This is a genomic window from Aeromonas sp. 5HA1 (assembly GCF_029237245.1).
GTDB classification, from domain to species: domain Bacteria; phylum Pseudomonadota; class Gammaproteobacteria; order Enterobacterales; family Aeromonadaceae; genus Aeromonas; species Aeromonas salmonicida.
Genome location: NZ_JAACFW010000014.1, coordinates 1 through 54,285 on the forward strand (window position 1 = coordinate 1; position 54,285 = coordinate 54,285).

The 54,285-nt window shown below is 57.9% G+C and carries 65 protein-coding genes and 1 pseudogene (1 of these 66 only partly in view); 20 read left to right on the forward strand and 46 right to left on the reverse strand.

Annotation, left to right across the window (positions count from 1 at the left end; all coding sequences use genetic code 11):
* Positions 1 to 327: 327 nt before the first annotated feature.
* A pseudogene (locus GWQ27_RS13395) lies at positions 328 to 438 on the forward strand (gamma carbonic anhydrase family protein); the annotation flags it as partial.
* 272 nt (positions 439 to 710) lie between these two features.
* Here GWQ27_RS13395 and rplQ read toward each other — a convergent pair.
* The 28 genes from rplQ to rpsJ form a co-directional block, all read right to left on the reverse strand.
* Positions 711 to 1,094, reverse strand: coding sequence for a 50S ribosomal protein L17 (rplQ, locus tag GWQ27_RS13400; protein WP_005307999.1), 384 nt, complete (start codon positions 1,092 to 1,094; stop codon positions 711 to 713).
* Between the two features lie 43 nt (positions 1,095 to 1,137).
* Positions 1,138 to 2,127 (reverse strand): DNA-directed RNA polymerase subunit alpha, encoded by a 990-nt coding sequence (gene rpoA / locus GWQ27_RS13405; protein ID WP_005307997.1) that lies wholly within the window; start codon positions 2,125 to 2,127, stop codon positions 1,138 to 1,140.
* 25 nt (positions 2,128 to 2,152) lie between these two features.
* Positions 2,153 to 2,773, reverse strand: coding sequence for a 30S ribosomal protein S4 (gene rpsD, locus GWQ27_RS13410; protein ID WP_005319700.1), 621 nt, complete (start codon positions 2,771 to 2,773; stop codon positions 2,153 to 2,155).
* 39 nt (positions 2,774 to 2,812) lie between these two features.
* Entirely contained in the window at positions 2,813 to 3,202 is a 390-nt protein-coding gene (gene rpsK, locus GWQ27_RS13415) for a 30S ribosomal protein S11 (protein ID WP_005319702.1), read from the reverse strand.
* Between the two features lie 14 nt (positions 3,203 to 3,216).
* On the reverse strand, positions 3,217 to 3,573 hold the full coding sequence (gene rpsM, locus GWQ27_RS13420; RefSeq protein ID WP_005307991.1) for a 30S ribosomal protein S13: 357 nt from the start codon (positions 3,571 to 3,573) through the stop codon (positions 3,217 to 3,219).
* 139 nt (positions 3,574 to 3,712) lie between these two features.
* Positions 3,713 to 3,826 carry a 50S ribosomal protein L36 gene (gene rpmJ / locus GWQ27_RS13425; protein WP_005319705.1) on the reverse strand — a complete coding sequence of 38 codons (114 nt, stop codon included), beginning with the start codon at positions 3,824 to 3,826 and terminating at the stop codon, positions 3,713 to 3,715.
* A gap of 27 nt (positions 3,827 to 3,853) precedes the next feature.
* Positions 3,854 to 5,182: a preprotein translocase subunit SecY gene (gene secY / locus GWQ27_RS13430; RefSeq protein WP_005307989.1), complete on the reverse strand. Its 1,329-nt coding sequence runs from the start codon at positions 5,180 to 5,182 to the stop codon at positions 3,854 to 3,856.
* 8 nt (positions 5,183 to 5,190) lie between these two features.
* Positions 5,191 to 5,628 carry a 50S ribosomal protein L15 gene (rplO, locus tag GWQ27_RS13435; RefSeq protein ID WP_005319708.1) on the reverse strand — a complete coding sequence of 146 codons (438 nt, stop codon included), beginning with the start codon at positions 5,626 to 5,628 and terminating at the stop codon, positions 5,191 to 5,193.
* 2 nt (positions 5,629 to 5,630) lie between these two features.
* Complete coding sequence (gene rpmD / locus GWQ27_RS13440) at positions 5,631 to 5,810, reverse strand: 50S ribosomal protein L30 (protein ID WP_005307985.1); 180 nt, start codon at positions 5,808 to 5,810, stop codon at positions 5,631 to 5,633.
* A 6-nt stretch (positions 5,811 to 5,816) separates the two neighbouring features.
* The gene (gene rpsE / locus GWQ27_RS13445; RefSeq protein WP_005319713.1) at positions 5,817 to 6,317 is read right to left on the reverse strand and encodes a 30S ribosomal protein S5; all 501 of its coding nucleotides are present in this window, start codon (positions 6,315 to 6,317) and stop codon (positions 5,817 to 5,819) included.
* A gap of 14 nt (positions 6,318 to 6,331) precedes the next feature.
* Positions 6,332 to 6,685 carry a 50S ribosomal protein L18 gene (rplR, locus tag GWQ27_RS13450; protein WP_275907558.1) on the reverse strand — a complete coding sequence of 118 codons (354 nt, stop codon included), beginning with the start codon at positions 6,683 to 6,685 and terminating at the stop codon, positions 6,332 to 6,334.
* A gap of 9 nt (positions 6,686 to 6,694) precedes the next feature.
* On the reverse strand, positions 6,695 to 7,228 hold the full coding sequence (gene rplF, locus GWQ27_RS13455; protein ID WP_005319720.1) for a 50S ribosomal protein L6: 534 nt from the start codon (positions 7,226 to 7,228) through the stop codon (positions 6,695 to 6,697).
* A gap of 13 nt (positions 7,229 to 7,241) precedes the next feature.
* A complete protein-coding gene (gene rpsH / locus GWQ27_RS13460) occupies positions 7,242 to 7,634 on the reverse strand; it encodes a 30S ribosomal protein S8 (protein WP_005307980.1) in 393 nt (130 codons plus the stop codon).
* Between the two features lie 21 nt (positions 7,635 to 7,655).
* Positions 7,656 to 7,961, reverse strand: a complete 306-nt coding sequence (gene rpsN, locus GWQ27_RS13465; RefSeq protein WP_005319722.1) for a 30S ribosomal protein S14 — start codon at positions 7,959 to 7,961, stop codon at positions 7,656 to 7,658.
* Between the two features lie 10 nt (positions 7,962 to 7,971).
* On the reverse strand, positions 7,972 to 8,511 hold the full coding sequence (gene rplE, locus GWQ27_RS13470) for a 50S ribosomal protein L5 (RefSeq protein ID WP_005319725.1): 540 nt from the start codon (positions 8,509 to 8,511) through the stop codon (positions 7,972 to 7,974).
* Between the two features lie 13 nt (positions 8,512 to 8,524).
* Complete coding sequence (rplX, locus tag GWQ27_RS13475) at positions 8,525 to 8,842, reverse strand: 50S ribosomal protein L24 (protein WP_005319727.1); 318 nt, start codon at positions 8,840 to 8,842, stop codon at positions 8,525 to 8,527.
* Between the two features lie 11 nt (positions 8,843 to 8,853).
* Complete coding sequence (rplN, locus tag GWQ27_RS13480) at positions 8,854 to 9,222, reverse strand: 50S ribosomal protein L14 (protein WP_005307975.1); 369 nt, start codon at positions 9,220 to 9,222, stop codon at positions 8,854 to 8,856.
* Positions 9,223 to 9,369: 147 nt separating this feature from the next.
* A complete protein-coding gene (rpsQ, locus tag GWQ27_RS13485; protein ID WP_005319730.1) occupies positions 9,370 to 9,618 on the reverse strand; it encodes a 30S ribosomal protein S17 in 249 nt (82 codons plus the stop codon).
* Positions 9,618 to 9,809, reverse strand: a complete 192-nt coding sequence (gene rpmC, locus GWQ27_RS13490) for a 50S ribosomal protein L29 (RefSeq protein WP_005319733.1) — start codon at positions 9,807 to 9,809, stop codon at positions 9,618 to 9,620. The genes rpsQ and rpmC overlap by 1 nt, the downstream gene beginning before the upstream one ends.
* Positions 9,809 to 10,222, reverse strand: a complete 414-nt coding sequence (rplP, locus tag GWQ27_RS13495) for a 50S ribosomal protein L16 (protein WP_005319737.1) — start codon at positions 10,220 to 10,222, stop codon at positions 9,809 to 9,811. The genes rpmC and rplP overlap by 1 nt, the downstream gene beginning before the upstream one ends.
* 13 nt (positions 10,223 to 10,235) lie before the next feature.
* Entirely contained in the window at positions 10,236 to 10,946 is a 711-nt protein-coding gene (gene rpsC, locus GWQ27_RS13500) for a 30S ribosomal protein S3 (protein WP_005319740.1), read from the reverse strand.
* A 3-nt stretch (positions 10,947 to 10,949) separates the two neighbouring features.
* Positions 10,950 to 11,294: a 50S ribosomal protein L22 gene (gene rplV / locus GWQ27_RS13505; protein WP_005319741.1), complete on the reverse strand. Its 345-nt coding sequence runs from the start codon at positions 11,292 to 11,294 to the stop codon at positions 10,950 to 10,952.
* Positions 11,295 to 11,304: 10 nt separating this feature from the next.
* On the reverse strand, positions 11,305 to 11,583 hold the full coding sequence (gene rpsS / locus GWQ27_RS13510; protein ID WP_005307960.1) for a 30S ribosomal protein S19: 279 nt from the start codon (positions 11,581 to 11,583) through the stop codon (positions 11,305 to 11,307).
* Positions 11,584 to 11,605: 22 nt separating this feature from the next.
* Positions 11,606 to 12,427, reverse strand: a complete 822-nt coding sequence (rplB, locus tag GWQ27_RS13515) for a 50S ribosomal protein L2 (protein ID WP_005319743.1) — start codon at positions 12,425 to 12,427, stop codon at positions 11,606 to 11,608.
* A 15-nt stretch (positions 12,428 to 12,442) separates the two neighbouring features.
* Positions 12,443 to 12,742, reverse strand: a complete 300-nt coding sequence (gene rplW, locus GWQ27_RS13520; protein ID WP_343212775.1) for a 50S ribosomal protein L23 — start codon at positions 12,740 to 12,742, stop codon at positions 12,443 to 12,445.
* Complete coding sequence (gene rplD, locus GWQ27_RS13525) at positions 12,742 to 13,347, reverse strand: 50S ribosomal protein L4 (protein ID WP_005319750.1); 606 nt, start codon at positions 13,345 to 13,347, stop codon at positions 12,742 to 12,744. Before rplD ends, rplW begins: the two co-directional genes overlap by 1 nt.
* Positions 13,348 to 13,364: 17 nt before the next feature.
* Positions 13,365 to 13,997, reverse strand: a complete 633-nt coding sequence (gene rplC / locus GWQ27_RS13530) for a 50S ribosomal protein L3 (protein WP_005319753.1) — start codon at positions 13,995 to 13,997, stop codon at positions 13,365 to 13,367.
* Between the two features lie 22 nt (positions 13,998 to 14,019).
* On the reverse strand, positions 14,020 to 14,331 hold the full coding sequence (gene rpsJ, locus GWQ27_RS13535) for a 30S ribosomal protein S10 (RefSeq protein WP_005307944.1): 312 nt from the start codon (positions 14,329 to 14,331) through the stop codon (positions 14,020 to 14,022).
* Between the two features lie 355 nt (positions 14,332 to 14,686).
* Here rpsJ and GWQ27_RS13540 point away from each other — a divergent pair, with 355 nt between their 5' ends.
* Positions 14,687 to 15,601, forward strand: a complete 915-nt coding sequence (locus tag GWQ27_RS13540) for a DMT family transporter (protein ID WP_275907559.1) — start codon at positions 14,687 to 14,689, stop codon at positions 15,599 to 15,601.
* 37 nt (positions 15,602 to 15,638) lie between these two features.
* On the opposite strand, the gene envZ is transcribed toward GWQ27_RS13540, so the two are convergent.
* Together envZ and ompR are read right to left on the reverse strand one after the other, a co-directional pair.
* The gene (gene envZ / locus GWQ27_RS13545; RefSeq protein ID WP_021140671.1) at positions 15,639 to 16,949 is read right to left on the reverse strand and encodes a two-component system sensor histidine kinase EnvZ; all 1,311 of its coding nucleotides are present in this window, start codon (positions 16,947 to 16,949) and stop codon (positions 15,639 to 15,641) included.
* Positions 16,946 to 17,665, reverse strand: a complete 720-nt coding sequence (gene ompR, locus GWQ27_RS13550) for a two-component system response regulator OmpR (protein WP_005319762.1) — start codon at positions 17,663 to 17,665, stop codon at positions 16,946 to 16,948. Before ompR ends, envZ begins: the two co-directional genes overlap by 4 nt.
* A 240-nt stretch (positions 17,666 to 17,905) precedes the next feature.
* On the opposite strand from ompR, the gene greB reads away from it, so the two are divergent.
* Both greB and GWQ27_RS13560 read left to right on the forward strand, forming a co-directional pair.
* A complete protein-coding gene (greB, locus tag GWQ27_RS13555; RefSeq protein WP_111589600.1) occupies positions 17,906 to 18,379 on the forward strand; it encodes a transcription elongation factor GreB in 474 nt (157 codons plus the stop codon).
* Positions 18,380 to 18,726: 347 nt separating this feature from the next.
* On the forward strand, positions 18,727 to 21,039 hold the full coding sequence (locus GWQ27_RS13560) for a Tex family protein (RefSeq protein WP_275907560.1): 2,313 nt from the start codon (positions 18,727 to 18,729) through the stop codon (positions 21,037 to 21,039).
* A 37-nt stretch (positions 21,040 to 21,076) separates the two neighbouring features.
* Here GWQ27_RS13560 and GWQ27_RS13565 read toward each other — a convergent pair whose 3' ends face one another.
* From GWQ27_RS13565 to bioH, 4 genes are all read right to left on the reverse strand, one after another.
* Positions 21,077 to 21,355 (reverse strand): hypothetical protein, encoded by a 279-nt coding sequence (locus GWQ27_RS13565; protein ID WP_005319791.1) that lies wholly within the window; start codon positions 21,353 to 21,355, stop codon positions 21,077 to 21,079.
* Positions 21,356 to 21,445: 90 nt separating this feature from the next.
* Entirely contained in the window at positions 21,446 to 22,246 is an 801-nt protein-coding gene (locus tag GWQ27_RS13570; protein ID WP_275907561.1) for a putative metalloprotease CJM1_0395 family protein, read from the reverse strand.
* A gap of 1 nt (position 22,247) precedes the next feature.
* The gene (locus tag GWQ27_RS13575) at positions 22,248 to 22,481 is read right to left on the reverse strand and encodes a hypothetical protein (RefSeq protein WP_005319796.1); all 234 of its coding nucleotides are present in this window, start codon (positions 22,479 to 22,481) and stop codon (positions 22,248 to 22,250) included.
* Between the two features lie 71 nt (positions 22,482 to 22,552).
* The gene (bioH, locus tag GWQ27_RS13580) at positions 22,553 to 23,317 is read right to left on the reverse strand and encodes a pimeloyl-ACP methyl ester esterase BioH (RefSeq protein ID WP_219598177.1); all 765 of its coding nucleotides are present in this window, start codon (positions 23,315 to 23,317) and stop codon (positions 22,553 to 22,555) included.
* 38 nt (positions 23,318 to 23,355) lie between these two features.
* Between bioH and GWQ27_RS13585 the strand changes: the two genes are divergently transcribed.
* On the forward strand, positions 23,356 to 24,084 hold the full coding sequence (locus GWQ27_RS13585) for a ComF family protein (RefSeq protein ID WP_275907562.1): 729 nt from the start codon (positions 23,356 to 23,358) through the stop codon (positions 24,082 to 24,084).
* A gap of 149 nt (positions 24,085 to 24,233) precedes the next feature.
* Complete coding sequence (nfuA, locus tag GWQ27_RS13590; RefSeq protein WP_017411920.1) at positions 24,234 to 24,812, forward strand: Fe-S biogenesis protein NfuA; 579 nt, start codon at positions 24,234 to 24,236, stop codon at positions 24,810 to 24,812.
* Positions 24,813 to 25,058: 246 nt separating this feature from the next.
* Here the strand turns inward: nfuA and gpsA are convergent, their stop codons facing one another.
* From gpsA to GWQ27_RS13605, 3 genes are read right to left on the reverse strand one after another with little or no spacing between them, the layout of a single operon-like run.
* Positions 25,059 to 26,063 carry an NAD(P)H-dependent glycerol-3-phosphate dehydrogenase gene (gene gpsA / locus GWQ27_RS13595; protein ID WP_005319805.1) on the reverse strand — a complete coding sequence of 335 codons (1,005 nt, stop codon included), beginning with the start codon at positions 26,061 to 26,063 and terminating at the stop codon, positions 25,059 to 25,061.
* A gap of 2 nt (positions 26,064 to 26,065) precedes the next feature.
* Complete coding sequence (secB, locus tag GWQ27_RS13600) at positions 26,066 to 26,536, reverse strand: protein-export chaperone SecB (RefSeq protein WP_005319808.1); 471 nt, start codon at positions 26,534 to 26,536, stop codon at positions 26,066 to 26,068.
* A gap of 47 nt (positions 26,537 to 26,583) precedes the next feature.
* On the reverse strand, positions 26,584 to 27,015 hold the full coding sequence (locus GWQ27_RS13605; protein WP_005319811.1) for a rhodanese-like domain-containing protein: 432 nt from the start codon (positions 27,013 to 27,015) through the stop codon (positions 26,584 to 26,586).
* A 325-nt stretch (positions 27,016 to 27,340) separates the two neighbouring features.
* Here GWQ27_RS13605 and gpmM point away from each other — a divergent pair, with 325 nt between their 5' ends.
* Complete coding sequence (gene gpmM, locus GWQ27_RS13610) at positions 27,341 to 28,870, forward strand: 2,3-bisphosphoglycerate-independent phosphoglycerate mutase (protein ID WP_021141093.1); 1,530 nt, start codon at positions 27,341 to 27,343, stop codon at positions 28,868 to 28,870.
* Between the two features lie 9 nt (positions 28,871 to 28,879).
* Positions 28,880 to 30,286 carry a peptidoglycan DD-metalloendopeptidase family protein gene (locus GWQ27_RS13615; protein ID WP_275907563.1) on the forward strand — a complete coding sequence of 469 codons (1,407 nt, stop codon included), beginning with the start codon at positions 28,880 to 28,882 and terminating at the stop codon, positions 30,284 to 30,286.
* A 116-nt stretch (positions 30,287 to 30,402) separates the two neighbouring features.
* On the opposite strand, the gene GWQ27_RS13620 is transcribed toward GWQ27_RS13615, so the two are convergent.
* A complete protein-coding gene (locus GWQ27_RS13620; protein ID WP_059112757.1) occupies positions 30,403 to 31,053 on the reverse strand; it encodes a Qnr family pentapeptide repeat protein in 651 nt (216 codons plus the stop codon).
* 89 nt (positions 31,054 to 31,142) lie between these two features.
* Between GWQ27_RS13620 and GWQ27_RS13625 the strand changes: the two genes are divergently transcribed.
* Both GWQ27_RS13625 and GWQ27_RS13630 read left to right on the forward strand, forming a co-directional pair.
* Positions 31,143 to 32,150, forward strand: a complete 1,008-nt coding sequence (locus tag GWQ27_RS13625; protein ID WP_111589608.1) for a substrate-binding domain-containing protein — start codon at positions 31,143 to 31,145, stop codon at positions 32,148 to 32,150.
* 115 nt (positions 32,151 to 32,265) lie between these two features.
* Positions 32,266 to 32,655 carry a nuclear transport factor 2 family protein gene (locus GWQ27_RS13630; RefSeq protein WP_111589609.1) on the forward strand — a complete coding sequence of 130 codons (390 nt, stop codon included), beginning with the start codon at positions 32,266 to 32,268 and terminating at the stop codon, positions 32,653 to 32,655.
* Here GWQ27_RS13630 and GWQ27_RS13635 read toward each other — a convergent pair.
* The 4 genes from GWQ27_RS13635 to GWQ27_RS13650 all read right to left on the reverse strand — a co-directional run bounded on the left by GWQ27_RS13635 (position 32,644) and on the right by GWQ27_RS13650 (position 36,426).
* Positions 32,644 to 33,336: an AraC family transcriptional regulator gene (locus tag GWQ27_RS13635; protein ID WP_111589610.1), complete on the reverse strand. Its 693-nt coding sequence runs from the start codon at positions 33,334 to 33,336 to the stop codon at positions 32,644 to 32,646. The two genes, GWQ27_RS13630 and GWQ27_RS13635, sit on opposite strands and share 12 nt — an antisense overlap.
* Before the next feature lie 136 nt (positions 33,337 to 33,472).
* Complete coding sequence (locus GWQ27_RS13640) at positions 33,473 to 34,114, reverse strand: bifunctional 4-hydroxy-2-oxoglutarate aldolase/2-dehydro-3-deoxy-phosphogluconate aldolase (RefSeq protein WP_111589611.1); 642 nt, start codon at positions 34,112 to 34,114, stop codon at positions 33,473 to 33,475.
* A gap of 9 nt (positions 34,115 to 34,123) precedes the next feature.
* Positions 34,124 to 35,920: a phosphogluconate dehydratase gene (gene edd / locus GWQ27_RS13645; RefSeq protein WP_275907564.1), complete on the reverse strand. Its 1,797-nt coding sequence runs from the start codon at positions 35,918 to 35,920 to the stop codon at positions 34,124 to 34,126.
* Positions 35,917 to 36,426 (reverse strand): gluconokinase, encoded by a 510-nt coding sequence (locus GWQ27_RS13650; RefSeq protein ID WP_275907565.1) that lies wholly within the window; start codon positions 36,424 to 36,426, stop codon positions 35,917 to 35,919. The genes edd and GWQ27_RS13650 overlap by 4 nt, the downstream gene beginning before the upstream one ends.
* Before the next feature lie 245 nt (positions 36,427 to 36,671).
* On the opposite strand from GWQ27_RS13650, the gene gntU reads away from it, so the two are divergent.
* The 4 genes from gntU to GWQ27_RS13670 all read left to right on the forward strand — a co-directional run bounded on the left by gntU (position 36,672) and on the right by GWQ27_RS13670 (position 43,939).
* The gene (gene gntU / locus GWQ27_RS13655) at positions 36,672 to 38,012 is read left to right on the forward strand and encodes a gluconate transporter (protein WP_058395586.1); all 1,341 of its coding nucleotides are present in this window, start codon (positions 36,672 to 36,674) and stop codon (positions 38,010 to 38,012) included.
* A gap of 146 nt (positions 38,013 to 38,158) precedes the next feature.
* Entirely contained in the window at positions 38,159 to 39,508 is a 1,350-nt protein-coding gene (pssA, locus tag GWQ27_RS13660) for a CDP-diacylglycerol--serine O-phosphatidyltransferase (RefSeq protein ID WP_017412320.1), read from the forward strand.
* Positions 39,509 to 39,711: 203 nt separating this feature from the next.
* Complete coding sequence (recG, locus tag GWQ27_RS13665; RefSeq protein WP_275907566.1) at positions 39,712 to 41,781, forward strand: ATP-dependent DNA helicase RecG; 2,070 nt, start codon at positions 39,712 to 39,714, stop codon at positions 41,779 to 41,781.
* Positions 41,782 to 41,869: 88 nt separating this feature from the next.
* The gene (locus tag GWQ27_RS13670; RefSeq protein ID WP_275907567.1) at positions 41,870 to 43,939 is read left to right on the forward strand and encodes an AsmA-like C-terminal region-containing protein; all 2,070 of its coding nucleotides are present in this window, start codon (positions 41,870 to 41,872) and stop codon (positions 43,937 to 43,939) included.
* Positions 43,940 to 43,985: 46 nt separating this feature from the next.
* Here the strand turns inward: GWQ27_RS13670 and GWQ27_RS13675 are convergent, their stop codons facing one another.
* The gene (locus GWQ27_RS13675) at positions 43,986 to 44,906 is read right to left on the reverse strand and encodes a bifunctional GNAT family N-acetyltransferase/hotdog fold thioesterase (protein ID WP_169047210.1); all 921 of its coding nucleotides are present in this window, start codon (positions 44,904 to 44,906) and stop codon (positions 43,986 to 43,988) included.
* A gap of 51 nt (positions 44,907 to 44,957) precedes the next feature.
* Here GWQ27_RS13675 and GWQ27_RS13680 point away from each other — a divergent pair, with 51 nt between their 5' ends.
* Entirely contained in the window at positions 44,958 to 45,623 is a 666-nt protein-coding gene (locus tag GWQ27_RS13680) for an SAM-dependent methyltransferase (RefSeq protein WP_275907596.1), read from the forward strand.
* Positions 45,624 to 45,709: 86 nt separating this feature from the next.
* Here the strand turns inward: GWQ27_RS13680 and dtd are convergent, their stop codons facing one another.
* The 3 genes from dtd to typA all read right to left on the reverse strand — a co-directional run bounded on the left by dtd (position 45,710) and on the right by typA (position 49,089).
* Positions 45,710 to 46,147, reverse strand: coding sequence for a D-aminoacyl-tRNA deacylase (gene dtd / locus GWQ27_RS13685; protein WP_099991396.1), 438 nt, complete (start codon positions 46,145 to 46,147; stop codon positions 45,710 to 45,712).
* 84 nt (positions 46,148 to 46,231) lie between these two features.
* Positions 46,232 to 47,104: a virulence factor BrkB family protein gene (locus GWQ27_RS13690; protein WP_275907568.1), complete on the reverse strand. Its 873-nt coding sequence runs from the start codon at positions 47,102 to 47,104 to the stop codon at positions 46,232 to 46,234.
* A gap of 173 nt (positions 47,105 to 47,277) precedes the next feature.
* Positions 47,278 to 49,089: a translational GTPase TypA gene (typA, locus tag GWQ27_RS13695; RefSeq protein ID WP_005319864.1), complete on the reverse strand. Its 1,812-nt coding sequence runs from the start codon at positions 49,087 to 49,089 to the stop codon at positions 47,278 to 47,280.
* A gap of 351 nt (positions 49,090 to 49,440) precedes the next feature.
* Here typA and glnA point away from each other — a divergent pair, with 351 nt between their 5' ends.
* From glnA to add, 5 genes are all read left to right on the forward strand, one after another.
* A complete protein-coding gene (gene glnA / locus GWQ27_RS13700; RefSeq protein WP_021138647.1) occupies positions 49,441 to 50,850 on the forward strand; it encodes a glutamate--ammonia ligase in 1,410 nt (469 codons plus the stop codon).
* Positions 50,851 to 50,941: 91 nt separating this feature from the next.
* Positions 50,942 to 51,523 (forward strand): DUF4124 domain-containing protein, encoded by a 582-nt coding sequence (locus GWQ27_RS13705; protein WP_275907569.1) that lies wholly within the window; start codon positions 50,942 to 50,944, stop codon positions 51,521 to 51,523.
* 80 nt (positions 51,524 to 51,603) lie between these two features.
* Positions 51,604 to 52,659 (forward strand): nitrogen regulation protein NR(II), encoded by a 1,056-nt coding sequence (gene glnL, locus GWQ27_RS13710; RefSeq protein ID WP_043136455.1) that lies wholly within the window; start codon positions 51,604 to 51,606, stop codon positions 52,657 to 52,659.
* A 9-nt stretch (positions 52,660 to 52,668) separates the two neighbouring features.
* Complete coding sequence (glnG, locus tag GWQ27_RS13715) at positions 52,669 to 54,087, forward strand: nitrogen regulation protein NR(I) (protein ID WP_005319876.1); 1,419 nt, start codon at positions 52,669 to 52,671, stop codon at positions 54,085 to 54,087.
* 141 nt (positions 54,088 to 54,228) lie between these two features.
* Positions 54,229 to 54,285: the 5' end (the start) of an adenosine deaminase gene (gene add, locus GWQ27_RS13720; protein WP_275907570.1), read on the forward strand. It continues 945 nt past the right edge of the window; the window shows 57 of its 1,002 coding nt (coding positions 1-57); its start codon is at positions 54,229 to 54,231; the stop codon falls past the right edge of the window.

The window sequence follows — 54,285 nt, forward strand, 5'->3', positions numbered from 1 at the left end:
CCACACAGATTGCTTGATTCAAATTGTTAAAGAGCGACGCAACAGTGTGTTGCTGCGGGAGTGGAATTCTACTCAACCGCCTTCTCGAGTCAAGCCTTATTTTCAAAGGCTTTTCGAGGTTATCGACGAGGTTGTTTGCGTTGCCGCTTGCCCTGTCGATGGAGGCGCATTATAGGGAGTTGAATCTTTCTGGCAACCCCTTATCGGCAATAAAATTGCAAAAATCGGCACTTTTTTAGTTATTCATATCCAACAACAGCTTTTGTACAAACTTATCCACAGAAACGGGTTCCGGATTGCTAGAATGGCCAAAACAAGGAGGCCAAGATGGACTTGCGACTGAGACCTTACAAAGGAAAACGCCCGCAACTAGGCAAACGGGTGTACGCAGATCCCTGCGCAACGTTAGTGGGATATATCGAACTGGCCGACGATGCTCAAGAGAAGTGATCAGGCCATTCACTATTTAACCAAGCTTGGGAACAACGCTTACTTCTTATATGGAAGAGGTTGAATGGTGAATTGAGGCAGTTGAGGCAGTATCAGGCAGTATCAGGCAGTATCAGGCAGTATCAGGCAGTATCAGGCAGTATCAGGCAGTATCAGGCAGTATCAGGCAGTATCAGGCAGTATCAGGCAGTATCAGGCAGTATCAGGCAGTATCAGGCTCCATTAAAAGAAAAGCCGGGACAAGCCCGGCTTTTTCTTTATCACTCAGCAGCTGCTTCAGCAGCGGCCGGGCGGTCTACCAGCTCAATGTAAGCCATAGGGGCGTTGTCGCCAGCACGGAAACCGCATTTCAGAATGCGAGTATAACCGCCGGCGCGCTCCAGGTAGCGCGGGCCCAGTTCATTGAACAGCTTAGCCACGATCGCGTTATCGCGAGTACGGGCAAATGCCAGGCGACGATTAGCAACGCTATCAGTCTTGGCAAGGGTGATCAGCGGTTCAACTACACGACGCAGCTCTTTTGCCTTAGGCAGAGTCGTCTTGATGATCTCATGACGAACCAGGGAGCTGGCCATGTTGCGGAACATAGCCTGACGATGGCTGCTGTTCCGGTTCAGTTGACGACCACTCAAACGATGGCGCATGACCTTATCCTTCTAACTAAATCTGTGAAACCCGTAATCTGGATTACTCGTCAGCGATGCTGGCGGGCGGCCAGTTCTCAAGGCGCATGCCAAGAGACAGACCACGGGAGGCCAACACATCCTTGATCTCAGTCAGGGACTTCTTACCGAGGTTAGGAGTTTTAAGCAACTCAACTTCGGTACGCTGTACCAGATCACCAATATAGTGGATAGCTTCTGCCTTCAGACAGTTCGCAGAACGAACTGTCAGCTCCAAATCATCGACAGGACGTAGCAGAATCGGATCAAACTCGGGTTTCTCTTCTTTCTTCTCGGGCACGCTGACATCGCGCAGATCCACGAAGGCTTCCAGTTGCTCGGCCAGAATAGTGGCAGAACGACGGATGGCTTCTTCAGGATCCAGAGTACCATTGGTCTCCATGTCGATGACCAGCTTGTCCAAGTCGGTACGCTGTTCCACACGTGCTGCCTCAACATTGTAGGCAATACGAACGATGGGGCTGAACGCGGAGTCCAGCAGCAGGCGACCAATCGGACGCTCTTCATCATCGTTGTGAACACGAGCAGAAGCAGGCACATAACCACGACCACGCTGAACTTTCAGGCGCATGCTGATTTCAGCATTGGCACCGGTCAGGTGGCAGATTACGTGCTCCGGGTTTACGATCTCGACTTCATCACCGTGAGTGATATCACCAGCGGTAACGGGGCCTGTTCCAGACTTGGTCAGGGACAGAGTTACCTCGTCCTTGCCTTCCAGCTTCACAGCGATACCTTTCAGGTTGAGCAGAATTTCAAGAATGTCTTCCTGCACACCTTCTTTGCTGCTGTACTCATGCAGTACCCCGTCAATTTCGACTTCAGTAACTGCACAACCGGGCATAGATGACAGCAAAATACGACGCAGGGCATTACCCAGCGTGTGACCAAAACCACGCTCAAGTGGCTCAAGAGTCACTTTCGCATGAGTCGGGCTAACTTGCTCGATGTCAACTAGCCGCGGTTTAAGAAAATCTGTTACAGAACCCAGCATTGTGTCCTCTCTTTAGAAGCTAGCTTTACTTGGAGTAAAGCTCGACGATCAGCTGTTCGTTAATGTCGGCAGACAGGTCGGAACGCTCTGGCAGACGCTTGAAAGCACCTTCCATTTTAGCGGTGTCAACCTCTACCCAAGTCGGCTTCTCACGCTGACCAGCAACCTCGAGGGATGCTTTGATACGCGCTTGCTTCTTAGCCTTCTCACGAACGCAGACCACGTCCTCAGGGGAAACCTGGAAAGAAGGAATATTCACAACGCGACCATTTACCATGATGGCCTTATGGCTCACCAGCTGACGAGATTCAGCACGGGTAGCGCCGAAGCCCATACGGTAAACAACGTTGTCCAAACGACCTTCCAGCAGCTGCAACAGGTTCTCGCCGGTGTTACCTTTTTGACGGGCAGCATCGCGGTAGTAGTTGCGGAACTGTTTTTCCAATACGCCGTAGATACGACGAACTTTTTGTTTCTCGCGCAGCTGAACACCGTAGTCGGACAGACGCGCTTTACGCGCACCGTGCTGACCAGGGGCGGTGTCAATCTTGCACTTAGAATCAATCGCACGAACACCAGACTTCAGGAAGAGGTCGGTGCCCTCACGACGGCTAAGCTTAAGCTTAGGACCGATATATCTTGCCATCTTCTTTCTCCAACAATCCTAGACCAAGTTGCAACAGCGTTATACGCGGCGCTTCTTGGGAGGACGACAACCGTTGTGCGGGATCGGAGTCACATCAGTAATATTAGTGATGCGGAAACCAGCCGCGTTCAGAGCGCGGATGGAAGACTCACGACCGGGACCCGGACCTTTAACCATGACTTCCAGGTTCTTCACGCCGTATTCTTTGGCGATCTCACCAGCACGCTCAGCAGCTACCTGGGCAGCAAACGGAGTGGACTTACGGGAACCACGGAAACCTGAACCACCGGAGGTAGCCCATGACAGAGCATTGCCCTGACGGTCAGTAATGGTCACGATTGTGTTGTTGAAAGATGCATGAACGTGCGCAATACCGTCGCTCACTTGCTTTTTAACGCGCTTGCGAGCACGAGTCGGAGTTTTAGCCATTTTCTACCTTCCCGTTACTTCTTGATAGCCTTGCGCGGACCCTTACGGGTACGAGCGTTGGTCTTGGTACGTTGACCACGAACAGGCAGGCTACGACGGTGACGCAAACCACGGTAGCAACCCAGATCCATCAATCGCTTGATGTTCATGGATATCTGACGACGCAGGTCACCTTCAACGGTGAATTTACCTACTTGTTCACGCAGACTCTCGATCTGAGCTTCGTCCAGGTCTTTAATTTTCACATTCTCAGCGATACCGGCTGCGGCACAGATGGCCTTGGAGCGGGTACGACCGACGCCATAAATCGCAGTCAAAGCAATGACTGCATGCTTATGGTCAGGAATGTTAATGCCAGCGATACGGGCCACTATTCACTCCTACATATAGTAGATTACGACCACCACAAAGCCCGTGAGCGGATACGTGGCGGTCAACCAATACACAACAAAAGTTGGCTGGCTATATTAGCCAGCACAACTATTTGTTGCAAGTACTAACCGTAAAAAATTAGCCTTGGCGCTGTTTATGCTTTGGCTCGCTGCAAATCACACGCACCACACCGTGACGCTTGATGATTTTGCAGTTACGGCAGATTGCCTTAACGGAAGCACGAACTTTCATTGCTTAACTCCGTAACTACGCCGACCTTTAGCGGCCGTAGCCCTTCAGGTTGGCCTTCCTCAGGACGTCGCCATATTGATGAGACATCATATGGGTTTGTACCTGAGCCATGAAGTCCATGATAACTACCACGATAATCAGCAGCGAGGTGCCACCGAAGTAGAACTGTACGTTCCAAGCAGTCATCAAGAACTGGGGTACCAGACAGATAAAGGTTATATAGAGCGCACCTGCCAATGTCAGGCGAGTCATAACCTTATCGATGTAACGTGCTGTCTGCTCGCCCGGGCGGATCCCCGGGATAAAGGCTCCACTCTTCTTCAAGTTGTCTGCTGTCTCGCGGGGGTTGAACACCAGCGCGGTATAGAAGAAACAGAAGAAGATAATGGCTGCTGCATAGAGCATCTCATACAAGGGCTGACCCGGCTGCAGGACCATAGAGACCTGTTGCAGGATATCAGCGACCTTGCCCTCACCCTGACCAAACCAAGAGGTAATGGTCCCTGGGAAGAGGATGATGCTGGATGCGAAAATCGCAGGAATCACACCGGCCATATTCACTTTCAATGGCAGGTGTGTGCTTTGCGCTGCGAATACCTGGCGGCCTTGTTGACGCTTGGCGTAGTTAACGACGATACGACGCTGACCACGTTCCACGAACACCACAAAGTAAGTCACTGCGAAAACAATCAAGCCCAGCAACAACAACAGCAGGATGTGCAATTCCCCTTGACGTGCCTGTTCGGCCGTAGCACCAATGGCATGCGGCAAACCAGCAACGATACCTGTGAAAATAATCAACGAGATACCATTACCGATCCCACGCTCGGTAATCTGCTCACCCAACCACATCAAGAACATGGTACCGGTGACCAGACTCACAACGGCCGTGAAATAGAAGCCCAAACCCGGATGTGTCACGAGTCCTTGCATCATATTCGGCAGACCGGTTGCAATACCAATGGCCTGGAAAGTTCCCAAAACCAGCGTGCCCCAACGGGTATATTGGCTAATCTTGCGACGGCCAGATTCACCTTCTTTCTTGAGTTCAGCAAGAGCGGGGTGAACCACAGTCAGCAGCTGGATAATGATCGATGCCGAAATATACGGCATGATCCCCAGCGCAAGAATAGAAGCACGCGAGAGTGCACCACCACTGAACATGTTGAACATCTCAATGATGGTGCCCTTCTGTTGTTGGAACAACTCGGCCAGTACGGCGGCGTCAATACCAGGAATCGGCACATAAGAGCCTGCACGGAAAACGATAATCGCCCCGAGAACGAAGAGCAGACGGCTCTTCAGTTCACTCAGACCACCCTGTGCTTTAACATCCAATCCTGGTTTCTTAGCCATTGTACTGATTATTCCTCGATTTTACCGCCAGCGGCCTCGATGGCTGCACGTGCACCTTTGGTGACGGACACACCACGAACGGTCACAGCACGGTCAATGTTGCCAGACAGGACAACTTTAGCGAAAACGATGTTCTTGGTAACAACACCGGCTTGCTTCAGAGTGCTCAAATCGACCACATCACCTTCTACCATGGCGATTTCGTTCAGACGCACTTCGGCAGAAACCAAAGATTTGCGAGAGAAGAAACCGAACTTCGGCAGACGGATTTTCAAAGGCATCTGGCCGCCTTCGAAACCAGCGCGGACTTTACCGCCACCGGAACGAGAGGTTTGACCTTTCACACCACGACCACCAGTCTTGCCCAGGCCGGAGCCGATACCACGACCACGACGTTGTTTTTCAGGCTTGGAACCAGCGGCCGGAGACAGAGTATTCAGACGCATGCTTAGCCCTCCACCTTAACCATGTAATAAACCTGGTTGATCATACCGCGTACGCAGGGAGTATCTTCCAGCTCAACGGTGTGACCAATGCGACGCAGACCCAGACCACGCAGAGTCGCCTTGTGCTTTGGCAGACGGCCGATAGAGCTGCGAGTTTGAGTTACTTTTACAGTGTTAGCCATGTCGCATTACCCCAGAATTTCTTCAACGCGCAGACCACGCTTGGCAGCGATCTGGGCCGGGGATTGACCCTGTACCAGAGCGTCTACAGTTGCGCGAACAACGTTGATTGGGTTGGTGGAACCGTAGGTCTTAGCCAGCACGTTGTGAATACCAGCAACTTCCAGAACAGCACGCATGGCGCCGCCTGCAATGATACCAGTACCTTGTGAGGCCGGCTTCATGAACACGGAGGAACCGGAGTGAACACCGCGCACCGGGTGGTGCAGAGTGCCATTGTTCAGTTCTACCTTGCTCAGGTTACGCTTAGCCTGTTCCATCGCTTTTTGAATAGCGGCCGGAACTTCACGGGCCTTACCGTAACCGTAACCTACACGGCCGTTACCATCACCCACCACGGTCAACGCGGTGAAGGACATGATACGACCACCTTTAACAGTTTTCGAAACACGGTTTACTGCAATCAGCTTTTCTTGCAGTTCGCCGGCTTGAGATTCGACTTTAGCCATCTTCGACTCCTAGCTTAGAACTGAAGACCAGCGTCACGAGCAGCGGTAGCCAGAGCGGCTACACGACCGTGATACTTGAAACCGGAACGATCGAAAGATACGTTCTGAACGCCTTTGGCAATAGCACGCTCAGCGATTGCTTTACCTACTACGGTAGCTGCATCAGCATTACCGCAGTATTTAAGAGCTTCACTGATGGCTTTCTCTACTGTAGAAGCAGAGGCCAGAACTTCGGAACCGTTGGCTGCGATAACCTGCGCGTAGATATGACGCGGGGTACGGTGAACAACCAGACGGGTAGCTCCCAGTTCCTGCATCTTCTTCCGAGCACGAGTAGCACGACGGAGACGAGCTGCTTTCTTGTCCATAGTGTTACCTTACTTCTTCTTAGCTTCTTTAGTACGCACTTGCTCGTTGGCATAGCGTACACCCTTGCCCTTGTAGGGCTCCGGAGCGCGGTAAGAACGGATATCGGCGGCGACCTGGCCAACCAGCTGCTTGTCCACACCACGCAGAACGATCTCTGTAGCGGTCGGGCATTCAGCGGTGACACCAGCCGGCAGCGCATGCTCTACCGGGTGAGAGAAGCCCAGGGCCAGCGCGACAGCATTGCCCTTGATGGAGGCTTTATAACCTACACCAACCAGCTGCAGCTTACGCTCGAAGCCTTGGGTAACACCGATTACCATGTTGTTAGCCAATGCACGTGCAGTACCGGCCTGAGCGTCAGCACCAGCGATGCCGTCGCGCGGGGCGAACTTCAGTACATTGTCTTCTTTGGTCACTTCTACACCGGCGTGGATGGAACGAACCAGAGAACCTTTACCACCTTTGATGGACAGTTCCTGACCGTTCAGAGTCACCTCTACGCCAGCAGGAATAGTGACGGGTGCCTTAGCAACGCGAGACATTTCCGACCTCCTATTAAGCGACGTAGCAGATGATCTCACCACCCATGCTTGCCTTGCGGGCAGCACGGTCGGTCATCACACCTTTAGACGTGGACACGATAGCAACACCGAGACCGCCCATAACTTTCGGCAGATCAGTAGTGCGCTTGTAAATACGCAGGCCGGGACGGCTCACACGTTGGATCAGTTCTACAACTGGCTTGCCCTGGAAATATTTCAGTTCAATTTCCAGTTCCGGCTTCACATCACCAGCTACGGAGTAGCCAGCGATGTAACCTTCTTCTTTCAGCACTTTGGCGATAGCCACTTTCAGCTTGGAAGAAGGCATGGAAACCGCAACTTTGCTCGCCGCCTGACCGTTACGGATGCGGGTCAGCATATCCGCGATCGGATCTTGCATGCTCATAAGTCTAACTCCCGAGATTCGTTACCAAGAAGCCTTCTTCAGGCCCGGAATTTCGCCCTTCATGGCATGCTCACGCACCTTGATGCGAGACAGACCAAACTTACGCAGGAAACCGTGCGGACGACCAGTAATATTGCAACGGTTACGCTGGCGGGACGGACTGGAATCACGGGGCAGCTGTTGCAGTTGCAGTACAGCATCCCAACGCGCTTCTTCAGAAGCGTTCATATCAACGATGATAGCTTTCAGCTCGGTTCGCTTAGTGGCGAACTTGGCTACCAGCTTCGCACGCTTTGCTTCACGTGCTTTCATGGATGTTTTAGCCATAACCCTAACCTTACTTGCGGAATGGGAAGTTAAAGGCAGCCAGCAGAGCACGGCCTTCTTCATCGGTATTCGCGGAAGTGGTGATGGTGATATCCAGACCACGGACGCGATCGACTTTGTCATAGTCGATTTCCGGGAAGATGATTTGCTCACGCACGCCCATGGAGTAGTTACCACGACCGTCGAACGCTTTAGCGTTCAGGCCACGGAAGTCACGGATACGCGGTACGGAGATGCAAATCAGCCGTTCCAGGAACTCCCACATACGCTCGCCACGCAGGGTTACTTTACAACCTATCGGGTAGCCTTCACGAATCTTGAAGCCCGCAACAGATTTGCGAGCTTTGGTGATCAGCGGCTTCTGACCGGAAATGGCAGCCATATCGGCAGCGGCATTTTCCAACAGCTTTTTGTCAGAGATCGCTTCACCAACACCCATGTTCAGGGTGATTTTCTCGATCCGAGGGACTTGCATGATAGTCTTGTAACCGAACTGTTTGGCCAGTTCATTTACTACATCGGATTTGTAGTAATCATGCAGTTTCGCCATCGTTAAACTCCAATTACTTCACAAGTTCGCCGGTGGATTTGAAGAAACGAACTTTTTTGCCGTCTTCAATCCGGAAACCAACGCGATCAGCCTTGCCAGCGGCAGAGTTGAACAGCGCTACGTTAGAAACGTCCATTGGGGCTTCTTTGCTGATGATGCCGCCAGCCTGACCCAGTGCGGGTACCGGCTTTTGATGCTTCTTCACCAGATTGATGCCTTCAACAAGAACCTTACCTTCGGTTACCAGGACTTGAGTGACTTTGCCACGCTTGCCCTTGTCTTTGCCGGTAAGAACAATCACTTCGTCTTCGCGACGGATTTTAGCTGCCATCGTTCGACTCCTTACAGTACTTCGGGTGCCAGGGACACAATCTTCATGAACTTCTCATTACGGAGTTCACGGGTCACCGGGCCAAAAATACGAGTACCGATTGGCTGTTGGTTGTTGTTAAGCAACACAGCCGCATTGTTGTCGAAACGGATGACTGAGCCGTCCGGACGACGAACGCCTTTACGGGTGCGTACGACCACCGCGTTATATACATCACCTTTCTTCACTTTACCGCGAGGAATGGCTTCCTTGATGGAAACTTTGATGATGTCGCCGATGCCGGCATAACGGCGGTGCGAGCCACCCAGAACCTTAATACACATTACACTGCGAGCGCCGGAGTTGTCGGCTACACCCAGCATACTTTGCATCTGGATCATTTTAGTGCTCCGCTTTGTTTACTTCTTATCCCTTTCGGGATCTGGCTGCCTTCAAAAGGCGCGAAACTATAACACATGATTTTGAGAAAAGGTAGCCTAAAAAACAAACGGCCCCGCTAAGGGGCCGTTTGGACTACAAAGTACCGATTAGGCCTTTTCTAAGATCGCAACCAGGGTCCAGGACTTGGTCTTGGACAGCGGGCGGCATTCGCGGATTTCCACGAGATCGCCAGCTTTACACTCGTTGTTTTCATCATGTACGTGCAGCTTGGTAGTGCGCTTGATGATCTTACCGTAGATCGGGTGCTTTACCTTGCGCTCGATAGCAACAGTGATGGATTTTTCCATCTTGTCGCTGATTACACGACCTTGCAGAGTACGGATCTTGTCAGTCATTACGCACCTGCCTTCTCAGTCAGTACAGTCTTGATACGTGCGACGTCACGACGCACTTGTTTCAGAGTGTGAGTCTGAGCCAGCTGGCCAGTGGACGCTTGCATGCGCATGTTGAATTGCTCACGCAGCAGGCCCAGCAGCTCCTGGTTCAGTTCATCGACGCTCTTTTGACGCAGATCTTGGGCTTTCATCACATCACCGTCTTAATTACGAAAGTGGTCTGAACAGACAGCTTAGCTGCGGCCAGGGCAAACGCTTCACGCGCCAGAGCCTCAGGTACACCGTCCATCTCGTACAGAACCTTGCCAGGCTGGATCGGGCAGACCCAATATTCCACGTTGCCCTTACCTTTACCCATACGAACTTCGAGAGGCTTTTCGGTGATGGGCTTGTCCGGGAACACACGGATCCAGATCTTGCCTTGACGCTTAACGTGACGGGTCATGGCACGACGGGCTGCTTCGATTTGACGAGCAGTCAGTTGACCACGAGATGTCGCCTTCAGGCCAAAGGTACCGAAGGATACTTCGTTACCAGTGTTGGCCAGACCGCGGTTGCGACCCTTATGGGTCTTGCGGAATTTAGTACGCTTTGGTTGCAACATTTACCGAATCTCCTTACTTACCGCGGCGTTTGTTATCGCGCTTGGGCTTTGCAGGAGCTTGCTCTTGAGCAGCGGCAGCATTAACTGCAGCCAGACCACCCAGAACTTCGCCCTTGAAGATCCAAACCTTAACGCCGATCACACCGTAAGTGGTGTGGGCTTCAGAAGTTGCGTAGTCGATGTCGGCACGCAGGGTGTGCAACGGCACACGACCTTCACGGTACCATTCGGTACGCGCGATTTCAGCACCGCCCAGACGACCAGACACTTCCACTTTGATGCCCTTGGCACCCAGGCGCATTGCGTTCTGTACGGCGCGCTTCATAGCACGACGGAACATTACGCGACGTTCCAGTTGGGAAGTGATGCTGTCAGCAACAAGCTTGCCATCCAGCTCCGGCTTACGGACTTCGGAAATGTTGATCTGAGCAGGCACGCCGGTAATCACGGCGACAGCTTTGCGCAGTTTCTCAACGTCTTCGCCTTTCTTACCGATCACAACACCCGGACGAGCGGTGTGAATGGTCACACGGATGCTCTTGGCCGGACGCTCGATGGTGATCTTGGACAAGGACGCATTTTTCAGTTCCTTAGTCAGGAACTGGCGTACTTGAAAATCGCTGTACAGGTTGTCAGCGAAGTCTTTGGTGTTCGCGAACCAGGTAGAATTCCAAGGCTTGGTAATACCCAGGCGAATGCCATTAGGATGTACTTTCTGACCCATTGCTTATCTCCCAGCCTTAGCGTCGGATACCACTACAGTGATGTGAGCGGTACGCTTGAGGATACGATCCGCACGACCTTTGGCACGCGGACGGATGCGCTTCATGGAGGGACCTTCGTCGACCATGATAGTAGCAACACGCAGCGCATCGATATCAGCGCCTTCGTTGTGCTCAGCGTTTGCAATGGCAGATTCCAGCACTTTCTTAACCAGCACTGCAGCCTTTTTCGGGCTGAAGGTCAGGATATTCAGAGCCTTGTCTACAGACAGACCACGTACTTGATCGGCTACCAGACGAGCTTTCTGGGCAGAAGTACGGGCATAACGGTGTTTAGCGATAGCTTCCATCATTTATCCCTTAGCGCTTCTTAGCCTTCTTATCAGCAGCATGGCCGCGATAAGTACGAGTCGGTGCGAATTCACCCAGTTTGTGACCGATCATTTCTTCGGTAACGAAAACCGGAACGTGCTGACGACCATTATGGACAGCGATGGTCAAACCGATCATGTTCGGGATGATCATTGAACGACGGGACCAGGTTTTAACCGGCTTTTTATCCCCGCTTTCCACCGCTTTCTCTACCTTCTTCAGCAAGTGCAGGTCAATAAATGGACCCTTCTTGAGAGAACGTGGCATGGTGATTCCTCTATGTTAACAATTACTTGTTACGACGACGTACGATGTACTTGTCGGTACGCTTGTTCTTACGGGTCTTGAAGCCTTTAGCCTTCTGGCCCCATGGGGACACAGGCTGCATGCCCTTGTTACGACCCTCACCACCACCGTGCGGGTGGTCGACCGGGTTCATCGCCATACCGCGAACGGTCGGACGAATACCACGCCAGCGGTTGGCACCGGCTTTACCCAGTTGACGCAACATGTGCTCGGAGTTACCGACTTCACCGATGGTGGCGCGGCACTCGGCCAGAACTTTACGTACTTCGCCGGAACGCAGACGCAGAGTTACATAGTTACCTTCACGAGCCAGGATCTGGATGAAAGTACCAGCGGAACGAGCCAGCTGGGCACCTTTACCAGGTTTCATCTCAACGGCGTGAACAGTAGAACCAACCGGGATGTTGCGCATCGGCAGGGTGTTACCTACCTTGATGGCTGCATCAGCACCAGAAGCGATCGCGTCACCAGCTTTCAGGCCTTTCGGAGCCAGGATGTAACGACGCTCACCGTCTGCATACAACACCAGTGCGATGTTAGCGGTACGGTTAGGATCGTATTCCAGGCGTTCTACTTTGGCCGGGATACCGTCTTTGTCACGTTTGAAGTCGACGATACGGTAATGCTGCTTGTGACCACCACCGATATGACGGGTGGTGATACGACCGTTGTTGTTACGACCACCGGACTTGCTCTTGCTGTCCAGCAGAGCGGCAAAGGGCTTACCCTTGTACAGCTCTTGATTGACGATCTTAACGACGTGGCGGCGGCCTGGAGAAGTAGGCTTGCACTTAACGATTGCCATTTTTCAGAACTCCTCTTACTCGGCTGCGCCCATGAAGTCGATGTCCTGACCAGCTTTCAGGGTCACATAAGCCTTTTTCCAATCGGAACGACGGCCTACGCGGGCACCTGAGCGCTTGGTTTTACCCTTCATGTTCAGGGTACGGACGGTCTCAACTTCGACCTCGAACAGTTTCGCAACTGCAGCTTTGACTTCCGCCTTGGTGGCGTCGACAGCAATTTTGAACACGATAGTGTTCTGCTTCTCGGCGACCATGGTGCTCTTTTCAGAGATATGCGGAGCCTTCAGAACTTTCAACAGACGCTCTTCGCGGATCATGCCAGCATCTCCTCGATTTGCTTAACTGCTTCAGCAGTCATCAGAACCTTGTCGAAAGCGATCAGGCTGACCGGGTCGATACCGGCAACGTCACGCACGTCAACTTTGTACAGGTTGCGAGCAGCCAGGAACAGGTTCTCATCGACTTCAGCTGTCACGATCAGAACGTCAGTCAGTTCCATCTCTTTCAGCTTGGCGATCAGTTCTTTGGTCTTCGGCGCTTCGATGCCGAATTTCTCGACAACGATCAGGCGCTCTTGACGTACCAGCTCGGACAGGATGCTACGGATAGCGCCGCGGTACATCTTCTTGTTTACTTTTTGGCTGTGATCTTGCGGCTTAGCTGCAAAAGTCACACCACCGGAACGCCAAATGGGCGAACGGATGGAGCCAGCACGGGCACGACCAGTACCCTTCTGACGCCACGGCTTTTTGCCGCCACCAGACACTTCAGAGCGAGTCAGCTGCGCGCGAGTACCCTGACGGGCACCTGCGGCATATGCAACGACGACCTGGTGAACCAGAGCTTCGTTGAATTCGCGCCCGAAGGTAGTCTCGGAAACTTCAAGAGCGCTCTTGGCGTCTTTCATTACCAATTCCATTACTATCTCCTCAGACGTTACGCTTTGACGGCAGGTTTGACGATCACGTTGCCGTTGGTTGCACCTGGCACTGCACCTTTGATGAGCAGCAGGTTACGTTCAGCGTCAACACGAACCAGTTCCAGGTTCTGAGTCGTTACACGCTCAGCACCCATGTGACCAGCCATCTTTTTGCCCTTGAATACACGACCCGGAGTCTGGTTCTGACCGATAGAACCCGGAGCGCGGTGAGACAAGGAGTTACCGTGGGTCATATCCTGGGTGCGGAAGTTGTGGCGCTTTACAGTGCCCGCAAAACCTTTACCTTTGGATGTGCCGGTAACGTCTACCATCTTAACGTCAGCGAGAAGATCTACTTTCAGCTCGCTACCAACAGTGAAAGTTTCACCGTTGTTCAAGCGGAATTCCCACAGACCGCGACCGGCTTCTACACCAGCTTTGGCAAAGTGGCCAGCTTCCGGCTTGGTCACACGGCTGGCTTTCTTGGCGCCAGTGGTAACCTGAATAGCGTTGTAGCCGTCGGTTTCTACAGATTTGACCTGAGTTACACGGTTAGCTTCAACTTCGATAACAGTCACCGGGATAGAAACGCCATCTTCAGTGAAGATGCGAGTCATACCCACTTTGCGACCTACAAGACCGATTGTCATTGTTATCAACCTCTTTCCGTAATTAACCCAGGCTGATCTGGACGTCTACACCAGCTGCCAGATCCAGACGCATCAGGGCGTCTACGGTCTTGTCAGTCGGTTCAACGATGTCTACCAGACGCTTGTGAGTGCGGATCTCGTACTGATCACGCGCATCTTTGTTGACGTGCGGGGAGATCAGGACGGTGAAGCGCTCTTTGCGAGTCGGCAGCGGGATAGGACCGCGAACCTGCGCGCCGGTGCGCTTTGCAGTTTCAACGATTTCCGCTGTGGATTGATCAATCAGGCGATGATCAAAAGCCTTCAGGCGAATACGGATTCTTTGGTTCTGCATTGACAGAGCTCCAATAGATAAAAGAACATAAATCAACACCGCCCGACCGGGAGCAATCCCGCCAGAGGTGTGATTTTTCACGTTTCCCCCCATATCGGGAGGACTGTATGGCTGGCTCCTGTAAACAGGAAACTCAGCAGCAGACATATCGTCTGGCTTACCTCATGGGTAAGCGGAGGGGATTATACGGATTTTTCAAATTTGCGCAAGGGAGGGCGAACAGATTGTGCGCAGTTTTATGTGACAGATGGATCTCGCCGGCGACACCTCATCCCCTTGGCAACTCGGGGTAACGACAATGTTACAAACAGGCTGGTAGACTGTGCGCCTGCCTCCGTCAGTGGAACGACATCCGATGCTCAAAGATCAAAAGAAAGCCTATCAATATGGACTCTGCGCCGTTGCCCTCTGGTCGACAGTCGCCACCGCCTTCAAGATCTCCCTCGCCTACTTTGAACCGGTGCAATTGCTGCTTGTAGCCGCCTTCACCTCGACCCTCACGCTGACGGCGATAGTTGCCAAACAGGGTAAACTGCCGCTGCTACGGAGTTACATCAAGGCACGACCTTTCTATTACCTGACCCTGGGTGTGCTGAACCCCTTCCTCTATTACCTACTGCTGTTCAAGGCCTATGATCTGCTGCCCGCCCAGCAGGCACAGACCCTCAACTACACTTGGGCCATCACCCTCAGTCTGCTGGCAGTCCCCTTTCTCGGCCAGAAACTGCGCCGCCGCGATGGAGTGGCCATAGTGCTGGGCTACTTCGGTGCCCTGGTGATCGCCACCAAGGGGGATGTGTTCGGCCTGCAATTCGACAGCCCGCTCGGGGTCGCGCTGGCGCTGGTATCGACACTTATCTGGGCCAGTTACTGGATCCTCAACACCCGCAATCAGGGAGACCCCATCGTCAGCCTGTTGCTCGGCTTTATCATCAGCCTTCCTTTCATTGTCGCGGCGACCTGGGTGCTCTCCGATTTCGCCATGACAGCCTGGCAAGGCTGGGTCGGCGCCATCTATGTGGGCCTGTTCGAAATGGGCTTCGGTTTCGTGCTCTGGCTGATGGCTTTGCGCCATGCCACCAACACGGCTCCTATAAGCAACCTCATCTTCATCTCGCCGTTTGCCTCCCTGGTGCTGCTCAACCTGTTGATCGGCGAGACCATACACCCGGCAACCCCCATAGGGCTGGGGCTGATCGTCGCCGCTTTGCTGATCCAGCAGCTGAAATATGGCAAGCGCTATCGCAAGGGAGCAGAGCCGCAAGCCTGATAATGCAAAAGGGCGTATCCACGGATACGCCCTTTTCTCAATCCATCCACTCCAGTGGCTGGTTCTTGGGAAGCCGGACCTCGACCAACAAGCCCCCCAGTTCGGCCCGTCCCAGCCGGATGGTGCCGTGATGCTGGGAGACGATCTTGGCGACGATGGCCAATCCCAGGCCGCTACCACTGCCGGTGCGAGCCTCGTTGCCCTGAGTGAAGGGTTTGAGCACCCGGTAATAATCCTGCTCGGGGATGCCGGGACCATTGTCCGACAGCCGCAGCCGCACCCAGTGACCATCATCTTTGAGCTCGGCGTGCAACCTGCTCGCGCCGTAGCGCAGCGAGTTACCTGACAGGTTGTTGAGAATACGGCGAATACTGATGGGATTGCAGGCCACTCTCACCGCCTCTTCCGGCAATTCGAGGTCAACCTCCAATCCCTGATCGGTCTGCATCAGCAGTACGTCGTGGATCAGCTGAGTCAGATCGATCTGCTGGGTATCCAGTCCCTCATCCGGACGGATGTAGTCGATGAACTGATCTATGATGCCGTTGGACTCATCGATGTCCGCGTTGATGCTCTCCTTGAGATACTCATCCCCGGACGACATCATTTCGGTCGCCAGCCGGATGCGGGTCAGCGGTGTGCGCAAGTCATGAGAGACCCCGGCCATCATCAGATTGCGCTCCTCAATCAAGCGTTTGATGGAGCTCGACATATGATTGAAGGTCCGGGTCAGTCGGCGTACCTCCCGCGACCCCTGTTCCCCCAGCGCATCGGGAAAGTTGCCGCGCGCCACGGCTACGGCGCCGGCCTCCAGATCCTCCAGCGGACGCACCAGCTGACGGGCAAAACGCCAGGCAGCAAACAGGGTGACCACCAGCAGCACGCTCATGTAGAGGATCAGCGGCTCGATATCGTCATCTTCGATCTCGGTCAGCGGGATACGCACCCACACCTGGTTGGCCTGCGGCGGCTGGATCCAGATGATGTAGTGATCCTGGATCTCGACCCGCACCTTGGTTTTGCCACCCAGTTCACGACTGATGCTCTCTTCCAGATAGGTATAGGGCTTGGAGTCGTTGAGCCCATGCTGTTCGGCCTCCGTCTGGGTGTAGAGGTCACTGCCGGTCGCGACATAAACCAGCGCTTCGGCATCCTCGCTCAGCGCCAGCTGATTGCTTTCGACCGGGAAGATGAGCTTGACCTGATTGGCCAGCAGGTGGCTGATCTGCTTGACGGTGGGCGCCAGCAGATAGTTATAGAAGGTGACATAGGAGACAAACTGATAGACCACCAGCACGGCGGCCAAAAACCAGAGCATGCGAGAGAACATGCTGCCCACTTTTTTCATTCGCCATCACCGTCCGGCACGAAGACGTAACCCAAGCCCCAGACTGTCTGCAGGTAACGAGGCTGAGCCGGGTCCTGCTCCAGCAGGCGGCGCAAGCGGGAGACCTGCACGTCTATGCTGCGCTCGGTCGCCGTGTACTCGCGCCCTCTGGCCAGATTCATCAACTTGTCGCGGGAGAGGGGCTCACGAGGGTGGCTGACCAGCACCTTGAGCACCGCAAATTCACCGCTGGTCAGGGCCACGGGCTCGCCATCACGGCTGAGCTCCCGGGTCGCCAGGTTGAGCTGATAGCTGCCGAAGGTCACCATCTTCTCGGCGGTCGAAGGCGCGCCAGGCAGTTCGACGGTATGCCGGCGCAGCACGGCACGGATCCGTGCCAGCAGCTCACGGGGGTTGAATGGCTTGGGCAGATAGTCATCAGCCCCCATCTCGAGCCCGACGATGCGGTCCACCTCATCCCCCTTGGCGGTCAGCATGAGCACCGGGATCTGGTTGCCGGCTTCACGAAGGCGACGACAGATAGAAAGCCCATCCTCCCCCGGCAGCATCAGATCAAGTACCATCAGGCTGAAGTTTTCACGGGTCAGCAGGCGGTCAGCCTGTTCGCCATTGGCGACGCCCCGAACAACGAATCCCTGTTCGGTCAGATAACGCTCCAGCAGGGAACGTAATTTCAAATCATCGTCGACGACCAGAACCTTGTATTGCTGACTCATTGCTTGCCTCTCCTCTCGATATGTTGCCAATACTAGAGCTCGAGGCCCCAACGGCAAAGCATAAATATGTTACCGGTTATTGCCCATGGCATCCCTTGATCCCTCTGCCGTCAGCACCTGTCGACCATGCTGCCCCCTGATGACGACGCAGTTTTTGCTCGACACAGAAATGGCAGCGACTAAGATCCGCCGAGCCATAAGAGGCTCATCAGCCCACATTGACGCAGGTACCTGAAATCCATGAAGACCAAGCTCATCACCCGCGAAGGCTACAACAAGCTGAAAGAAGAGCTCGATTTCCTGTGGCGCGAAGAGCGCCCCGAGACCACGCGCAAGGTGGCCTGGGCCGCCAGCCTGGGGGATCGCAGCGAGAATGCAGACTACCAGTACAACAAGAAACGGCTGCGGGAGATCGACAGACGGGTGCGTTACCTGCGCAAATGCCTCGAGGAGCTGGGGATCGTCGATTATGCTCCCGCCCAGGAGGGCAAGGTGTTCTTCGGCGCCTGGGTCGAGGTGGAAAACGAAGAGGGTGACACCAAGCGCTTTCGCATCGTCGGTTATGACGAGATTTTTGGCCGCAAAGATTACATCTCCATCGACTCTCCCATGGCTCGAACCCTGCTCAAGAAAGAGGTCGGAGATGAGGCCATAGTACCTACGCCAGTCGGTGACGCCTGCTGGTATATCAATGACATCAGCTATCCCAAATGACGCAGTCGGGGAAACTTGTCCTCCCCGCCATACCGGGCAGCATAGCGCCCTTCCCTCCCGGACATCTTCTCTTCCATGACGGGGAGCGGATCGCTCGGTCTCTTCCCCCACCCGTGGACTCAACGGCCATTTACGTCATTTCGCCAGGGTGGCATACAGTCGCGCGACCCCATATAGTGCTCACATTTGGCGCCTTATGGCGCAAACCGATCTCGGTGGCACTCTCGGTACACGCCATGATGCACATCCTCATGGTGTAGAGACGCGACCTGCTGGCAGGCAATATACCCAGCAGCAAGTCGACGCCACCCAGGCCAGTTGGATAGAAGCGACCACAGAGACCCCCGATGCACAGCCATGTAATAGAGAGACAGATTGCCGGTGAGCTGAATGCCCGTCCGGAACAAGTGCAGGCAGCCGTGCGCCTGCTGGATGAAGGCTCGACAGTGCCCTTTATCGCCCGTTACCGCAAAGAGGTGACTGGTGGCCTGGATGACAGCCAGCTACGCACTCTGGAGAGCCGCCTTGGTTATCTGCGCGAGCTGGAGGATCGGCGCCAGGTGATCATTCGCTCCATCGAAGAGCAAGGCAAACTCACCCCTGAGCTAACCCGCGAGCTGAATGGCGCCGACAGCAAGACCCGGCTGGAAGACCTCTATCTCCCTTACAAACCCAAGCGTCGCACCAAGGGACAGATGGCCATAGAGGCGGGGCTCGAGCCACTGGCGACCCTGCTGCTCACGGACCCGATGCGGGATCCCGAACAGGCCGCTGCCGGCTTCTTCAATTCCGAGCAAGGCATCACCGACAGCAAGACAGCCCTTGATGGAGCCCGCTACATACTGATGGAGCGCTTCGCCGAGCAGGCAGACCTGCTGGAGAAACTGCGGGACTATCTGTGGCACAACGCCACCCTGCGCGCTCGCGTGGTGGCAGGCAAAGAACAAGAAGGTGCCAAGTTCAAGGACTACTTCGAACATGACGAGCCGCTGCACAAGGCTCCCTCCCACCGGGTACTGGCCATGCTGCGCGGGCGCAATGAGGGAGTACTCAATCTGGCGCTGGTCACAGGTGAAGACGAGGGCGCCAGCCCCTGTGAAGGCATCATAGCCCACCACCTCAAACTCAATCTGCAAAGCCGTCCGGCCGACAAGTGGCTGCAAGGTGTCGTGAGCTGGACATGGAAGATCAAGCTGTCGCTGCAAATGGAGACCGAGCTGATCGGCCGGATCCGCGAATCGGCAGAAGAGGAGGCGATCAAGGTATTCGCCATGAACCTCCAGGATCTGCTGATGGCAGCCCCGGCGGGCATGCGTTGCACCATGGGGCTGGATCCGGGCATCCGTACCGGGGTCAAGGTGGCCGTGGTCGATGCCACTGGCAAGCTGGTCGATCACGCCACCATCTACCCGTTCGAGCCGAAGAAACAGGCCGATCAGAGCCTCAAAACCCTTAGCGAGCTGTGCCAGAAGCACAAGGTGGAGCTCATCAGCATCGGCAACGGCACCGCCTCGCGGGAAACCGATCGGCTGGTGAGCGAACTATTCGAGCGCTACCCCGCCGCCAAGGCGCAGAAGGTTGTGGTCAGCGAGGCGGGCGCCTCTATCTACTCCGCCTCCGAGCTTGCCTCCCAGGAGTTTCCGGATCTGGATGTCTCTATCCGTGGCGCCGTATCCATCGCCCGCCGCCTGCAAGATCCCCTGGCCGAGCTGGTCAAGATCGATCCCAAGAGTATCGGTGTGGGCCAGTATCAGCACGACGTAGGCCAGAGTCAGCTTGCACGGCGGCTAGATGCAGTAGTCGAAGATTGCGTGAACGCAGTCGGGGTGGATGTGAATACCGCCTCGGTCGCCCTGCTGAATCGGGTTTCCGGTCTCTCCCAGACGCTAGCCCAGAATATCGTCGCCTATCGGGACGAGCACGGCGCCTTCCAGAGCCGCCAGCAGTTGCTGAAGGTGAGCCGGCTCGGTCCCAAGGCATTCGAGCAGTGTGCCGGTTTTCTGCGTATTCGTGGGGGCAGCAATCCTCTCGACAGCTCGGCGGTGCACCCGGAATCCTACCCTGTGGTTGAAAGGATCCTGGCGCAACTCCAGCAGCAAGTTGAAAGCCTGCTCGGCAACGGCAGCCTGCTACGCAGCCTGAAGCCGGTTGACTATACGGATGAGCAGTTCGGCGTGCCCACTGTCACCGACATCATAGGCGAGCTGGACAAGCCGGGCCGCGACCCGCGCCCCGAGTTCAAGACCGCCACCTTCAAGGATGGGGTGGAGAAGATAAGCGACCTGGCGCCAGAGATGATATTGGAAGGGGTGGTCACCAACGTCACCAACTTCGGCGCCTTCGTCGATATCGGTGTCCATCAGGATGGGCTGGTCCACATATCCTCCCTGACGGATCGCTTCGTCAAAGACCCTCGCGAGGTGGTCAAAGCGGGGGATATAGTGAGGGTCAAGGTGCTGGAGGTCGATGCCCCGCGCAAGCGGATCAGCCTGACCATGCGGCTGGACGAAAAAGCCGGACAACCAGCCCGCAAGCCTGCCGAGCCACGCAACACTGGCGCTGGCAGTGCCAAAACCAGAAACGAGCCCCGTCAGGCAGCGCCCATGGGGGGCGCCATGGGCAGTGCGTTCGCTGCTGCTCTCTCCAAAACCAAGAAATGAAAAAAGCCCCGCTAGGGGCTTTTTTACAAGGCCTGGCTTACTGACTGAGGGTAGCCAGAATACCTTCCGGATCCTGATGCTGTACCAGCACCTCCCGCAGCCGGTTGAATGCCTTGCAGGCTTCCTGCGGGTACTTGCCATAAGAAACGACGCCGGTGTGGCTCCAGCCGGCCGCCAGCATGACCTTCTTCTTGAAATGGGTCCCTTCAGTCCCGCCGCCACCGAGTTGCATCAAGAACTGTTCCATCTGAAGGTGAGGAGGGGGAACACGGGAGAAGGTGGCAAAATCTTCCGGTTTGACTTCATCAAAGTGCATGGCGACTCCTGTGAGGATGAATGGGATTACCCCTCAGATTAGTTGCAAAAACCCGGGTCGGGATAGAAAAATCGGGGAAAAGTAGTGTGCCTAGACGCTTAAGCTGAGACCCTGTTGCGCCGCTGGCCTGACCGCCTGTTGATATCGCTGGGAGATGACCTGATTACGTTGTTCCATATAGGTGTTTAGCACGCCGGTCCGTGCACCATCAGCAGACGTAGCACCTGACTGGGAGCTGGACGTCATCATTGCCTTGCGGGCTTGGGCCTCCTTGGCTGCGGCACTTCTGGCCACACTCAGATCCTGTGCGGAAGGCTCGGCAGGCGCCAGAGCGGCTGCCCGTACCTGCTGCATCTTGGCAATGGTGGCTTCAGGATCACCAGGGATAGTCCCGATATCGATGGACACCTCACCACCAGTGGCATAACGCTTGCCGTCCGGTCCCATCGAAAATTGATAAGTAGGGCTACTGGCATACTGGCCGCCTGCAGCCTGATGAGCCTGCTCGTGGGTGCGAACCTCCTGGTCCCTGTCCACCAGCTCCTTGATCTGCAGCTCCTGCTTCTGTTGCTGCTCCTGCTGCTTGGGATCCTGCTGTTGCTTGTTGCGCTGGCCATCCTCACCCGTGGCTTCAACAAAGCGGTTATCCACGGGCGCTTGCGGGTTGCTGGTCTGTGACCCTTCCCGCGTCTGCTGGGAGGTCTGGGTGGTGTTGGCCTGGCTGGTCTTGGACTTGTCTTTCTGCGAGCCGACTTCAGGCTCTGCATTGAATGCCTCGCTCTGACGAGTCTGGGGGATGAGTGCTGCACGGCGATTGTCAGTGCGTGCCAATTCCGTCTGCGGTTGCAGCTGATTAGGAATAAGGGTCGGCAGACTGACATTGATGTTCATGTCAGACCCGGATATCGATCAGGGTACCCATCATGTCACTGGCAGTCTGGATCACTTTGGCAGAAGCACCAGCCTGCACCTCGGCCACCTTGAGGTTGACCAGCTCGTCAGGCAACTGCACCTGATCGCCGCTCGGTGTGTTAAGCCGGGCAATCTGGCTGGATGCCTTGTCGGCAATCTGCTCCGCTCGCTGAAACCCTTGTACTCCGCTGTTCAATGCAGAATCTATGCGCATGACAACTCTCCTCTGACGTTGGATTAATTATCCGTCACGCCAGAGGATTAATGAAGTAAATCGTCTGTTTTTCAACCAACAAAATGTCGAACGATTTCAACGAACTGTTGTGGATGGGAAATAAAGGGTGCGTGCGAGGCCTTTTCCAGCACCACGCTGTGGCTGGCTGGGTAGCGCTCATCCAGCAGCGCAATGGAGGCTTTAGGCACCAAAGAATCCAGCCGGCCATAGACGCGCAGCCAGGGCAGGCTCAGTGGTACCAGCTCATCGCGCAGGTCCACATCTGCCAGCAAACCGAGTCCGGCCTCCAGCGCGGCAAACTGGGGGGCGGGGCGTTCCGCCAGCCAGTGGCGCAATTGACGGATATCATCACGGGCATGCTCGCTGCCCATGGCCTGGATCGCCAGAAAGCGTTCTATGGTCTGTCTGAAGTCTCCCGCCAACATCTGGTTGAAGCCGGTCAGCACCTTGGGAGCTATACCTGGCCACTCATCCCGGGCCATGAAACAGGGAGAGCTGGCCACAGTGATAAGCGAATGAAGTCGCTCAGGCTGGGTCAAGGCCAGCTGGCTTGCTACCAGACCACCGAGGGACCAGCCGAGCAGATGGCACTTCTGCGGCAAGACGGTGGCAATCTGCTCTGTCAGCCAGGGCAATGAATAATCACTCCCCTCGCGCAGCGGACTGTTGCCAAACCCGGGCAAGTCCACCAGATGCAGCCGATAATGTGCCGCCAACTGCTGGGCAATACCATGCCAGACTCCGCCATTCATGCCCCATCCGTGCAACAGCACCAGATCGGGTCCCTGACCAAATCGCTCTACCGATACGCTCATCTAGACTCAAGATCCCTGTTCATTCTCTTGGGGTCAGCATGTTAAAGCGGCTGCTAGCCAAAGCAAGTCCGATCCTTGGCAGCCACGCCGACTGGCAGGGCAGCTGTCTGCTCTGCCAGCAAGCTTGTGATAGCCAGCCACTGCTTTGTAGCTGGTGTCGACAAGCCCTGTACCAGTCCTACCCCAGATGCACATTGTGCGCGGCCCCCTTGCCGGAATACATGGGAGATAAGGAGCAGATCTGTGGCCGCTGCCAGCGCAGGCCACCACCCTGGGAGCGGTTGCAGGTCATTGGCGACTATCAGGCCCCCTACCCCATGCTCATTCCCCAGCTGAAATACGCCGGCCAGATCCTGCTGGCGCCACTGCTCGCACGCCTGCTGGCCGATCATCTGAAAAGCGACGAGCTCCCAGAAGTCATCATCCCTGTTCCCCTGCACTGGTGGCGGCAGTGGTGGCGCGGCTTCAATCAGGCTGAGGAGATAGCCACCACCCTCAGCGAGATCACCGGTATTCCTTGTGATAAGCAGTTGCTGAGTCGCACCAAGGCGACCCCGCAACAGACCCGGCTCAGTGCCGGTCAGCGGCGGCGGAATCTGCGGGGCGCCTTTCACGTTCGCCCCCATCACTATCGGCATGTGGCCATGCTCGACGATGTGGTAACCACGGGGGCGACGGCCGGCCAGCTCACCCGCTTGCTGCATGAGAGCGGCATCGAAAAAGTGGAAGTGTGGGCCATTTGCCGTACGCTAAAACATCTCAAATGACCCTAGGTATGTATACCGCAAGCTCAGCCACATCAGGCTGCTATAGGTATATTTGACATATGTTAAGCGCCATCTGCATGCTACCCAAGCACTGCCAAGCGAGTTATCATGAATACCCTAGTCGTACACTCAGGTTTATGAGGATAGTGATGATCAGCATTTCCGACACCGCCCAGGCCCATTTCCGTAAACTGCTGGAAAAACAGCCTGATGGCACCAATATCCGGGTGTTTGTGGTCAATCCGGGAACCCAGAATGCCGAGTGCGGCGTATCATATTGCCCGCCCGACGCGGTGGATCCGGAAGATCAACACCTGCCTTTCAGCGGATTCGACTGCCTGGTTGATCCTCTGAGCGCCCCTTACCTGGTCGATGCCACCATCGACTTCGTCACCGATCAGATGGGCTCCCAGCTCACCCTCAAAGCCCCCAACGCCAAGATGCGCAAAGTGGCCGACGATGCACCGCTGATCGACCGCATTGAATATGTGCTGATGTCCGAGGTCAACCCCATGCTGGCTGGTCACGGTGGCAAGGTAACTCTGGTCGAGCTGACCGAAGACAAGCTGGCCATCCTGCAGTTTGGCGGCGGTTGCAACGGTTGCTCCATGGTCGATTACACCCTGAAAGAGGGGATCGAGAAGCAGCTGCTGGAAAAATTCCCTGGCGAGCTCAACGGCGTCAAAGATGCCACAGAGCACCAGCGCGGCGATCACTCCTACTATTGATCCCGTGCCAGTGGCGATCATCCATCAGGGTTGATCCCCTCTGACCGCATATGAAAAGGCCCCGCCAATCTGGCAGGGCCTTTTGCTATCCGACGAACCGAATGAGCCTATCTCAGTAGGCGTCGTTGTTGACGGCAGTTTGAACACGGACAGCGCGCAGAAACCGGAGCGTATAGGCATACGTGAGGATTTCGAGCGCTGCCCAGGTTCAAAATGGCTAATAAAACAGCCTAATGGGATTTGCTCTTATTCATCGCGCTTGTCCCGGCTTAGCAGAGCAATCGCGGCTTCTTTCGGGTTCTTGCCCTGGTAGAGCACCTGGAAGATCTGCTCGCAGATGGGCATCTCGACGCCACAACGGGCCGCCAGCAGATGCACCTCCTTGGTGTTGCGATAACCTTCCACCACCTGGCCGATCTCGGCCATGGCAGTCTCCACCGCCTTGCCTGCACCTAGAGCCAGACCGAAACGACGGTTGCGGGACTGGTTGTCGGTACAGGTGAGCACCAGATCCCCGAGCCCCGCCATCCCCATGAAGGTTTTGGCATCGGCACCCAGCGCCGCACCGAGACGCTGCATCTCCACCAAGCCTCGGGTGATGAGCGCAGTTCTGGCGTTCGCGCCAAAGCCCAGACCATCAGAGAGACCGGCACCGATGGCGATGACGTTCTTGACCGCACCACCCAGTTGCAGGCCGACGAAATCCGGATTGGTATAAACCCGGAACGAACGGCCGCAGTGCAGCAGATGGGAAAGCTCATCGGCAAAGTCGTCGTGAGTCGACGCCACCGAGATGGCGGTCGGCAGACCGGCGGCCAGCTCCTTGGCAAAGGTGGGGCCCGAGATCACGGCCAGCGGAATAGTCTCCCCCAGCACATCACGGGCCACATCCTGCAGCAAACGGCCGCTGTCAGGTTCAAGCCCCTTGGTGGCCCAGGCGATACGGGTATCGGGGCGCAAGAAGGGTTTGACCTGGCTCAGCACCTGGCCGAACACATGGCTCGGCACCACCAGCAGCAGGACGGGAGCGGCTTGTACCGCCCGTTGCAAATCGGCGGTCAGTTGCAGATCCGCTGGAAAAGGGACATCAGGCAAAAAGGCCTTGTTGCAGCGGTCGTGTTCCAGCTCGGCGACATGGGCAGGGTCGTGACCCCACAGCAGGGTCGGATGACCGTTGCGCGCCAGAGAAATGGCAAGGGCGGAGCCATAAGACCCCGCCCCCAAGACCGAGATAGCGATCTGGTCAGCCATTATCAGGCTTCCGCAGTCGCCTGTTGGGCCTGTGCTTGCGCCATGTGCTGGGCAAACAGGGCATCGAAGTTGACCGGTGCCAGGTTCAGCTGCGGGAAGGAGCCCTTGCTCACCATGTTGGCCACGGCTTCGCGGGCATAAGGGAACAGTATGTTCGGGCAGAAGGCGGCCAGGCAGTGAGCCAGTTGCGGCTCCGGCAGGTTGCCTATGGTGAAGATACCGGCTTGCTGTACTTCACACAGGAAAGCGGTCTCGGTTTCCAGCTTGCAGGTCACGGTCAGGGTCAGTACAACCTCGTACACGCCATCAGCCAGGATGTTGGTCTTGGTGTCCATGTCCAGCTTGACGTCCGGCTGCCACTCTTTCTGGAAGATGTGCGGGGTATTCGGGGCTTCGAAAGAGACATCCTTGGTGTAGACACGCTGGATGTGGAATTCCGGTTGCACTTCCTGGTTGTTGATTTCGTCAGCCATTTCGTTTGATTCCTTTTTAAGATAATGAGTGGGCGCAGGCCCTTAAATCAGCGTTTTTTGGTCACCGGCAGATTATCTGCACGCCACTGGGCCATGCCACCGCTGAGCACATACACCTGCTTGAAACCGGCCTTGCTCAGTTGGCGACCCGCGCCACCAGCGGTCATCCCCGACTCGCACACAACTATGATGGGGGCATCTTTATGCTTTTCAACCGGGCCCAGATTATTGCTCTGGATCTGGCTGAGCAACAGGTGCTGGGCACCGGCCAGATGACCCTTGGCAAACTCTTCCTGACTGCGAATATCCACCACGGTGGCATTTTCACGGTTGATCAGCAGGGTAGCCGTGTGGTTGTTCACCGTCTTCACCGGAGAAAAACGAGCACGCACGCTGGTGTAAACCAGGGTGCCTGCCAGGCCGAACCAGGCTGCGGTCAGCAGCGGGTTACGGGCCGCAAAATCCAAATACTCTTGCATCTTCTACTATCCAGGGACCAAGACAAGGGCCCGAGTATACATGGTGACCCCACCAAGATCAGCCATCTTGGCGGCAAAGCGGGAGCGGGCTCCCATCAGGCGGGACCTCCATAACGGATCGGCATAAAAAGTGGCATCCAGTCTCTTGGGGCGAGGATTCGTCGAGTGAAGGGACAAGCCGGCGACAAAGGGGAAACAGGCTGGCAACAGTCCGCGGCGGGTGTTGGCAAGGGCTTGGCTATCAGGTGACTATTTCGGCAGATGTAGTAATATTACGCTAGTTTCACTTCCCGCAATTCATTCCTATCCGAGAGGACATAGCCTTATGTCAACAGCTAAGAAACCTTTGGTTCTGGTCATCATGGACGGTTGGGGCTACAGCACCAAGCAAGAGCACAACGCCGTCGCTGCCGCCAAGACTCCCAACCTCGACCGTCTCGCCCGTGACTACACCAGCACACTGATCTCCGGCTCCGGCCTGGATGTGGGTCTGCCGGATGGTCAGATGGGTAACTCCGAAGTGGGCCACGTCAACATAGGTGCCGGTCGCATCGTCTATCAGGAACTGACCCGCATCTCCAAAGAGATCAAGGACGGCGACTTCTTCCAGAACGTCGAACTGGCCAAGGCTGTCGATTCCGCCGTGACCAAGGGCAAAGCCGTTCACATCATGGGTCTGATGTCCCCGGGTGGCGTACACAGCCACGAAGAGCACATCATGGGCATGATCGAGATGGCAGCCAAACGTGGCGCCGAGCAGATCTACTTCCACGCCTTCCTGGATGGCCGCGACGTCCCGCCGCGCTCCGCCCAGTCCTCCATCGAACAGTTCGATGCCCTGTTTGCCCGTCTGGGCAAGGGTCGTTTCGCCTCCATGATCGGCCGCTACTTCGCCATGGATCGTGACAACCGCTGGGATCGCGTGCAGCAAGCGTATGACCTGATGACTCAGGGCAAGGGCGAGTTCACCGCCGACAGCGCCAGCGAAGCCCTGGCCGCCGCCTATGCCCGCGACGAGAACGACGAGTTCGTCAAGGCCACCCGCATCGGTGCTGCCGCCCCCATGCAGGATGGCGATGCCCTGATCTTCATGAACTTCCGTGCCGACCGCGCCCGTGAAATCACCCGCGCCTTCGTTGACAGTGACTTCACCGGCTTTGCCCGTGCAGCCACCCCTGCTCTGAACTTCGTGATGCTGACCGAATACGCGGCCGACATCAAAACTGCCTGTGCCTACCCGCCGACTGCCCTGGTGAACACCCTGGGTGAGTGGCTGGCCAAGCAGGGCAAGACCCAGCTGCGCATCTCCGAAACCGAGAAGTACGCCCACGTCACCTTCTTCTTCAACGGTGGCGAAGAGTCCTGCTTCACCGGTGAAGACCGCGAGATCGTGGCCAGCCCGAAAGTGGCGACTTATGACCTGCAGCCGGAAATGAGCTCCGAAGAGCTGACCGACAAGCTGGTTGCTGCCATCAAGAGTGGCAAGTACGACACCATCATCTGCAACTACCCGAACGGCGACATGGTCGGCCACACCGGCGTATTCGATGCGGCCGTCAAAGCCTGTGAAGCCGTTGACCACTGCGTCGGTCGCGTCACCGAGGCCCTGGCCGAAGTAGGCGGCGAATGCCTGATCACCGCCGACCACGGCAACGCCGAGAAGATGCTGGACGAAGAGACCGGTCAGGCTCACACAGCCCACACCAACCTGCCGGTTCCCCTCATCTATTTCGGTCGCAAGGCCGAGGTGCTTGAAGGTGGCAAACTGTCCGATCTGGCCCCGACCATGCTGACCCTGATGGGTCTTCCTGTGCCGCCGGAAATGACTGGCAAGCCCCTGATGATTCTGAAATAATCCTTCCCCATGCGGGGATGCGAAGTGATTTCAAACAAAACCAGTCGCGTCGGCCTGTTGGTCGGCGCGCTGTTTTTTTGCCTGTCGTTTATCGCGGGCAAGGCCCTGGCTGCCAACCAGCAGCTCGGCACCATGCAGTCCCAGATAAAGGAACAGCAGAAAACCATCAAGCTCAGCAAGCAAGAGCTGACCAAACTCAATACTCAGCTCAAGGCTGACGAGCAGGCCATTTCGGCCGCAGCGGCCAAGCTCGAGCAGACCAAGCAACAGCTGAAAAAAAACCAGCAAAAGCTGGTAAGCCTGCAACAGGACAAGCTGGATCTGGAACAACAGGCAAAGCATCAGAAGCAGTTGCTGGCCAAGCAGGCGGAAAGCGCCTTCCAGGCGGGCAACCACGATTACCTCAAACTGCTGCTCAACCAGCAGGATCCGGCCAAACTGAGCCGCTCTCTCGACTACTACGACTATCTCAACAAGGCCCGCATCGAGGCCATCGAAGCCCTGCGCGCAACCCGCACCAAGCTGGCAAAAAACCAGCAGGCCACCAAAGAGACCGAGAGCAAGCTGCAATCCTTGCTGAGCGAACAGCAGCAACATCACCAGAGCCTGTTGGCCAGCCAGCAGAGCCGTGCCAAGGTGCGCAACCAGTTGCAACAGTCGGTGCAAAACGACGAGCTGAAGCTGACCAGGCTGGTCAAGGCAGAAAAGGCCCTGAAAGCCAGGCTGGAAGAGCTTCGCCGCCAGCGGGAAGAGCAGGAGCGTCGCGAACGGGCCGAGCGGGAACGGCTGGCCAAGCTGAAAGCCGAGCAGGAACGCCAGCGCCGTCTTGAGGCCCAACGACTGGCCGCCGAACAGAAGCGGATTGCAGAACAACAGCGGATCGCGGCTCAGCAGCAGAAGGTCGGCGAGCAGCAACGGCTCGCCGCCGAGCAGCAGAGAGTCGCCGAACAACAAGACAGGGTGGCGGAGCAGCAAGCTGCCGCGCGCAGCAGCAGCGCCAAGGCAAGCAGTGGCGGCTACGGCGGTCTCAAGACCAACGGCAGCCTGCGCTGGCCGGTGCAGGGACCCATCCTCATCTCCTATGGCTCGCCCCGTACCGCCCAACTCAAATGGAAGGGCACCCTGATCGGTGCCAGCGAAGGTACCCAGGTCAAGGCGGTGGCACCGGGCCAGATAGTCTACGCCGACTGGCTGGACGGTTTTGGCATGTTGCTGGTGATCGACCATGGCCGTGGCTATATGAGCCTCTATGGTCACAATCAGTCGCTGCTGCGCCAGGTTGGCCAGAATGTGGAACAGGGCGAACCTGTGGCTCTGGTCGGTGACAGTGGCGGCCAGGACAGACCCGGCCTCTACTTCGAGATCCGCTATCAGGGTGAGGCAATCAATCCGACAAAATGGTTGGCAAAAAGCTGATGTGATCCGGGCTCGGTCCAGATGACAAACAGCCTGCATTACGCAGGCTGTTTTTATCGCAGCATTCACCGCAGCTCAGTGCCAGATGGTGGAAATTTACCTCTTTTCCGAAACCTTCAAGGAAACACCACCAGACCTATCTGCTCCAGCAAACCCTGTTGCTGCTCTTCATTGATCTGCACGCCGTCCAGGTTGATCCGGCGCAGATCCAACCCGGGCAGATCGCACTGGCGCAGATCACAGCCCTGCAGGTTGAAGCTGGCCCAGTCTATCTGGCCAAACTCGGAGCCACTCAGATCAGATCCCGCCAACGAGGCCCCCAGCAGGCTGGCCCCCTGCCAGCGGTTGCCACTGAGCTCGCATCGCTCCAGCAGGCAGCCATCGAAGTTGGCGTAGCTGAAATTGTTGCCCGTAAGATGGGCCTCGCAGAAGTAGCTCTTGACGGTGATCTGGTTGGCGAAGCTGGCGTGGGCGAAATTGATGCCCATGGCCTGGCAGTCGCGCATCTCCAGCCCCAGGCACTGGCTGCGGCTGAGATCTGCCAGAGTCAGATCGCAGCGCAGAAAGCTCGCCTCCCTCAGATCGCAACCCTGCAACTGGCAGCCCAGCTCGCGCTCCCGCTCATAGAAGGTGCAGTCAACGAAGCGGCTCTCGCTCAAGTCCAGCCAGGAGAAGTTGCAGTCGACAAAGCGGCAACCATCAAACTGTTCCTCTTCCACATCCTGCTGTTCGAAACGCTTCCCCTCGAAGCACTTGCCCTTGATCATCCGAGTCATCCTCTACTGATGGCGCCATATGCTGACTTTGTTAAACAAAAACGGTAATGTTACGTGTAACATTCCTGCCGGATCCCCAGATGAACGACACCCGCAAACGCCGCCCTACCCTGCAGGACATAGCCGACCTGACCGGGGTCACCAAGATGACCGTCAGCCGCTATCTGCGCGATCCCCACGCCGTGGCCGAGGGCACCCGTGAGCGGATCGCCGCCGCAGTGGAAGAGCTGGGCTATATCCCCAACCGGGCACCTGACATTCTCTCCAACGCCACCAGCAAGGCGATCGGCATACTGATCCCCTCTCTCTCCAACCAGGTGTTTTCCGCCGTGGTACATGGCATAGAGTCGGTGACCCGGCCCGCCGGCTACCAGACACTGCTCGCTCACTACGGCTACAGCCCGGAGCGGGAAGAGGAGCAGGTGGCCTCCCTGCTCTCCTATCACGTGGACGGCCTGATCCTCTCCGACAGCCAGCACACGGAGCGCACCCGCAAGATGATCGCCACCGCCGGCATTCCTGTGGTGGAAACCATGGATCTGCCGCAAGCCCCCATCGACATGGTGGTGGGGATGGATCACAGGGCCGCCGCCCGGGCCATGGTAACAGAGATGCTGCGCCGGGGCCGACGCAAGCTGGTTTACCTGGGGGCGCGGCTCGACGTGCGCACCCAGCTGAGGATGGAGGGTTACTACCAGGCGATGGCCGATTTCGGCCTGACAGGTCAGCACCTGCTGACCGAGCAATCCTCCAGCTTCACCCTGGGTGGTCAACTGCTGGATCAGGCGCTGGTGCGCTATCCCGACCTCGATGGCCTCTTCTGTACCAATGACGACTTGGCGGTTGGCGCCCTGCTGCAGTGTCAGGCCAAGTGGATACCCGTGCCCCAGCAGATCGCCATCGCCGGCAGCAACGCCCTCGACATAGGCCATGCCATGACCCCCAAGCTGGCCAGTATCGTCACACCACGCAAGGAGATAGGCCGTGAGGCGGCGACCATGCTGCTGGCCCGACTCAGCGGCCAGCCACTGTCCGACACCCGCAAGGATATGGGCTTCTCCCTCTATGAAGGGGAGAGTCTGGGCTGACCCCCCTGCCATGATGGCGCATTTACCAGCCATGATGGCGCATCCTCCCGCCTGTTCTCTCCATCCCCTGATCTATGCTGGCCCGACATCCCGACCACATCATCAGGAGCAGAAGATGAACAACACCGAGAGATTGCAAACCTGCCTGCAACACGTGATCTGCGATCCCCGCTTTACCCTTGCTGAACTCGACCAGTGGTTCACTCCGGACTACTGCCAGCAAGTGAATGGCGAGCAGCTCGACTACGCGGCTTTCCGCCAGCACATAGCGGCACTGAGAAACCATCTGGCGTGTGCATCAATCGATTTTATCGCCGTGCTGGCGCAAGGAGATAGGGTGCACTCGACCCACGTGGTGCGGGCCACCCGTCACGATGGCCTCCCCCTCGTTTGCAAGGTGAGCGGCCTCTTTACCTTTCGCGACGGCAAGATCTGCCAGACCGACGAGGTAACCTGCCTGCTGACTGGCAGCGCGCAGGATGAGGACATAGGCTCACTGCGCTGAGTCGCACCGCATAAAGCGCTGGAAAGCGTGAGAGAAGGCACCAGGATCCTCATAGCCGAGCTGGTCGGCGATCTGCGCCAACGTGAGCCCCTGATGCTGTAGCTGACGCGCCCGTCCCATCACCACCTGCTCCCGCCACTGACGAAAGGTGCAACCCAGCTGCTGGAGAAAGAGTCGGTTGAGAGTGCGTACCGAGGCGCCGCAATCCTCTGCCAGCATCGCCAGTGCAATGTTGACTGAGGGAGCCTGACAGACCCGCTCCAGCACCCGCAGCAGGCGTGGATCGAGATTGGCTGCAAGCGCAGGCTGAGCCTCCTGCGGGACAGCGCGTGCCAGTTCGTGGCCGATCACTATCAAATAGGCCTCCCGCTCGCTTCCCTCCCCCAACTCGGCAAGACGGGCAAAGAGACCGGCCAGCAAGGGGGTCACCTGACGCAGGCCAAAAGGGGCATGCCCGGACGGCGCTGTATAGATGAGCGAGAGACGGGTGTGGCGCAGCGCGCGAAACTCGTGTTCCCAGCCCGCTGGAATAAAACAGAGCTGGCCGGCGACCAGCAGCTCGCTGGCACCGCCTCCAGTAATGACGCCGCCGCCATCGTGCATGTAGCAATACTGGGCCTGTGGATGGCAGTGCAGCGGGGTGAAGTGCCCTTGCGGGCAGGAACGATGGAGAAAGGACATGTCGGCCAGCCGGAGAGAAACCGGCCATAACCATAAGGGAGCAGGCAGCGTGCTGCAAATGGCTTTTCACCATTAGGACGACCAAAAAGCAGGCCACCCAAGGGTGGCCTGTCTGATTTTTCTGCACTACTGGCGCTTAGCGTGTAACCAGCTCGACCGCTTCGCGAGAGAGGCGAGTCACCTCCTCCCAGTTGCCACTCTTGACCGCATCGGCCGGCAGCATCCAGGAGCCGCCGACGGTGGCGACGCATTTCAGCGCCAGATAGTCGGCCACGTTTTTCGGGCCTATACCGCCGGTGGGGCAGAACTTGATCTGGGGAAGCGGTGCTGCGATGGCAGCCAGCGCCTTGGTACCGCCGTTTGCTTCGGCCGGGAAGAATTTCAGGTGGTCGTAGCCCGCTTCCAGCGCCTGCATCACTTCGGAGGCAGTGGCAACGCCCGGGATCAGCGGCGCCGTGCTGTTGGCCGCATGGGCCAGCAGCGCCGGTGTCATCCCAGGGGAGATGACGAAGCGGGCACCGGCGGCCACGGCTGCGTCAAACTGCGCGCAGTTGAGTACTGTGCCTGCACCGACCATGGCATCCGGCATCGCCTTGGCGATGAGGGCGATGGCATCGAGCGCCACCGGGGTGCGCAGTGTGATCTCGAATACCGAGATGCCGCCGTCGAGCAGCGCCTTGGCCATCGGCAGGGCCTGCTCCAAGTCGCTTATGACCATGACGGGAACCAGCGGAGAGGCGGCAAACACCTCGGCAGGGGTCACTTTCCAGTTTTGCATAACGCTTCCTTAATCAAAGATGGTGGCGCCACACTCGGCGCTCGATACCGCGCGACGCATCACGCTGAACAGTTCACGGCCCCACCCCTCTTGTTCCAGAGTGAGGTCCATCTCGGCCTGGGTACGGCCACTCAAATCGGTCAGGCAATCGAGGCAACCGTTTACCGCATCCACCCGCAGCAGATCGCCATCCTGCAACAAGCCGATGGCGCCGCCGTGCAGCGCTTCCGGGGTGACATGGATGGCAGCCGGGATCTTGCCGGAGGCGCCGGAGAGGCGGCCATCGGTAACCAGCGCCACCTTGTGGCCCGCCTTCTGCAGGTTGCCGAGCACAGGCATCAACTTGTGCAGCTCAGGCATGCCATTGGCCGCCGGGCCGTTGTGGCGCACCACGATAACGGCATCCTGATTGAGGCTGCCAGCCTTGTAGGCCGCCTCCACAGCGTGCTGGGAGGAGAAAACCCGGGCGGGCGCTTCGATAACGCGATACTCGGGCGCCACGGCGGAGACCTTGACCACGGCGCGGCCCAGATTGCCGGCCAGCAGCTTGGTGCCGCCGGTGGTCTGGAATACGGAGCCGGTCGGTGAGAGCACGCTCCCATCGCTGCTTTCACCCACCGGCTGCCATACCAGCTCGCCATCGACCAGCGCCGGGCGGCTGAGGTAATCCTGCATCTCGCCAAACACAGGGGTGGCATCCATGTGGATCAGCCCCTCTTGCGCCAGACGACGCATCAGGCCAGGCACGCCGCCCGCCTGTTCGAAGGCATTCACATCGGCCGGGCCGTTCGGGTACATGCGTACCAAGAGCGGCACCACATCGGAGAGATCGCTGATGTCGTCCCAGGTCAGGTGCAGGCCGGCGGCCCGCGCCAGCGCAACCATGTGGATGCTGTGGTTGGTGCTGCCGCCGGAGGCGAGCAGGGCCACCAGACCGTTGACCAGGGAGCGCTCATCCAGCACCTCGCTCAAGGGGCGGTAGGCAGGAGAGCCAGGGATCATGGCGCTGATGCGACGGGCGGCTTCTTCAGTGAGCGCGCGGCGCAACTCGCTGTGAGGATGGACGAAGGCGGAGCCCGGCAGCATCAGGCCCATGGCCTCAAACACCAGCTGGTTAGTATTCGCAGTGCCGTAGAAGGTACAGGTGCCCGGCGCATGATAAGCACCGCACTCCATCTCCAGCAGGGCGTCGCGGCCCAGTTCACCGGCGGCGTACTGCTGGCGCACCTTCACCTTGTCATCATTGCTGATGCCGCTGGCCATGGGGCCGGCCGGCACGAAGGCGGTGGGCAGGTGCGCGTGGGAGAGTGCCCCCATGATCTGGCCCGGGGCTATCTTGTCGCAGATGCCGAGCAGCAGGGTGGCGTCGAAGGTATTGTGGGAGAGTGACAGCGCGGTCGCCTGGGCGATGAGATCGCGGGAAAACAGGGACATGTCCATCCCCGGCTGACCCTGAGTCACGCCGTCGCACATGGCCGGTACGCCACCCGCCACCTGGGCGCTGTGACCCAGTTCGGCCAGCGCGGCCTTGATGATATCCGGGTAGCCCTGATAGGGCTGATGGGCGCTCAGCATGTCGTTGTAGGCGGTGACTATGCCGACGTTGGCGCGGGTCATGTCGAGAATGCGACCCTTCTCGTCACTGCTGCAGGCGGCTACGGCGTGGGCCAGGTTGCCGCAGGCCAGGGCGGCGCGGGTCTTGCCCTGTTCGGCCTGGCGCTGAATACGGGCCAGGAAAGCCTGGCGACGGGCGACACTGCGCTCACGAATGCGCGCAGTAACCTCGGAAATAACAATGTGTGTCATACGGCTTGCTCCAACGCTGAGACGGCGCGGTCGACCACCTGTTCGAAGGTGCCATCTATATCGATATGGAATACCCCGGCCTCGCCATCCGGACGTTCCAGCGTATCGAACTGACTTTGTACCATGCTTTCCCGCATGAAATGGCCCTTGCGTGCCCGCATCCGTTCGAGGATCAGCGGCTGATCACCGTCCAGAAACAGGAAATGCACTGACTCATTGCCCTCGCGGATCTGGTCGCGGTACTGCTTCTTGAGGGCCGAGCAGACGATCACGCCCACCTCGTTCTTCTGCTCCAGGCTGTAAGCCGCATCACGGATCCGCTCCAGCCAGGGGGCTCGATCCTCATCGTTGAGGGGGTTGCCACCCGCCATCTTCTGAATATTGGCTCTGGGGTGCAGGTCATCACCATCAATGAACTTGGCACCCAGCGCATGGGCCACCTTGAGGCCGACGCTGGACTTGCCGCTACCACACACACCCATCACGATAATGCTCTTGCCCGCCATTGTTTGACCTCTATCCCATTTTTCAAAAATCGTGCTGCTGATGGGTTCTAACTTAGCACGTTACCGGTAACATGTTACCGGTAACAACAAGAAATGTGAAGTCTGCCACAGACTGAACGAACTCACAGTCACCTGGGCAATCGACCTTGAGCCCTGGCCATAAATCTAAATAAATCATAAAGATATGGTCTGCTGACGGATCGGCAGGGTGTCGATACTGAACTTGGAACAAGGAACGCACAACAATGTCTGACCTCTCCCTGATCATGACGGCCGCGGGCTCCATAGTGCTGCTGCTCTTTCTGGTGATGAAGGCCCGCCTGCACGCGGTCGTCTCCCTCATTCTAGTCTCCATGGTGGCCGGCCTCGCCGCCGGCATGAACCCGGCGGAGATCGCCACTACCATCCAGAAAGGGATGGGTGGCACCCTGGGCTTCGTCGCCGTCGTGGTGGCACTGGGCGCCATGTTTGGCAAGGTGATGGAAGTCACCGGCGCCCTCGACCGGGTGGCCCATACCCTGCTCGGTACCTTCGGCGTCAAGCGCGCCAACTGGGCCATGTCACTGACTGGCTTCGTCTGCGCTCTGCCGCTCTTCTTCGACGTCGCCGTAGTGCTGCTGATCGGGGTGGCCTTTGCCATTGTCCGCCGTGGCGGTGGCAGCGTGGTGAAGATAGGCATAGCGCTGCTGGCGGGCATCGCCACCTGCCAGGCCTTCCTCATCCCCGCGCCGGGCCCCATTCTGGTGGCGTCCCAGCTGGGGGCCGATTTTGGCTACATGATACTGTTCGGTCTGATCGCCGCCGTGCCAGCACTGATCCTGGCGGGCCCCCTGTTCGGCGACCTGATCAGCAAGGTGGTGGATGTGCCGCTCCCTGCCGATGCCCAGAGCAGCGCCCATGACGATAGCAAGACTCTCCCCTCCTTCGGACTGGCCATGGGCCTGATCGGTCTGCCGCTGCTGATGATTGGCCTCAAGACCATAGTCGGCCGCTTCGTCGAGGCAGGATCCACCCTGCATAACTGGCTGGAGTTCGTCGGCCACCCCTTCACCGCCATCATGGTCGCCTGTTTGGCCGCCTTCTATCTGCTGGGGGTGCGCCGCGGCATGTCCCGTGACGAGGTGATGAACGTCTGCAACAGCGCCATCCAGCCTGCCGGCGTCATCATACTGGTGACCGGTGCCGGTGGCGTCTTCAAGCAGGTACTGGTGGATTCCGGTGTGGGCGCAGCCCTTGGCAACATGCTGGCAGACTCCGGCCTGCCCATAGTCGCGCTGGCCTTTATCCTGGCGGCGGCCGTGCGAGTCATTCAGGGTTCTGCCACCGTCGCCATGCTGACCGCCTGCGGCCTGCTGCTGCCCATGCTGGAACCGCTCGGTCTGAATGGAGCCCAGCTGGCGGCCGTGACCATCGCCATCGGCGGCGGGGCCATAGTGCTCTCCCACGTCAACGACTCGGGTTTCTGGCTGGCCAACCGCTACCTCGGCCTCTCCGAGAAGCAGACCCTGCAAACCTGGACAGTGATGGAGACCATCATAGGCACCACGGGTGGCGTCATGGCGATGATTATCTACAGCTTCCTTTGAACATAACCGCTGTCAAAAAGGCCTCCGATGTGAGGCCTTTTTCATCTTTATGACGATTCTTTCTTTGGCTAACAGGTTGAGGTTGCTAGAATCGCCTATCCATCGCTCCGAGTGGAACGCTTAACGCAGTGATTTCAGGTTTCTCTATGCATTCATCGGCACATTATCGACAACTGTTGGCTCGTCTGCCCCAGATCGCTGTCGCCGCAGATCAGTTTCAGGTGCTCAACAGCGCCAAGGACTTCAAGAGCCGGATCCTTTCGCTTATCGCCAGCGCGACTCGGCGCATCTATCTGGTGGCGCTCTATCTGCAAGATGACGAGGCGGGACGGGAAATTCTGTCTGCCCTCTACGCCGCCAAGCAGCGCAACCCGGCCCTCGACATCAAGTTGTTCGTGGATTTTCACCGTGCCCAGCGCGGCCTGATCGGCAAAGGCAAGCAGGGGGGCAACCACCTGATGTATCAGGAAATGGCCGCCCGCCATGAACACCAGATCGCCATCTACGGCGTGCCGGTCAAGGGACGAGAGCTGCTCGGGGTGCTGCACCTCAAGGGCTTCATCTTCGATGACACCCTGCTTTACTCCGGTGCCAGCCTCAACGACATCTATCTGCATCAGCAGGATCGCTACCGCTTCGACCGTTATCACCAGATCACCAGCCCCGAGCTGACCCGCTGCATGGTCAACTATGTGGACGATCTCTTCCTCAAGAGCGAAGCGGTGCAGCGACTCGATCGCAGCGATATTCCCACCGCCAAGCAACTGAAGGGGCCTATCCGTCGCTTCAAGCACAGCCTGCGCCTGGGCCAGTACCGCTTCGAGAGCATGCCGGTCAACAGCCAGGAGATCGCCATCACTCCGATGACGGGGCTGGGCAAGCGGGGCAATCAGCTCAACAAGATGATCCGTACCCTGGTGCGCGCCACCGAGCGGGAGATCTTCATCTGCACCCCCTATTTCAACCCGCCCAAGGAGTTGAACAAGGACATCGAAGCCCTGCTCAAGCGCGGCTGCAAGGTGACCATAGTGGTGGGTGACAAGACGGCCAACGACTTCTTCATCCCGCCGGAAGAGAAGTTCACCACCATAGGTGGCCTGCCTTATCTGTACGAGACCAATCTGCGCAAGTTTGCCGAGCGCAATCAGCATCATATCGATGCCGGCCGTCTCAACCTGATGTTGTGGTGCTGCGAGCGCAACTCCTACCACCTCAAGGGGATCTTCGTGGATGACGAGTGGGCACTGCTCACCGGCAACAACCTGAACCCCCGCGCCTGGGCGCTGGATCTGGAGAACGGTCTGCTGGTGTACGATCGTCGCCATCACCTGCGCGCCCAGTTCAACGGGGAGCGGGAGAACATACTCGCCAACACCAAGCGGATCAGCCACTTCGATCAGATAGAGCAGATCAAGGACTACCCGGAACAGGTACGCAAGCTGCTGGCCCGGATCCACAGGGTCAGGGCCCATATACTGCTCAAGCGCATCATCTGACCCGGGGCACACGCTGCCCGTCCTCACTCGTTGACACCTGTGCAAAGGCCTGCCGTTTTCGGCAGGCCTTTTTGTCAGGATCTGCCATGGTCCGCATCCCGCCCCTGACCTAGCGCCGGGTGTCACTGCAACGCGGCTTGCACCGAGACGTCAATAACCCCTATCATCTGGACATATTTACAGTGTTTTCGGGCATCTAATTGATGAAATTGGATAAAATCTCCCTCGACAGCCTCAAGGGCGTCGGCAGCAAGATGCAGGAGAAACTCGAGCGACTGGGGCTGGCCACGGTACAGGATTTGCTGTTCCACCTCCCCCTTCGCTATGAGGATCGTACCCAGGTGTGGCCCATCGGCGATCTGCCGCCCGGGCTGCACGGCGCCGTCGAGGGCGAAATCCAGGACACTCAATTGGTGATGGGGCGCCGCCGCATGCTGGTCTGTCGCATCAGTGACGGCACCGGCACCCTGACCCTTCGCTTCTTCAACTTCACCGCCGCCCAGAAGAACAGCCTGGGGCAGGGCAGGTTGATCCGCTGCTTCGGCGAGGTGCGCCCCGGCAAATACGGGCTCGAGATGGCCCACCCCGAGTACAAGCTGCTCGGTGAAGAACAGGCAGGTCAGACCGAAGAGGCACTCACCCCCGTTTACCCCACCACGGAAGGGCTGCGCCAGCTCACCCTGCGTAGCCTCACCGATCAGGCGCTGGCTCAACTCGACCTGTACGGGGTGGAGGAGCTGCTGCCTGCAGGCCTCTATCCCCAGCAGATCGATCTGGCCGCCGCCCTGCGCCTGCTCCATCGCCCGCCCCCCTCTGTGGCGCTGGCCTTGCTGGAGAGCGGCCAGCACCCGGCCCAGCAACGACTGGTGCTGGAAGAGCTGCTGGCCCATAACCTGTCGGTGCTCAAAGTGCGTGCCCAGGCGCAAACCCAGCTGGCACGCGCCCTCAAGCCGGCACCTGCCCTGGTCAAGCAATTGCTGGGGGCGCTGCCGTTCAAACCGACCGGTGCCCAGAATCGGGTGGTAGCCGAGATCAACCAGGACCTGCAACGCAGCTACCCCATGATGCGGCTGGTGCAGGGGGACGTGGGCTCAGGCAAGACGTTGGTTGCGGCGCTGGCAGCCCTCCAGGCCATCGGCAACGGCTGCCAGGTGGGGCTGATGGCACCGACCGAGTTGCTGGCCGAACAGCATGCCATCAACTTCGCCAACTGGCTGGAGCCGCTCGGTATCGGGGTCGGCTGGCTGGCGGGCAAGCAGAAAGGGAAGGCGCGGGAAACCCAGCTCGCCGCCATCGCCGATGGCAGCGTCAAGATGGTGGTGGGCACCCACGCCATCTTCCAGGAGCAGGTGGTGTTCCAGCGCCTCGCTCTGGTCATCATCGATGAACAGCACAGATTCGGGGTGCACCAGCGCCTCGCGCTGCGGGAAAAAGGAGAGCGGGAGGGAGTCCATCCCCATCAGCTCATCATGACTGCCACTCCCATTCCCCGCACCCTGGCGATGACCGCCTATGCCGATCTCGACACCTCCGTCATCGACGAGCTGCCACCGGGCCGCACCCCCATCACCACGGTGGCGCTGCCGGACAGCCGTCGCCAGGATGTGATCGAGCGGGTCAAGCTGGCCTGTGAAGAGGGCAAGCAGGCCTACTGGGTCTGTACACTGATCGAAGAGTCCGAGGTGCTGGAGTGCCAGGCCGCCGAGGATACCGCCGCCGAGCTGCAAAACCAGCTGCCCGGCCTGCATATCGGGCTGGTACACGGCCGGATGAGGCCGGTCGAAAAGCAGCGGGTGATGGAGGAGTTCAAGGCGGGCATACTGCAACTTCTGGTCGCCACCACCGTCATAGAGGTGGGGGTGGATGTACCCAACGCCAGCCTGATGATCATCGAAAACCCGGAGCGGCTCGGGCTGGCCCAGTTGCACCAGCTGCGCGGCCGGGTCGGTCGCGGTTCTGTGGCCTCTCATTGCGTGCTGCTCTATCATGCACCCTTGTCCAAGACGGCCCAGAGCCGACTCGGGGTATTGCGGGAGACCAACGACGGCTTCCTGATCGCCCAGCGCGATCTCGAGCTGCGCGGCCCGGGGGAACTGCTCGGTACCCGCCAGACCGGACTGGCCGATCTCAAAATTGCCGATCTGGTGCGCGACCAGCCACTCATCCCTCAGGTACAGAAGATGGCGCGCTTCCTGATGGACAGGCATCCCGCCCATGTCGAACCGCTCATCCGGCGCTGGCTGGGTCTGCGGGATCACTACTCCAACGCCTGAGTAGAGCAGAACAAGAAATAACTAACGTGACACTCAGGCTCCCAATAGATGTGTTGCCACAACACTCAGACCCTGGAGGAAAGCACCGATGAATTCCTGGCTTCGCGCCCTGCTCTACACATTTGCCTTCCTGCTGCTGTTTGTCTGGGTCGCGCTCGGTCTGTTCGACGCCGAACGGGCCAGGGGCCCCATCGCCAGCTGGATCAGCCAGCAAACCGGCGTGCCGGTCACCATAGGGCGGCTGGTGTTCAACCCGCTCCATCCCTATACCCTGCTGGCCGAGCAGGTGAGCTATGGCGACGCCATCGCCCTCGACAAGCTCTATCTGGAAATAGAGAGCATCGACTGGCTGAACCGGGACGTGCGCATCGCCCACCTCGACCTCATTCGCCCCGTCATCAAGCTGCCGCTGCCCAACACCTTGCCGACGCTGCCGGTTCACTCCCTCACCATCAGCGACAGCACTATCGATCGCCTCAGCCTGCACAGTGGCGAGCTGACCCTGAGCGGCCTCAACGCCACCCTCAACGACTGGCAGCTGCTCAATCCGGTGCGGCCGCCCCAGGCCAACCTGAGCCTCAACATCAATGAGCTGGAAACCCCGGCCTTTGCCCTCTCCCGCCTCAACCTGAAGGGACGACTGGAAGGCCAGGTGCTGAGTACCGATAAACTGACCGCCAACCTGTTCGATGGCCTGCTGGAAACCGGCATGACCCTGGACTGGCCCGCCCGCAGCCTGCGACTGCACAATCTGAAGGCACAAGGTATGCGGGTCGAGTGGGGAGCCATGGGCCAGCCTGAACTGCCCTTGCGCCACATCAGCCTGGACACAGGACAGGTGCGCGATGTGAGCATCAACGCCATCACTCAGGAGGTCTCCCTCAACAACTTCAACGGCCAGCTCACCGCCTTCAGCTGGCAGGCTGGCAGTACGCCGACCGGTTACTTTACGGGTAGCCTCGGTGATCTAGGCCGCGGCCTGTTCCAGCTGGAAGATCTCAAGGGACGAGTCTCTTTCTCGCCACAGCAGATCGATGCCGAGGTGCAGGGCAAAGCCTATGAAGGTGAATTCAATCTGGATCTGGCCCTCGATACCCAGCAGCAGAAGCTGACCCTCAAAGACATGACGCTGAGCGGCATGGACATCAGCCTGCCAGAGGGGTGGTGGCAGGATTGGCAAAGCTGGCGGCCACAACAGATCGATATCCGCAAGCTGGCGTTCGACAAACTCAAGGTGCTCTCCTTCGACGATACCCTGCCCCTGTCGCTGACAGGCTGGCAGTTCTATCTAAGCGATCTCTCCCTGCGAGGCGAGCAGCCAACCTCCTTGCTCGGCCGGGCGAAGGTCGAGAGCAAGTGGTTCGAGCTGGTGTGGGACGGCCTCAGTGCCCGCAACGGCGAACTGGATGGTGAGCTAACCCCCAGCTCATGGCAGCTCAACAAGCTGACCAGCTCTCTGCCGGATGAGGGCTCACTCAGCTTGAGCGGCCAGTGGGGCAAGGAGCCAGGCCAAAGCAGCCGCCTGCAGTTGAAGGGGGAGAAGCTGGATCTGGTGCAGTGGAGCAAGATACTGCACTCCCCCATCTCCTTCGCCGGCAAGGCCGACCTGAGTGCCGATCTGCAAGCCGTGCATGGCAAGACAGCAGGAGAGTGGCGCAGTACCCTGCAGGGCAGCTTCGCCCTCGATGCGGTTGATCCCTTCTGGGACAAGGTGAAAATAGATCCCCTGCTGGATGAGTGGTTCAAAGGCGCCACGCCACCTGATCTGACGCCGGAAAGCCTGTGGCAGGCGATGCAGGAAGGAGATACCCCCTTCTATCGCATCAAGTTGCAAGGCAAGGTCGAGCATGGCCAGCTGCAGTTGGAACAGGCTGGCGCCTCCACCATCACCCACCTGCTCGCCCTGCAAGGGGGCATGGATCTGGTCAAGGAGCAGTGGCAGCTGGATCTCGGTGTCCTGAATGGCCAGCGCTGTGCCGAGCTGCTGAGCCACTGGCGCGGCCCGCTTGATGCCCCCGTCTTGAGCTGGGAGTTTCCGGCCAGGCAGGCCTCCTGTGGTTGGGAGGTGGGGGTGCCTTATCCTGCCCAGGGGCGCAACAGCCCGCTCTGGCGGCCAGCACCACAGCCAAAAGCACCCGCGTCGACCAGCGTTCAGTGAAACAAACAAGGCCTCATCACGAGGCCTTGTTTGTTTCAGGTAGCTTTTACAGAACGGGGGACTGGCCTCGCCGTTTGACCGGTTGCACCACATACTGGCCGATGAATTCCACCGCCAGCTTGTCGCCGCTGAACAACTTGACCATGAGGCTGAATTTGGCCGACTCCCCCGCCTTGAGCGGAGCCAGCACGGCCGGCATCCCCTCCCTGGCAACCCGCGCCTCGGGCTCCTCGTTGACCGGGCGGTAATACTTGATGTTGCCCTCCGCCAGTACCGTATCCCCCACCAGACCCGCCTCTTTCAGCTGCAACCAGATGAGACCCCAACCCGCCAGCACGCACTGACTGTAGATGCTGCCGGCAAACATGGTGTCATGCACGTTGAGGTTGGCCGCCAGATTTGCCTTGAGATGAAAAGTCTGGCCGTCATAGTGGGTGATGTGTACCCCCATCTTCTCGCTGATGGGGATGCCTTGCGACCAGCGAGTGGTGAGATCCTGGCACCACTCGGGGCGATACTGGATGGTCTGCAAGGGGCTTAAGGATTTGATCATCTGACGATGGGGAATGCGGCCAAAGCTGACCGGCCCTTCCCCCACTTCGAGGAAGCCGCACCTGCGATAGAACTCCACCGCTTCCTGACGGGCATTCATCACCAGCCGCTTCACTTTTTCCTGGCAGGCGAGCTGTTCGAGATCTTCCACCATGCGAGCCCCCAATCCCTGGCTACGATACTCGGGGTGCAGCGCCATAAAGCGGATCTGGGCCTCGTCACCACCGATAAACAGTCGACCAACGGCAATGGGAGTACCGTCTGGCGCCAGCATCATGCGATGAATGGCAACGGTATCGTATTCGTCTCGCTCGGAACCAATGGGCAGATTGAAGGGTTTACGCAGCAGTTCCCAGCGCAGCTGGTAGTAAGCGTCCAGCTCGGCTGCCGTTTGGGGAGTGACCACCCGGTACATAGTTCTATCCTTGAGTTACACTGGCCGGAAACCATCTTGCCGTGCAAATTCATGGACTTCAATCTGCAAGCGTACCAAGCCGACCACTTATTGCACCTGAGCGCAAAACCGGAACGACGCCTCTTTATCCTGGAAAATGCCCATCACCGCTGGCTGGAGATAGACGGTGTAGTGCAATCGGCCATGTCCCTTGCCGAACCTGCCGCCCTCTGCCTGCCCCATCAGCAGTGCATCGCAGACCTGCTGCCCGCCACCGCAAGCCGGGTGCTGGAACTGGGATTGGGCGGTGGCGATCTCACCCGTCATCTGGGAGTGCGCTGGCCAGAGGCACGGCACGACTGCGTCGATCTGGACGAAGAGGTACTGACCCTGTTCCAGACCTTCTTCCGCCACCCGGCGGAACCCGTTGACCGGGCGTTGCACCTGCACCACGCCGATGCCCTCGCCTTCCTGCTGGCCCACGACGACACCTATGACTTCGTGCTGCTCGACCTGTTCAGTCAGGATGGCAATCCCCTGCTGCTGTTTCAGGCTCCGCTCTATCAGGCTCTGGCCAAATGCCTCCGCGGTACCCTCATCGTCAACCTGCTGCCACGAACACATCTCGAACTGGCGCAGGCCAGGCGGCTGGCGGAGGAGTGGATTGGCCTCACCAGCGCCCACGGGGTGCCCGGCTATCGCAACGTCATACTGCACGCCACCAATCTGACATCCTAGCCCCTGTTACGGGACGCCACGGCTGGCCCTGTCTGCACGTCCGCAGATGAAGGCCTGTAGCCGGAGCGGGATCCTGGCCATGACGCCTACACCTGCAGCCAGAAGGTGACGGGGCCATCATTGAGCAGCGCCACCTTCATGTCGGCAGCAAAACGGCCTGTCTCGGTCGGTATGCCACTGGCCTTTGCCTGCACTACAAAATAGTCGTAGAGCCGCTCGGCGTCGGTCGGATGGGCGCCGCCAGAGAAGCTGGGTCTCATGCCTTTTTTGGTATCCGCCGCCAGGGTGAACTGGGAGACGACCAGCAGGCTGCCGCCGGCCTGACTCACATTGAGGTTCATTTTGCCCTCTTCATCGGAGAAGATGCGGTAGCCGCTCACCTTGTGCAGCAACTTGTCCGCCCTGGCCTCGTCATCCCCCTGCTCCACCCCGAGCAACACCAGCAGGCCATTAGCAATGGCACCCGTTACTTCGCCTTCCACTGTCACGCTGGCCTCTGAGACCCGCTGGATCAATGCAATCACATCCCTCTCCTCTCAAAACAGAACGACCGCCCTCACAGAGGCGGTCGTCGATGCTACCAAGAAAACGACGGGCAAAGCGATGGATCAGGCCAACTCCTCGCTCACCGGTTTTTCATATTCACCGAGACAAGCCGTGGTTTCGGCGCCAAGCAAGACCACCAACCAGCTGAGATAGACCCAGACAAACAGGATTGGAATGGTCGCCAGGGCACCATAGATGGCCTGATAGGAGGGGAAGTTGGTGATGTAGATGGCAAATCCGCGCTTGGCCAGCTCGAACAAGGTAGCGGCCACCAGGGCGCCGATGAAGGCGTGCACCAGCCTCACCTTGCAGTTGGGCACGACCGTATAGACCAGCAGGAAGGTGAGCACCGAAAAGAGGAATGGCAAGCCGCGCAACAACAGATAGCCGATGCCGAACAGACTCTCGGCCCCGAACAGCCGCAGCGAGAAGATGTAAGAGGAGATGGCAATGCTGCCACCGATAAGCACAGGGCCCAGTGTCAGTATCATCCAGTACATGGCAAACGCCTGCGCCAACGGGCGGCCCTGGGTCGAGCGCCAGATGTAGTTGAGGTTCTTGTCGATGGCCGAGATCAGCATCAGCGCCACCACTATCAGGGCCCCGATACCCACGGCAGTGGTGTTGGTGGCATTCGCCACGAAGCCGTCTATGTATTCCTTGAGCATCTCACCCGCGGTCGGCACGAAGTTGTGATAGACGAACTGCTCCATCGCCTGTTTCAGGGTTTGGAACACAGGAAAGGCGGACATCATGCCAAATACCACGGCAATCATGGGGACCAGAGAGAGCAAGGTGACATAGGCCAGATAACCGGCGGTGACGGTCAACCTGTCGTGCTGGAAACGGCTCCAGACAAACTGGGCGAAATGGCCGCCATCGTGGCGTAAAAAGGAGAGAGCATGGCCAAGACGGCCACCAAATTTCTGCTGCATTGTGATTCTCAACGTCTTCATCATGCAGACATTGTGTCAGATAGCATGGTCATTTGACCACCCATGGACCGGATCGGTACGACCAGCCCGAGCATACTGGCTGGTGATCCACCGTCAAAGGGGCATAAAAAAAGAGGCCCGCAGGCCTCTCTCTGTCTGTCGATAAACAGATATCAAGCACGACCGGCGCGCTTGCGATCCATTTCAGTCAGCAGTTTCTTGCGCACACGGATGGCCTTGGGAGTGATCTCTACCAACTCATCGTTATCGATGAACTCGAGAGCCTGTTCCAGGGTCATGCGGATCGGCGGAGTCAGCACCTGGGCTTCGTCGGTACCGGAGGCACGCATGTTGGTCAGCTGCTTGCCCTTCAGGCAGTTTACAGTCAGGTCATTGGAGCGGGAGTGAATACCGATCACCTGGCCTTCGTACACTTCGGTAGCGTGACCGATAAACAGACGACCGCGGTCTTGCAGACCGAACAGGGCGAAGGTCAGCGCCTTGCCGGTAGCGTTGGAGATCAGCACGCCATTCTGACGCTCGCCGATGCTGCCACCCTTGTGCGGACCGTAATGGTCGAAGGTGTGGTACAGCAGACCGGTACCGGACGTCATGGTCAGGAACTCGGTCTGGAAGCCGATCAGGCCACGACTCGGGATCATGAAGTCAAGACGGACACGGCCCTTGCCATCCGGGGTCATGTTGGTCATCTCACCCTTACGCAGGCCGAGTTGCTCCATCACAGAACCCTGGTGGATCTCTTCCACGTCAACAGTCACGGTTTCAAACGGTTCGTGCAGAACGCCGTCCACGGTGCGCAGGATAACTTCCGGACGGGATACCGCCAGCTCGTAACCTTCACGACGCATGTTTTCGATCAGGATGGAGAGGTGCAGTTCACCACGACCGGATACGCGGAATTTGTCCGGATCTTCGGTCTCTTCCACACGCAGGGCCACGTTGTGGACCAGCTCCTGGTTCAGACGCTCCATGATGTTGCGGGAGGTCACGAACTTGCCTTCTTTACCGGCGAACGGTGAGGTGTTGACCTGGAAGGTCATGTTCACGGTCGGCTCGTCAACGGAGAGCGGCGGCAGGGCTTGAACAGCACTGTTGTCACAGATGGTGTCGGAGATTTTCAGCTCGCCCAGACCTGTGATGGCGATGATGTCACCCGCTTGCGCGTCGACAACTTCGGTACGGGACAGCCCCAGGTAGCCAAGCACCTGACCGACTTTGCCGGTACGGGTCTTGCCATCGGCACCGATGACGGTGACTTGCTGGTTGGTCTTGACGCGACCACGGCTGATGCGGCCGATGCCGATAACACCCACGTAGGAGTTGTAATCCAGCTGGGAGATCTGCATCTGGAAAGCACCGGCAGGGTCACCCTTCGGCTGCTCGACGTTGTCGACGATCGCCTGGAACAGGGGTTCCATGTTGTCGGATTCAACGCCCTGGTCCATGGTGGCCCAACCGTTCAGTGCTGAAGCGTAAACAACTTTGAAGTCCAGTTGCTCATCGGTCGCACCCAGGTTGTCAAACAAGTCGAATACCTGATCCATAACCCAGTCAGGACGAGCACCCGGACGGTCGATCTTGTTGATGACCACGATCGGCTTCAGACCCTGGGCGAATGCCTTCTGGGTCACGAAACGAGTCTGCGGCATAGGGCCGTCAACAGCATCAACCAGCAGCAGCACTGAGTCGACCATGGACATAACGCGCTCTACTTCACCACCGAAGTCGGCGTGACCCGGGGTATCAACGATGTTGATACGGTAGTCTTTCCAGCGGATCGCGGTGTTCTTGGCGAGAATGGTAATACCACGTTCCTTTTCCAGGTCGTTGGAATCCATCAGACGCTCTTGACCATCAGTGGTACGGTCCAGGGTTCCAGACTGCTGCAGCAGCTTATCAACCAGGGTAGTTTTGCCGTGGTCTACGTGCGCAATAATCGCAATATTGCGTAAATTCTCTAACATTCTCGCCTCAATCACCGGGTAAAATTGGGCGCTAATTGTACTCTCGCCTTTGTGATCTGCCTAGCATAATTGCAGTGCAATCACGCATAACAGGGGATCAGGATCATAGACCTTCCGATCAAAGCCTGTTTAGATGGGGGCTGACCGTATACTGCGCACCATTTTAGTGCACCAAAACGATCCACAGTTGCACTACTTTGAGGCGTAACGCGCTGGGACAGCAAGTCTTGGGGCAGGCTTATAGCCGCAAACGCCCTGAAATCAAGCTGTCACAAACTTGGCACGATACTGGCTTAGGTGAATGTGATGACGCATTCACCCTAAGAGTTTTAACACCGGAGGTTACTTAGCATGTCAGCCCAGAATGTAATGGCCCTGATCCAGGAACACGAAGTCAAGTTTGTTGACCTGCGCTTTACCGACACCAAGGGTAAAGAGCAGCACGTATCCATCCCTTCCCATCAGATTGACGAAGATTTCTTCGAAGATGGCAAGATGTTCGATGGCTCCTCCATCGGCGGCTGGAAGGGCATCAACGAGTCTGACATGGTGCTGATGCCGGATGCGGCCTCCGCCAAGCTGGACCCGTTCACCGAAGAGACCACCCTGAACATCGTCTGTGACATTCTGGAACCGGCCACCATGCAAGGCTATGACCGCGACCCGCGCTCCATCGCCAAACGTGCCGAAGAGTTCCTGAAGTCCAGCGGCATCGCTGACACTGTACTGTTCGGGCCTGAGCCAGAATTCTTCATGTTCGACAACATTACCTTCTCGAACACCATGGGCCACAGCTTCGTGAAAATCGAATCTGAAGAAGCCGCCTGGAACTCCGGCACCGCCTATGAGCATGGCAACAAGGGTCACCGTCCTTTCGTCAAGGGTGGCTACTTCCCGGTTGCACCGGTTGACTCTTCCCAGGACATCCGCGCTGCCATGTGTCTGGTGCTGGAAGAGATGGGCCAGGTCGTTGAAGCGCACCACCATGAAGTGGCGACCGCCGGTCAGAACGAGATCGCGACCCGTTTCAACACCCTCACCCTGAAAGCGGACGAAGTACAGGTTCTGAAGTACGTGATCCATAACGTGGCCCACGCTTACAACAAGACTGTCACCTTCATGCCGAAACCCATGTTCGGTGACAACGGCTCCGGCATGCACTGCCACCAGTCCCTGGCCAAGAACGGTGTCAACCTGTTCGCTGGCGACCTGTACGGCGGTCTGTCCGAGATGGCACTGCACTACATCGGCGGTATCATCAAGCACGCCAAGGCCATCAACGCCTTCGCCAACCCGACCACCAACTCCTACAAGCGTCTGGTTCCGGGTTATGAAGCACCTGTCATGCTGGCTTACTCCGCCCGCAACCGCTCTGCTTCCATCCGTATCCCGGTAGTACCGAGCCCGAAAGCGCGTCGTATCGAAGTACGTTTCCCGGATCCGGCAGCCAACCCGTACCTGGCTTTTGCAGCTCAGCTGATGGCCGGTCTGGACGGTATCATCAACAAGATCCATCCGGGCGATGCCATGGACAAGAACTTGTATGACCTGCCGCCGGAAGAAGCTGCAGAAGTGCCGACTGTTGCCGGCTCTCTGGACGAAGCACTGGCCGCACTGGACAGCGATCGCGAGTTCCTGACCCGCGGCGGCGTGTTCAGTGATGACTTCATCAATTCCTACCTGGAACTGAAACAGCACGATGTTGACCGTGTGCGCATGACCCCGCACCCGCTGGAGTTTGAACTGTACTACTCCGTTTAATCCGGACCACAGCTCGGAACTTGACCAAACCCGCCAACAGGCGGGTTTTTTCTCTGATAGGATTAAGCAAAATCCCGTCAAGGAGAGATGGATGAAAAACGCATGCCCCCTATGGGCTCTGGGACTTTTGCTGTTGACGAGCACCGTCGCTCAAGCCACCAAGATCTACTCCTGGACAGACAGCAAGGGCGTCGTTCACTACACGGATGCCCCCCCTCCCGGCCAGCAGGCCAAAGAAGTGGATCTGCGTGTTGCCCCTCTCATTGGTGGTGCCCCCCGCTCGGTGCAGGTGGACAACTTCAACAGCCTGACTGGTGTTGATGCCAAGAAAGAGGAGGACGCCGCCAAGCTGGCAATCGAAATGCTCTCCCCAGAACAGGGCAGCACACTGCGCGACAACACGGGCAATGTGGTATTCCAGGGGCAGATAAGCCCCAAACCGCCGACCCAGTACGACGTGCGCCTGACCCTGGATGGCAAGGCGGCCCCCATCGTCAGCAACGGCCTGGCTATTCGGGTCGAAAACCTTGATCGCGGCGCACACGAGGCACAACTCGAACTACTCGCCAAAGACGGTACGATCCTTGCTAAATCAAGGGTAGTCACCTTCTACCTGCACCGAGCCAGTATCAATCCGGCACCTAAAGTGACTCCGCTCCCCAACAAGGGGTGATCCTGTGCATCGATACGGGTAGACTAAATGCACCACGTTGGTGCATTACTGGTGTATAGCACCGTTTTAGGGAGAAACCTGTGCCAACCCGCCCGGATCAAGCCAAGATACTGCTCGATAACTTGCTGACCGCCGTCATCCTGATGGATGAGCGGCTCTGCATCCAGTTCGTCAACCCGGCTGCCGAACAACTGCTCTCCCTCAGCCAGCGTCGGCTGATCGGGATCGAGCTGCCCCACTTGCTGGAACATATCTCTCTCGATTTGCAGCGCCTCAAGCAATGCCTCACCTCTGGGCAGGGCTTCACCGACAGCGAAGTGACCCTGGTGGTAGAAGGTGAACCCAGGCTGGTGGAGATGAGCGTGAGCCCGCTCGCCGACCATGAGCAGCGGCTGATGGTGGTGGAGCTGCGCAAAATTGATCAGCAGAAGAAGATCAGCCAGGAGCTGCAACAACATGCCCAGCAACAGGCGGCCAAGGAATTGGTGCGCGGGCTGGCCCACGAGATCAAGAACCCGCTGGGTGGCCTGCGCGGCGCGGCCCAATTGCTGCAAAAAGAGCTGCCGGACCCGGCGCTGCGCGAATACACGGGCATCATCATAGAGCAGGCCGACCGGCTGAGGGTGCTGGTCGATCGCCTGCTCGGTCCCCAGCGTCCGGGTCGCCACCAGATGCACAATGTCCACTCCGTGCTGGAGCAGGTGCGCCGTCTGGTGGAGCTGGAGCTGCCACCCACTGTGCGCATAGAGCGGGATTACGATCCCAGCATTCCCGAGTTCGAGATGGAGCCGGACCAGCTGCAGCAAGCCTTTCTCAACATGGTGCGCAATGCAGCCGAAGCCATAGGTGAACAGACGGGACTGATTCGCATCAAAACCCGCACCGCCTTCCAGATCACCATCCACGGTCAGCGCTACCGGCTGGCGGCCGAGATCAAGATCATCGACAACGGCCCAGGCATTCCCGATGCCATCCGCGACACCCTCTTCTACCCCATGATCACCGGCAAGGAGGGGGGAACCGGCCTCGGCCTCTCCATCGCCCAGAACCTGATTGATCAGCACAAGGGGCGCATCGACTGCATCAGCTGGCCTGGCCACACCGAATTCACCATTTTTCTACCGCTTCGCAAATAAGGGAACGTCATGACAGCAAAAGTGTGGATCGTTGATGACGACAGTTCTATCCGCTGGGTACTGGAACGCACCCTCGGCAGTGAAGGCTTCGAGTGCGAGAGTTTTGCCGATGGCGAGGCTCTGCTGAGCTCGCTGGAGATACGTTCGCCCGATGTGATCCTCTCCGATATCCGTATGCCCGGCATTGATGGCCTCAGCCTGCTGGAGCAGATCCACCGCCGCCAAGCCGATCTGCCCATCATCATAATGACGGCCCACTCGGATCTGGACAGCGCGGTCAACGCCTATCAGCGGGGCGCCTTCGAGTACCTGCCCAAGCCGTTCGACATCGACGAGGCGGTCACCCTGGTGCGCCGTGCCGAGAATCACCTGAAAGAACAGCGCACCAAGCGCAAGGCACGCCAGCAGGAGACGGCCACCACACCTGAAATCATCGGCGAAGCGCCGGCCATGCAGGAAGTGTTTCGCGCCATCGGCCGGCTGTCGCGCTCCAGCATCTCCGTGCTGATCAACGGTCAGAGCGGTACCGGCAAGGAGCTGGTCGCCCACGCGCTGCACAAGCACAGCCCGCGCGCCCACAAGAACTTCATCGCCCTCAACATGGCCGCCATCCCGAAAGATCTCATCGAATCCGAGCTGTTCGGTCATGAAAAAGGGGCCTTTACCGGTGCCAACAACATTCGCCACGGTCGCTTCGAGCAGGCCGATGGCGGTACCCTGTTTCTCGATGAAATCGGCGACATGCCGCTGGATGTGCAGACCCGCCTGCTGCGGGTGCTGGCCGATGGCCAGTTCTACCGGGTCGGCGGTCATCAGCCGGTGCAGGTAGATGTGCGGATCATCGCCGCTACCCACCAGAATCTGGAGAAACGGGTGGCAGACGGTGAATTCCGGGAAGATCTGTTCCACCGCCTCAACGTCATCCGCATTCATATTCCGGCCCTCAAGGAGCGCCGCGAGGATATACCTCAACTGGCCCAGCACTTCCTGCTGCGCGCCGCCAAGGAGCTGAACGTGGAGGCCAAGAGCCTGCACCCGGATACCCAGGCCTACATCAGCCGTCTCGCCTGGCCGGGCAACGTGCGCCAGCTGGAGAACGTCTGCCGCTGGCTGACGGTCATGGCCTCGGGCCAGGAGGTGCTGGTAGGGGATCTACCCGCCGAACTGCTGACCCCCATCACCAACACGGCCGAGCCCGGCCAACCTGCCCTGCCCGGCTGCTGGCAGCAGCAGTTGCAGGACTGGGTCGCCAGTAAGCTGGCACTGGGGGAGACCGACATCCTGGCCGATGCCCTGCCCCAATTTGAGCGGATCATGCTGGAGACGGCACTGGATCACACCCATGGCCACAAACAGGAGGCTGCCCGCCTGCTTGGCTGGGGTCGCAACACCCTGACTCGCAAGCTCAAGGAGCTCGACCTCTCCTGAGCCCTCTGGAAAAACGATTCCCATCACGCCTTGGCAAATCCCTGACCAATAAGACCCCGTTTGATTTCAAACGGGGTATCTTTTTTGAGAGCCCTGCCTAGAATGGCAGGCTTTCAAACCCGACTCGAAGAAGGCGCCATCATGATTGACAGATCTCTCCCCCTGACCGACCTGCACCGCCATCTGGACGGTAATATC

Coding starts and splice junctions, on each gene's coding strand:
- rplQ (WP_005307999.1), bottom strand. CDS start 1,094: ATGCGCCATCGTTTGAGTGGTCGTCAACTGAACCGGAACAGCAGCCAT.
- rpoA (WP_005307997.1), bottom strand. CDS start 2,127: ATGCTGGGTTCTGTAACAGATTTTCTTAAACCGCGGCTAGTTGACATC.
- rpsD (WP_005319700.1), bottom strand. CDS start 2,773: ATGGCAAGATATATCGGTCCTAAGCTTAAGCTTAGCCGTCGTGAGGGC.
- rpsK (WP_005319702.1), bottom strand. CDS start 3,202: ATGGCTAAAACTCCGACTCGTGCTCGCAAGCGCGTTAAAAAGCAAGTG.
- rpmJ (WP_005319705.1), bottom strand. CDS start 3,826: ATGAAAGTTCGTGCTTCCGTTAAGGCAATCTGCCGTAACTGCAAAATC.
- secY (WP_005307989.1), bottom strand. CDS start 5,182: ATGGCTAAGAAACCAGGATTGGATGTTAAAGCACAGGGTGGTCTGAGT.
- rplO (WP_005319708.1), bottom strand. CDS start 5,628: ATGCGTCTGAATACTCTGTCTCCGGCCGCTGGTTCCAAGCCTGAAAAA.
- rpmD (WP_005307985.1), bottom strand. CDS start 5,810: ATGGCTAACACTGTAAAAGTAACTCAAACTCGCAGCTCTATCGGCCGT.
- rpsE (WP_005319713.1), bottom strand. CDS start 6,317: ATGGCTAAAGTCGAATCTCAAGCCGGCGAACTGCAAGAAAAGCTGATT.
- rplR (WP_275907558.1), bottom strand. CDS start 6,685: ATGGACAAGAAAGCAGCTCGTCTCCGTCGTGCTACTCGTGCTCGGAAG.
- rplF (WP_005319720.1), bottom strand. CDS start 7,228: ATGTCTCGCGTTGCTAAGGCACCCGTCACTATTCCTGCTGGCGTAGAG.
- rpsH (WP_005307980.1), bottom strand. CDS start 7,634: ATGAGCATGCAAGATCCGATCGCGGATATGCTGACCCGCATCCGTAAC.
- rpsN (WP_005319722.1), bottom strand. CDS start 7,961: ATGGCTAAAACATCCATGAAAGCACGTGAAGCAAAGCGTGCGAAGCTG.
- rplE (WP_005319725.1), bottom strand. CDS start 8,511: ATGGCGAAACTGCATGATTACTACAAATCCGATGTAGTAAATGAACTG.
- rplX (WP_005319727.1), bottom strand. CDS start 8,842: ATGGCAGCTAAAATCCGTCGCGAAGACGAAGTGATTGTTCTTACCGGC.
- rplN (WP_005307975.1), bottom strand. CDS start 9,222: ATGATCCAGATGCAAAGTATGCTGGGTGTAGCCGACAACTCCGGCGCT.
- rpsQ (WP_005319730.1), bottom strand. CDS start 9,618: ATGACTGACAAGATCCGTACTCTGCAAGGTCGTGTAATCAGCGACAAG.
- rpmC (WP_005319733.1), bottom strand. CDS start 9,809: ATGAAAGCCCAAGATCTGCGTCAAAAGAGCGTCGATGAACTGAACCAG.
- rplP (WP_005319737.1), bottom strand. CDS start 10,222: ATGTTGCAACCAAAGCGTACTAAATTCCGCAAGACCCATAAGGGTCGC.
- rpsC (WP_005319740.1), bottom strand. CDS start 10,946: ATGGGTCAGAAAGTACATCCTAATGGCATTCGCCTGGGTATTACCAAG.
- rplV (WP_005319741.1), bottom strand. CDS start 11,294: ATGGAAGCTATCGCTAAACACCGTTATGCCCGTACTTCTGCCCAGAAA.
- rpsS (WP_005307960.1), bottom strand. CDS start 11,583: ATGCCACGTTCTCTCAAGAAGGGTCCATTTATTGACCTGCACTTGCTG.
- rplB (WP_005319743.1), bottom strand. CDS start 12,427: ATGGCAATCGTTAAGTGCAAGCCTACTTCTCCAGGCCGCCGCCACGTC.
- rplD (WP_005319750.1), bottom strand. CDS start 13,347: ATGGAATTGGTAATGAAAGACGCCAAGAGCGCTCTTGAAGTTTCCGAG.
- rplC (WP_005319753.1), bottom strand. CDS start 13,997: ATGACAATCGGTCTTGTAGGTCGCAAAGTGGGTATGACTCGCATCTTC.
- rpsJ (WP_005307944.1), bottom strand. CDS start 14,331: ATGCAGAACCAAAGAATCCGTATTCGCCTGAAGGCTTTTGATCATCGC.
- GWQ27_RS13540 (WP_275907559.1), top strand. CDS start 14,687: ATGCTCAAAGATCAAAAGAAAGCCTATCAATATGGACTCTGCGCCGTT.
- envZ (WP_021140671.1), bottom strand. CDS start 16,949: ATGAAAAAAGTGGGCAGCATGTTCTCTCGCATGCTCTGGTTTTTGGCC.
- ompR (WP_005319762.1), bottom strand. CDS start 17,665: ATGAGTCAGCAATACAAGGTTCTGGTCGTCGACGATGATTTGAAATTA.
- greB (WP_111589600.1), top strand. CDS start 17,906: ATGAAGACCAAGCTCATCACCCGCGAAGGCTACAACAAGCTGAAAGAA.
- GWQ27_RS13560 (WP_275907560.1), top strand. CDS start 18,727: ATGCACAGCCATGTAATAGAGAGACAGATTGCCGGTGAGCTGAATGCC.
- GWQ27_RS13565 (WP_005319791.1), bottom strand. CDS start 21,355: ATGCACTTTGATGAAGTCAAACCGGAAGATTTTGCCACCTTCTCCCGT.
- GWQ27_RS13570 (WP_275907561.1), bottom strand. CDS start 22,246: ATGAACATCAATGTCAGTCTGCCGACCCTTATTCCTAATCAGCTGCAA.
- GWQ27_RS13575 (WP_005319796.1), bottom strand. CDS start 22,481: ATGCGCATAGATTCTGCATTGAACAGCGGAGTACAAGGGTTTCAGCGA.
- bioH (WP_219598177.1), bottom strand. CDS start 23,317: ATGAGCGTATCGGTAGAGCGATTTGGTCAGGGACCCGATCTGGTGCTG.
- GWQ27_RS13585 (WP_275907562.1), top strand. CDS start 23,356: ATGTTAAAGCGGCTGCTAGCCAAAGCAAGTCCGATCCTTGGCAGCCAC.
- nfuA (WP_017411920.1), top strand. CDS start 24,234: ATGATCAGCATTTCCGACACCGCCCAGGCCCATTTCCGTAAACTGCTG.
- gpsA (WP_005319805.1), bottom strand. CDS start 26,063: ATGGCTGACCAGATCGCTATCTCGGTCTTGGGGGCGGGGTCTTATGGC.
- secB (WP_005319808.1), bottom strand. CDS start 26,536: ATGGCTGACGAAATCAACAACCAGGAAGTGCAACCGGAATTCCACATC.
- GWQ27_RS13605 (WP_005319811.1), bottom strand. CDS start 27,015: ATGCAAGAGTATTTGGATTTTGCGGCCCGTAACCCGCTGCTGACCGCA.
- gpmM (WP_021141093.1), top strand. CDS start 27,341: ATGTCAACAGCTAAGAAACCTTTGGTTCTGGTCATCATGGACGGTTGG.
- GWQ27_RS13615 (WP_275907563.1), top strand. CDS start 28,880: ATGCGGGGATGCGAAGTGATTTCAAACAAAACCAGTCGCGTCGGCCTG.
- GWQ27_RS13620 (WP_059112757.1), bottom strand. CDS start 31,053: ATGATCAAGGGCAAGTGCTTCGAGGGGAAGCGTTTCGAACAGCAGGAT.
- GWQ27_RS13625 (WP_111589608.1), top strand. CDS start 31,143: ATGAACGACACCCGCAAACGCCGCCCTACCCTGCAGGACATAGCCGAC.
- GWQ27_RS13630 (WP_111589609.1), top strand. CDS start 32,266: ATGAACAACACCGAGAGATTGCAAACCTGCCTGCAACACGTGATCTGC.
- GWQ27_RS13635 (WP_111589610.1), bottom strand. CDS start 33,336: ATGTCCTTTCTCCATCGTTCCTGCCCGCAAGGGCACTTCACCCCGCTG.
- GWQ27_RS13640 (WP_111589611.1), bottom strand. CDS start 34,114: ATGCAAAACTGGAAAGTGACCCCTGCCGAGGTGTTTGCCGCCTCTCCG.
- edd (WP_275907564.1), bottom strand. CDS start 35,920: ATGACACACATTGTTATTTCCGAGGTTACTGCGCGCATTCGTGAGCGC.
- GWQ27_RS13650 (WP_275907565.1), bottom strand. CDS start 36,426: ATGGCGGGCAAGAGCATTATCGTGATGGGTGTGTGTGGTAGCGGCAAG.
- gntU (WP_058395586.1), top strand. CDS start 36,672: ATGTCTGACCTCTCCCTGATCATGACGGCCGCGGGCTCCATAGTGCTG.
- pssA (WP_017412320.1), top strand. CDS start 38,159: ATGCATTCATCGGCACATTATCGACAACTGTTGGCTCGTCTGCCCCAG.
- recG (WP_275907566.1), top strand. CDS start 39,712: ATGAAATTGGATAAAATCTCCCTCGACAGCCTCAAGGGCGTCGGCAGC.
- GWQ27_RS13670 (WP_275907567.1), top strand. CDS start 41,870: ATGAATTCCTGGCTTCGCGCCCTGCTCTACACATTTGCCTTCCTGCTG.
- GWQ27_RS13675 (WP_169047210.1), bottom strand. CDS start 44,906: ATGTACCGGGTGGTCACTCCCCAAACGGCAGCCGAGCTGGACGCTTAC.
- GWQ27_RS13680 (WP_275907596.1), top strand. CDS start 44,958: ATGGACTTCAATCTGCAAGCGTACCAAGCCGACCACTTATTGCACCTG.
- GWQ27_RS13690 (WP_275907568.1), bottom strand. CDS start 47,104: ATGCAGCAGAAATTTGGTGGCCGTCTTGGCCATGCTCTCTCCTTTTTA.
- typA (WP_005319864.1), bottom strand. CDS start 49,089: ATGTTAGAGAATTTACGCAATATTGCGATTATTGCGCACGTAGACCAC.
- glnA (WP_021138647.1), top strand. CDS start 49,441: ATGTCAGCCCAGAATGTAATGGCCCTGATCCAGGAACACGAAGTCAAG.
- GWQ27_RS13705 (WP_275907569.1), top strand. CDS start 50,942: ATGAAAAACGCATGCCCCCTATGGGCTCTGGGACTTTTGCTGTTGACG.
- glnG (WP_005319876.1), top strand. CDS start 52,669: ATGACAGCAAAAGTGTGGATCGTTGATGACGACAGTTCTATCCGCTGG.